The organism is Pseudomonas sp. PB105, from assembly GCF_009764655.1.
Taxonomy (GTDB): domain Bacteria; phylum Pseudomonadota; class Gammaproteobacteria; order Pseudomonadales; family Pseudomonadaceae; genus Aquipseudomonas; species Aquipseudomonas cyclaminis.
Genome location: NZ_RWIO01000061.1, coordinates 1 through 57,671, shown reverse-complemented (window position 1 = coordinate 57,671; position 57,671 = coordinate 1). Strand labels below are relative to the sequence as shown.

At 61.6% G+C, this 57,671-nt stretch carries 45 protein-coding genes (1 of these 45 running past the window's edge); 14 read left to right on the top strand and 31 right to left on the bottom strand.

Translation table 11 applies throughout. The annotated features are described in order from the left end of the window. Positions 1-139, top strand: the final stretch of a protein-coding gene (locus tag EJD88_RS16040; protein ID WP_112193739.1) for a GlpM family protein. Its footprint begins 200 nt before the window's first position; only the last 139 of its 339 coding nucleotides appear in the window; the start codon falls outside the window, past its left edge; the stop codon is at positions 137-139. 123 nt (positions 140-262) lie between these two features. Here the strand turns inward: EJD88_RS16040 and EJD88_RS16035 are convergent, their stop codons facing one another. The 6 genes from EJD88_RS16035 to EJD88_RS16010 form a co-directional block, all read right to left on the bottom strand. Beyond that, positions 263-1,660, bottom strand: coding sequence for a sigma-54 dependent transcriptional regulator (locus tag EJD88_RS16035; protein ID WP_158878446.1), 1,398 nt, complete (start codon positions 1,658-1,660; stop codon positions 263-265). Next, positions 1,650-3,419: a HAMP domain-containing sensor histidine kinase gene (locus EJD88_RS16030; RefSeq protein ID WP_158878445.1), complete on the bottom strand. Its 1,770-nt coding sequence runs from the start codon at positions 3,417-3,419 to the stop codon at positions 1,650-1,652. The genes EJD88_RS16035 and EJD88_RS16030 overlap by 11 nt, the downstream gene beginning before the upstream one ends. Continuing rightward, complete coding sequence (locus tag EJD88_RS16025; RefSeq protein ID WP_158878444.1) at positions 3,419-4,543, bottom strand: GNAT family N-acetyltransferase; 1,125 nt, start codon at positions 4,541-4,543, stop codon at positions 3,419-3,421. The genes EJD88_RS16030 and EJD88_RS16025 overlap by 1 nt, the downstream gene beginning before the upstream one ends. Before the next feature lie 123 nt (positions 4,544-4,666). Beyond that, positions 4,667-5,632 (bottom strand): carboxylesterase, encoded by a 966-nt coding sequence (locus EJD88_RS16020; protein WP_158878443.1) that lies wholly within the window; start codon positions 5,630-5,632, stop codon positions 4,667-4,669. After that, positions 5,629-7,023 carry an aspartate aminotransferase family protein gene (locus tag EJD88_RS16015; protein ID WP_158878442.1) on the bottom strand — a complete coding sequence of 465 codons (1,395 nt, stop codon included), beginning with the start codon at positions 7,021-7,023 and terminating at the stop codon, positions 5,629-5,631. The genes EJD88_RS16020 and EJD88_RS16015 overlap by 4 nt, the downstream gene beginning before the upstream one ends. Continuing rightward, a complete protein-coding gene (locus EJD88_RS16010; RefSeq protein WP_112193731.1) occupies positions 7,016-7,714 on the bottom strand; it encodes an MtnX-like HAD-IB family phosphatase in 699 nt (232 codons plus the stop codon). The genes EJD88_RS16015 and EJD88_RS16010 overlap by 8 nt, the downstream gene beginning before the upstream one ends. Positions 7,715-7,928: 214 nt before the next feature. Between EJD88_RS16010 and EJD88_RS16005 the strand changes: the two genes are divergently transcribed. Then, positions 7,929-8,684 (top strand): MipA/OmpV family protein, encoded by a 756-nt coding sequence (locus EJD88_RS16005; protein ID WP_099583506.1) that lies wholly within the window; start codon positions 7,929-7,931, stop codon positions 8,682-8,684. A gap of 63 nt (positions 8,685-8,747) precedes the next feature. Here the strand turns inward: EJD88_RS16005 and EJD88_RS16000 are convergent, their stop codons facing one another. From EJD88_RS16000 to EJD88_RS15980, 5 genes are all read right to left on the bottom strand, one after another. Next, positions 8,748-9,140, bottom strand: coding sequence for an EamA family transporter (locus EJD88_RS16000; protein ID WP_158878441.1), 393 nt, complete (start codon positions 9,138-9,140; stop codon positions 8,748-8,750). Beyond that, positions 9,137-9,517 carry a transporter gene (locus tag EJD88_RS15995; RefSeq protein WP_158878440.1) on the bottom strand — a complete coding sequence of 127 codons (381 nt, stop codon included), beginning with the start codon at positions 9,515-9,517 and terminating at the stop codon, positions 9,137-9,139. Before EJD88_RS15995 ends, EJD88_RS16000 begins: the two co-directional genes overlap by 4 nt. Then, positions 9,514-10,434, bottom strand: a complete 921-nt coding sequence (locus EJD88_RS15990; RefSeq protein ID WP_158878489.1) for an arginase family protein — start codon at positions 10,432-10,434, stop codon at positions 9,514-9,516. The genes EJD88_RS15995 and EJD88_RS15990 overlap by 4 nt, the downstream gene beginning before the upstream one ends. 105 nt (positions 10,435-10,539) lie before the next feature. Further along, positions 10,540-11,193 carry a DsbA family oxidoreductase gene (locus EJD88_RS15985; RefSeq protein ID WP_158878439.1) on the bottom strand — a complete coding sequence of 218 codons (654 nt, stop codon included), beginning with the start codon at positions 11,191-11,193 and terminating at the stop codon, positions 10,540-10,542. Positions 11,194-11,247: 54 nt separating this feature from the next. Further along, positions 11,248-12,267 (bottom strand): alpha/beta fold hydrolase, encoded by a 1,020-nt coding sequence (locus EJD88_RS15980; protein ID WP_158878438.1) that lies wholly within the window; start codon positions 12,265-12,267, stop codon positions 11,248-11,250. A 182-nt stretch (positions 12,268-12,449) separates the two neighbouring features. Between EJD88_RS15980 and metR the strand changes: the two genes are divergently transcribed. Next, a complete protein-coding gene (gene metR / locus EJD88_RS15975) occupies positions 12,450-13,367 on the top strand; it encodes a transcriptional regulator MetR (RefSeq protein WP_099583510.1) in 918 nt (305 codons plus the stop codon). Positions 13,368-13,398: 31 nt separating this feature from the next. Here the strand turns inward: metR and EJD88_RS15970 are convergent, their stop codons facing one another. Genes EJD88_RS15970 through EJD88_RS15955 form a run of 4 tightly spaced genes read right to left on the bottom strand, consistent with a single transcriptional unit; the run spans position 13,399 to position 16,327 of the window. Then, a complete protein-coding gene (locus tag EJD88_RS15970; protein WP_112193725.1) occupies positions 13,399-13,905 on the bottom strand; it encodes a GNAT family N-acetyltransferase in 507 nt (168 codons plus the stop codon). After that, the gene (locus EJD88_RS15965) at positions 13,902-14,540 is read right to left on the bottom strand and encodes a LysE family translocator (protein WP_099583512.1); all 639 of its coding nucleotides are present in this window, start codon (positions 14,538-14,540) and stop codon (positions 13,902-13,904) included. Before EJD88_RS15965 ends, EJD88_RS15970 begins: the two co-directional genes overlap by 4 nt. Positions 14,541-14,563: 23 nt before the next feature. Beyond that, positions 14,564-14,977, bottom strand: a complete 414-nt coding sequence (locus EJD88_RS15960; RefSeq protein WP_158878437.1) for an NUDIX domain-containing protein — start codon at positions 14,975-14,977, stop codon at positions 14,564-14,566. Positions 14,978-15,025: 48 nt separating this feature from the next. Then, the gene (locus EJD88_RS15955; protein WP_099583514.1) at positions 15,026-16,327 is read right to left on the bottom strand and encodes an HD domain-containing phosphohydrolase; all 1,302 of its coding nucleotides are present in this window, start codon (positions 16,325-16,327) and stop codon (positions 15,026-15,028) included. A gap of 219 nt (positions 16,328-16,546) precedes the next feature. On the opposite strand from EJD88_RS15955, the gene EJD88_RS15950 reads away from it, so the two are divergent. The 4 genes from EJD88_RS15950 (at position 16,547) to EJD88_RS15935 (ending at position 22,590) form a co-directional block, all read left to right on the top strand. Continuing rightward, positions 16,547-18,424, top strand: coding sequence for a bifunctional diguanylate cyclase/phosphodiesterase (locus tag EJD88_RS15950; protein WP_099583515.1), 1,878 nt, complete (start codon positions 16,547-16,549; stop codon positions 18,422-18,424). Between the two features lie 64 nt (positions 18,425-18,488). After that, positions 18,489-19,412: a cytochrome-c peroxidase gene (locus EJD88_RS15945; protein ID WP_158878488.1), complete on the top strand. Its 924-nt coding sequence runs from the start codon at positions 18,489-18,491 to the stop codon at positions 19,410-19,412. After that, positions 19,409-21,223, top strand: coding sequence for a DAHL domain-containing protein (locus EJD88_RS15940; protein ID WP_158878436.1), 1,815 nt, complete (start codon positions 19,409-19,411; stop codon positions 21,221-21,223). Before EJD88_RS15945 ends, EJD88_RS15940 begins: the two co-directional genes overlap by 4 nt. Beyond that, a complete protein-coding gene (locus EJD88_RS15935; RefSeq protein ID WP_099583516.1) occupies positions 21,220-22,590 on the top strand; it encodes an ATP-binding protein in 1,371 nt (456 codons plus the stop codon). Before EJD88_RS15940 ends, EJD88_RS15935 begins: the two co-directional genes overlap by 4 nt. A 20-nt stretch (positions 22,591-22,610) precedes the next feature. Here the strand turns inward: EJD88_RS15935 and EJD88_RS15930 are convergent, their stop codons facing one another. Next, entirely contained in the window at positions 22,611-22,883 is a 273-nt protein-coding gene (locus EJD88_RS15930; protein WP_099583517.1) for a type B 50S ribosomal protein L31, read from the bottom strand. 190 nt (positions 22,884-23,073) lie between these two features. On the opposite strand from EJD88_RS15930, the gene EJD88_RS15925 reads away from it, so the two are divergent. Both EJD88_RS15925 and EJD88_RS15920 read left to right on the top strand, forming a co-directional pair. Next, on the top strand, positions 23,074-24,693 hold the full coding sequence (locus tag EJD88_RS15925) for an FMN-binding glutamate synthase family protein (protein WP_158878435.1): 1,620 nt from the start codon (positions 23,074-23,076) through the stop codon (positions 24,691-24,693). A gap of 228 nt (positions 24,694-24,921) precedes the next feature. Continuing rightward, on the top strand, positions 24,922-26,046 hold the full coding sequence (locus EJD88_RS15920) for an OpgC family protein (protein ID WP_158878434.1): 1,125 nt from the start codon (positions 24,922-24,924) through the stop codon (positions 26,044-26,046). 47 nt (positions 26,047-26,093) lie between these two features. Here the strand turns inward: EJD88_RS15920 and EJD88_RS15915 are convergent, their stop codons facing one another. Then, entirely contained in the window at positions 26,094-27,506 is a 1,413-nt protein-coding gene (locus EJD88_RS15915; RefSeq protein ID WP_158878433.1) for an amino acid permease, read from the bottom strand. Positions 27,507-27,774: 268 nt separating this feature from the next. Beyond that, positions 27,775-32,397, bottom strand: coding sequence for a hypothetical protein (locus tag EJD88_RS15910; protein ID WP_158878432.1), 4,623 nt, complete (start codon positions 32,395-32,397; stop codon positions 27,775-27,777). 184 nt (positions 32,398-32,581) lie between these two features. Between EJD88_RS15910 and EJD88_RS15905 the strand changes: the two genes are divergently transcribed. Continuing rightward, on the top strand, positions 32,582-35,677 hold the full coding sequence (locus EJD88_RS15905; protein ID WP_158878431.1) for a transglycosylase domain-containing protein: 3,096 nt from the start codon (positions 32,582-32,584) through the stop codon (positions 35,675-35,677). A 66-nt stretch (positions 35,678-35,743) separates the two neighbouring features. Here EJD88_RS15905 and EJD88_RS15900 read toward each other — a convergent pair whose 3' ends face one another. From EJD88_RS15900 to EJD88_RS15875, 6 genes are all read right to left on the bottom strand, one after another. Beyond that, positions 35,744-36,226 carry a CS1 type fimbrial major subunit gene (locus EJD88_RS15900; protein WP_158878430.1) on the bottom strand — a complete coding sequence of 161 codons (483 nt, stop codon included), beginning with the start codon at positions 36,224-36,226 and terminating at the stop codon, positions 35,744-35,746. Between the two features lie 5 nt (positions 36,227-36,231). Then, a complete protein-coding gene (locus EJD88_RS15895; protein WP_099583523.1) occupies positions 36,232-36,993 on the bottom strand; it encodes a pilus assembly protein in 762 nt (253 codons plus the stop codon). A 61-nt stretch (positions 36,994-37,054) separates the two neighbouring features. Further along, on the bottom strand, positions 37,055-38,290 hold the full coding sequence (locus tag EJD88_RS15890) for a hypothetical protein (protein ID WP_158878429.1): 1,236 nt from the start codon (positions 38,288-38,290) through the stop codon (positions 37,055-37,057). A 36-nt stretch (positions 38,291-38,326) separates the two neighbouring features. Continuing rightward, positions 38,327-39,079, bottom strand: a complete 753-nt coding sequence (locus tag EJD88_RS27385) for a hypothetical protein (protein ID WP_305982273.1) — start codon at positions 39,077-39,079, stop codon at positions 38,327-38,329. Positions 39,080-39,582: 503 nt separating this feature from the next. Beyond that, positions 39,583-42,102 (bottom strand): CS1-pili formation C-terminal domain-containing protein, encoded by a 2,520-nt coding sequence (locus tag EJD88_RS15880; protein WP_158878428.1) that lies wholly within the window; start codon positions 42,100-42,102, stop codon positions 39,583-39,585. Positions 42,103-42,221: 119 nt separating this feature from the next. Further along, complete coding sequence (locus EJD88_RS15875) at positions 42,222-42,722, bottom strand: CS1 type fimbrial major subunit (protein WP_099583527.1); 501 nt, start codon at positions 42,720-42,722, stop codon at positions 42,222-42,224. 501 nt (positions 42,723-43,223) lie between these two features. On the opposite strand from EJD88_RS15875, the gene EJD88_RS15870 reads away from it, so the two are divergent. Both EJD88_RS15870 and EJD88_RS15865 read left to right on the top strand, forming a co-directional pair. Then, complete coding sequence (locus EJD88_RS15870; protein ID WP_112193654.1) at positions 43,224-43,772, top strand: PadR family transcriptional regulator; 549 nt, start codon at positions 43,224-43,226, stop codon at positions 43,770-43,772. Beyond that, entirely contained in the window at positions 43,769-44,536 is a 768-nt protein-coding gene (locus EJD88_RS15865; RefSeq protein ID WP_158878427.1) for a siderophore-interacting protein, read from the top strand. Before EJD88_RS15870 ends, EJD88_RS15865 begins: the two co-directional genes overlap by 4 nt. A gap of 1 nt (position 44,537) precedes the next feature. Here the strand turns inward: EJD88_RS15865 and EJD88_RS15860 are convergent, their stop codons facing one another. Further along, on the bottom strand, positions 44,538-45,161 hold the full coding sequence (locus tag EJD88_RS15860; protein WP_158878426.1) for a Pr6Pr family membrane protein: 624 nt from the start codon (positions 45,159-45,161) through the stop codon (positions 44,538-44,540). Positions 45,162-45,165: 4 nt separating this feature from the next. Then, positions 45,166-45,399, bottom strand: coding sequence for a VF530 family DNA-binding protein (locus tag EJD88_RS15855; protein WP_016977534.1), 234 nt, complete (start codon positions 45,397-45,399; stop codon positions 45,166-45,168). A gap of 150 nt (positions 45,400-45,549) precedes the next feature. Between EJD88_RS15855 and EJD88_RS15850 the strand changes: the two genes are divergently transcribed. Next, entirely contained in the window at positions 45,550-47,568 is a 2,019-nt protein-coding gene (locus tag EJD88_RS15850; protein WP_099583531.1) for a TonB-dependent receptor, read from the top strand. A gap of 382 nt (positions 47,569-47,950) precedes the next feature. Next, complete coding sequence (locus EJD88_RS15845) at positions 47,951-50,362, top strand: glucose/quinate/shikimate family membrane-bound PQQ-dependent dehydrogenase (protein WP_158878425.1); 2,412 nt, start codon at positions 47,951-47,953, stop codon at positions 50,360-50,362. A gap of 90 nt (positions 50,363-50,452) precedes the next feature. On the opposite strand, the gene EJD88_RS15840 is transcribed toward EJD88_RS15845, so the two are convergent. From EJD88_RS15840 to EJD88_RS15820, 5 genes are all read right to left on the bottom strand, one after another. Then, positions 50,453-50,872, bottom strand: coding sequence for a group 1 truncated hemoglobin (locus tag EJD88_RS15840; protein ID WP_099583533.1), 420 nt, complete (start codon positions 50,870-50,872; stop codon positions 50,453-50,455). Next, positions 50,872-51,729, bottom strand: coding sequence for a DUF3034 family protein (locus EJD88_RS15835; protein WP_158878424.1), 858 nt, complete (start codon positions 51,727-51,729; stop codon positions 50,872-50,874). Before EJD88_RS15835 ends, EJD88_RS15840 begins: the two co-directional genes overlap by 1 nt. Before the next feature lie 9 nt (positions 51,730-51,738). Next, positions 51,739-54,087, bottom strand: coding sequence for an EAL domain-containing protein (locus EJD88_RS15830; RefSeq protein ID WP_158878423.1), 2,349 nt, complete (start codon positions 54,085-54,087; stop codon positions 51,739-51,741). After that, positions 54,071-54,739, bottom strand: coding sequence for a methylamine utilization protein (locus tag EJD88_RS15825; protein WP_158878422.1), 669 nt, complete (start codon positions 54,737-54,739; stop codon positions 54,071-54,073). Before EJD88_RS15825 ends, EJD88_RS15830 begins: the two co-directional genes overlap by 17 nt. Positions 54,740-54,934: 195 nt before the next feature. After that, positions 54,935-57,271: a bifunctional diguanylate cyclase/phosphodiesterase gene (locus tag EJD88_RS15820; RefSeq protein ID WP_158878421.1), complete on the bottom strand. Its 2,337-nt coding sequence runs from the start codon at positions 57,269-57,271 to the stop codon at positions 54,935-54,937. Between the last annotated feature and the right edge of the window lie 400 nt (positions 57,272-57,671).

Sequence of the window (57,671 nt, the reverse complement as noted above, 5' to 3'; positions counted from 1 at the left end):
TCCGTACTTTGTGTATTTGGCGACGTTGTATGTGCTGGTGGATCGGATGCGGTTGGAGGCGTCATTGGCCTTGGCGGCGGTAGCGTGGTTGATGGCGGCGACGGTGCTGGTCAGCGTCTGGGTGCGCCTCCACACCTGACACACCACAGTCAAAATGTGGGAGGGGGCTCGCCCCCGATAGCGGCGTGTCAGTCACCTTATCTTTAACTGACCCACTGCCATCGGGGGCAAGCCCCCTCCCACATTTTTTATCCCGGTTGGGTCAGCGGACTATTTTGTCGACTTGAATGCCCAGCTTCTTGAGGCGATACCAAAAGCTGCGCTCGGAAATCCCGATCTTCGCCGCCGCCGCAGCCTGCACCCCGTTGCTCTCGTGCAACGCCGCCAGTATGTAGGCCTTCTCCACCTCCGCCAGCGCCGCATCCAGGTCCTGGGGAATCCCCGGTCCATCGCTGAGGATCGCCGTCACGCCGCCCTCGCCCGGCTTCGACGCAAACAGATACCCCGGCAAATCTATATCCTCGATCACCGGCGACGCCGCCACGATGGTCGCGCGCTCCACGCAGTTTTGCAGCTCGCGGATATTGCCCGGCCAGTGATACGCCGCCATGGCCTGCAACGCCTCGGGGCTGAAGCCGGTGATGCGTTTGCCGGCGGTGGCGCTGAGGCTGTGGGCGAAGTGACGCGCCAGCGGGGCGATGTCTTCCACGCGCTCGCGCAGGGCCGGTAACGGGATCGGGAACACGTTGAGGCGGTAATACAGGTCTTCGCGAAACTCCTTATTGGCTACCGCTTCCAGCAGGTTCTTGTTGGTGGCCGCGATCACCCGCACGTCGACTTTGCGTTCGCGAGGGTCGCCCACCGGCTCGATGACCCGCTCCTGCAAGGCGCGCAGGATCTTGGCCTGCAACGCCAAAGGCATATCGCCGACTTCATCGAGGAACAGCGTGCCTTTGTCGGCCTGCATGAAGCGCCCTACCCGGTCCGCGACTGCGCCAGTGAACGCGCCCTTGCGGTGGCCGAACATTTCGCTTTCCAGCAACCCTTCCGGGATCGCCGCGCAGTTGACCGCCACGAAAGGTTTGTCGGCACGGCTGCCGTGCTTGTGGATGGCACGGGCGACCATTTCCTTGCCGGTGCCGCTTTCGCCGGTCAGCAGGATGGTGGCGCTGCTGTCACGTACCGAGTCCACCGCTTGCAACACCGTGCGAAACGCCGGGCTGTCGCCCACCAGGCTGTCGAACTGCGCATGCTCATCCAGCTCGGCGCGCAGGCGTGCGTTGTCGCGCATGATGTCGCGAAACTGCAACGCCTTGCTGACGGTGATGTCCAGCTCATCGATATCGAACGGCTTGGCGATGTAGTCATAGGCGCCGTTGCGCATCGACTGCACCGCATTTTTCACCGTGCTGTAGGCGGTCATCACGATCACCGGCACGTGGGGGTAGCGCACCTTGATCTCCGCCAGCAGCGCCGGCCCGTCCATGCCCGGCATGCGCCAGTCGCTGATCACCAGGTCAATGTCTTCCTGCTCCAGCAACTTGAGCGCATGCAGGCCGTTACCGGCGATAAATACCTGGATGCCGTTCTGACTCAGGGCCGACGCCAGCAGGTCACAGAGCTTGGGTTCGTCGTCGACCACCAGAATGTTATGCGTCATGACTGTCCTCGTCGTATTCGCCCATCGCCGGAATGTACAGGCTGAAGGTGGCGCCAGCATCTTTCTCGCTGGCGCATTCGATGCTGCCGTCGTGACTTTCCATGATCGAATAGACTTTGGCCAGGCCCAGGCCGGTACCTGAGGCCTTGGTGGTCACGAATGGCGTAAAGATGCGCTCGACCATCTCTGCTGCAATGCCCTGGCCGGTATCGGCAATGCTGATAACGGTGTGGTCGTTCACTGTGCGAATCCCCAGCGTCAGGCGCCCGCCGTCGGGCATCGCGTCGATGGCGTTGAGAATAAGGTTGAGGCACGCCTGTTTAAGCTGCTTTGCATCCGCGTAGATCGTCGCGCCCGGTGCCTGGTCGTCGATCTGCGTATCAATGTTATGTGTCGCCAGTTCCGGCGCGCAGAAGCCGAGGATCTCCTCCACCAGCGCACGCACCGGCTGCACCACCCGTAGCGGCGGGTTGGGCTTGGCGAAGTCGAGGAACTCGGTGATCAGGTCGTTGATGCGGCTGACTTCACTGATCACGTATTCCAGGTGGCGCTTGTCGGTGTCCGGCAGGTCGGCGCGGCGGTGCAACAACTGGGTGGCGGTCTTGATGATGCCCAGCGGGTTGCGGATCTCGTGGGCAAGGCCCATGGCGACTTCACCCAACGCGTGCAGGCGGTCACGTCGGCGCAGTTGGGCCTCAAGGTGATGCAACTCGCCAAGGCGCTCGGTCATATGGTTGAAGGTGCTGCTCAACTGCGCCAGCTCATCGCCGCCGCTGACCGCCACGCGGTGCGTGTAATTGCCCGAGATCACCGCCCCCACGCCTTCGGACAAATCCCGCAGCGGCCGGGTCAGGCGCCGCGACACCAGCACCCCCGCCGCCAGCGACAGCGCCGAGCTGACCAGGAAAATCAGCACGAACAGGTTGCTCTGGTTGACCAGCCCCATCAGGCTGCTATGGCGCAGCAGACCGCTGAAGATCACGCCTTGCAAATCGCCGGCATCGTTGAAGATCGGCCAGTACAAACCGCTGTAGTTATTGGTGAACTGCTCGCTGGGCTGGCGAGTGGCGCGCATGGCGGTTTCGACAGTCTTGGGGATGCGCGACGGGTGATCCTCAAAGCGCTGGGTCGAGAAGATTTCCGAGAACCCCTCCGGGTTGGCCAGGTACAGGCGCAGGTCGAGGGAATGCACATCGGCCACGCTGGTCAGGAAACTGCTGTCCAGGTAGGTACCGACCAGCAGCAGGTAGTCGACGCCGTCCCGGCTGGTCTCGAAGGTGGAGACCACGATACCGGTGGTGGCCCCGCCCACCTTGACCGTTTGCAGCACCGTATTCTTGGCCAGGCTGATCTGCTGCACGATGTCATCGGCGGCGGTGGTGAACACCACTTTTCGATCACTGGCGCGGATCAGCGCCACCACGTCGATGTCCGTGGCATCAGCAATGTCGGCCGTCAGCCGGTCGTGTCGGGCGGCTTGCTTGTTGTCCGGCGGGCTGATGTAGCGCAGGAACAGCTTGGCCATGCGCGCGTTGTCGTGAAGGATGTCGCCGATCTCGTCCTTGACGATCTTGGTCGACTCTTGCAGCCAAATGCGCACGTTACTGTCGAAAATCTGCGACAGCGTGCTAGCGGCCAGTTCCGCCGCGATCATGGTGGGAACCACGCTGACCAACCAGAACGCCAGCACCAGCTTGCGCTGGACGCTCCAGCGCGAAATGGCAAAGGGGCGGGCTTTCTGGCGGGTCTTGGTGATCATCAGGTTTCGCTTATCGCAGCAGCCATGGCAGGGTCGGAACGATCCGGTCGAATAAACAGTTTTACCAACTTGAGCAGGCCGTTGACCAGCCGGTTGCGATGCCGGAAGAACACGCTGTTGCCCTGGAACTCGCAGCCCAGGCGCAGCTTACTGGCATACCCGGCCTGGCCGCACTCGTACAGCGCAATCTTGTGCTCAATACAGTAGTCGACGTTGGTCAGCCAACTGCGGAAATACAGGTTGTAGTCACGGGTAAACGCCACGTCATGCCCGAAAAACTTATCCACCAGCCGGTGCTCGTCCACCAGCATCAGGTTGAACGCCACCAACTGCGCGTCCACCCAGTAAAGCGCACACACCGCGCGCGATTCAAGGCGTTCGAGCACACCGGTGAAGTAGCTCGCAGGCAGGCGTTCGAACTGCAATTCGGCCCGTGTCAGCGTGGCTTCGTACAGGCGCATGACCTCAGGCAGCACGTCGTCGATATTGCGCCGCCATTCCACCCGTGGGCCGGGCGCGCGCAGTTTGCGGCGCAGGTCCTTGCGCGTGGATTTGCCCAGCGAGCCGAGGTAGGCGTCCACCGAACCATAGGGCAGCGGCAATACGCCGGTGGGCAGGCTCGGCATGGCCTGGAAACCGGCGGCGCGGCAGCTGTCGACCCAGTGCGGATCGTTGCTGGGTGCGTCCTTGACCGCCAACAGGCCGATGCCGAAATCATCGGCGTCGTGGCGCGCGGCTTGCAGCACATGCTTGAGCAACAGCGGGCGGCGCGACTCGGGCACGTGGCTGGCAAATCCGGCATCACAGCGCTCGGCCACCGGCGAGCCGATGGCGTACAGCCCCAACTGCAAGACGCCGGGCCACAGCCGCTCCAGGCGTTCGGTCAAGCGCTTGCCGGCGCCGGACACCGTGGTGTCGAGGCGGTAATGGGTGATGAACGCGGGCGCGACCGCCACCAGGGTTCCATCTTCGTAAACCGCCAGGTAGCGCCATTGGAAATCATCGATGGCGGCGTTTTCCACGGCGACGTAATAGTCCCAGTCCTCCAGGGCACCCGGAAAACAATCGTTCCATGCACTGCGCTGGAGGGCCCGGATGGTGGGGAAGGCTTGGGTGGTGATCACATTGGCTTCCAACTGGAGTTGTTGTGGTGAAAAGAGTGTGTGTGGTGAGCGGGCTTGTCGAATCGTCGCACCGCCCGCGCTGGGTGGCGAAGCAGCCCCAATCCAGGTAATGAGTTTCTCCAGCTAGACCGCAATGGCAGGTTTTGGGGCGGCTTCGCCACCCAGCGCAGGGCAAGCCTGCTCACCACAACAGCCCTGCTCACCACAACAGCCCCGCTCACCACAACAACCCGGTTCACCACAACAGCACTGCTCACCACAGGAAACTTGCCGGCTGATGAAGTCAGCACTCAACTCAATCACCCGCCGGTATTGCAGGTCGACGGTGATCATGTGGTAGCAGTTGTCCAGCAGGATCTTGGTCACCGGCCCACCAAGGTGGCGCTCCACGTAATCGGCGTTCCAGCGGCTGGTGATGTCGTCCTCGATGGAGTGCAGCACCAGCGCCGGCACGTTGATCCGGGGCATGCGTTTCTTGACCACCGCGTTCATCCAGTGCAACTCGCGCACGGTCACGCCTTCCATGGTCAACAACCCCGCTTCGCTGCTCTCGCCTTCCTTCATCTGCCGCTCGACGATCGCCCGCAGCCGTTCATTCTTGATGCCGTACGGCGGCTTCTCGGTGAAGCGGAACAAGCGCACGCCGAAAGGAATGCGGATCAGCAACGGCGTGATAAACGCCATTTTGCTGATGCTCCAACCGTCGTACTTCAAGGTGGTGGAATACATCAGCAGGCCGGCGACCTGGCCCGGATGCTCGGAGGCCAGGTACATCGACATCACCGCGCCCATGGACAAGCCACCGACAAACACCTGCGCGTGCCGCTGCTTGATCTGTACAAACGTCTTGCGCACGCCTTCATACCAGTCACGCCAGCCAGTGGCCTGCAGGTCACTGTTATCACCGCAGTGCCCGGCCAGGGTGGGCACGTACACCGTGCAATTGCCCGCCTTGGCCAGGCCCTTGGCGACCTGGCGCAGTTCGGTCGGAGTGCCGGTCAGGCCGTGGATCAACAGGATCCCGACCGGACCTTCACCGAGAACGAAGCCGGCATCACCTTCGCCGAGGTCGATCTCTGCCCGGCTCACCGCGTGGTCGCTCGCACCAGCAGTTGCTCAAGCAGCTTCAAGCCGAGGTCGATTTCCGGGTAGCTGATTTCCAGTGACGGCGCGAGGGTGATCACGTTCTTGTAGTAACCACCCACGTCGAGGATCAGGCCGAGTTTCTGGCCATCCACCACCATGTCGCCCTTCATGCCTTCTTCGACCATGTAGTCCAGGGTCGCCTTGTCCGGCGTGAAGCCGTCCGGGCCGCAGATTTCGCAGCGCAGCGCCAGGCCCAGGCCGTCGACATCGCCGATGATCGGGAAGCGCTTCTGCAAATCCTGCAGGCCTTCCAGAAAGTATTTGCCCTTGGCCATGACCATTGCGCCGTAGTCGACTTCGTTGGTCATCTTGAACATTTCCAGGCCCACCGCCGTGCCCAACGGGTTGGAGGCAAAGGTGGAGTGGGTCGAGCCTGGCGGGAAGATCTTCGGGTTGATCAGCTCTTCACGGGCCCAGATGCCACCCAGTGGGTTGAGGCCGTTGGTCAGGGCCTTGCCGAACACGATCACATCCGGCTGCACGTCGAAGTGCTCAATCGACCACAGCTTGCCGGTGCGGTAGAAGCCCATCTGGATTTCGTCGGACACCATCAGAATGCCGTGCTGGTCGAGCACGTGCTTGAGCTCACGGTAGAAGTTCATCGGCGGGATCACGTAGCCGCCGGTGCCCTGGATCGGCTCGACGTAAAATGCTGCATATTCGCACTGGTTGGTTTTCGGGTCCCAGACGCCGTTGTATTCGGTCTCGAACAGACGTGCGAATTGCTGCACGCATTGGCTGCCGTACTCTTCTTTCGTCATGCCTTTGGGGCCACGGAAGTGGTACGGGAACGGGATAAAGTTGGCGCGCTCGCCGAAGTGGCCATAGCGGCGACGGTAGCGAAAACTGGAGGTGATCGACGACGCGCCGAGGGTGCGCCCGTGGTAACCGCCTTCGAAGGCGAACATCAGGCTTTTGCCGTTGCTGGCGTTACGCACCACTTTCAGCGAATCCTCGATGGACTGCGAACCGCCGACATTGAAGTGCACGCGCCCGTCCAGCCCGAACTTGTTCTTGGCGTCCACCGCGATCATTTCCGACAGCTCGATCTTGCCCTTGTGCAGGTACTGGCTGGCGATTTGCGGCAGGGTATCGATCTGCTGTTTCAGCGCGTTGTTCAGGCGCGGGTTGGCATAACCGAAGTTGACCGCCGAGTACCACATTTGCAGGTCGAGGTAGGCTTGGTCTTCGGTGTCCCATACGTAGGAGCCTTCGCAGCGGCTGAAAATACGCGGCGGCTCGATGTAGTGGACGGTGTCGCCGTAGGAGCAGTACTTGGCTTCTTTATCCAGGAGGATCTGGTCTTCGGCGGTAGCGATGCGGATATCAGACATGGTGGAAAATTTCCTGTGTGTCGGCAGTGAAGGAGGTCGCGTTGGCGGCAATGCCCTGAGGCAGTTGCGCGAGCAGCGCAGGCACTTGGGCAAAGCTGTCGAAGCGCGCATGGGGAATCTGGTGGGCGACGCAGTACTCGGCGAGGCTGCCCTTGGCGAACACGAAGTCGGCGGTGGAGGCCACGCACATGTCGGACTTGCCGTCGCCGATCACCAGCACGCGCTTGTTGCGCGGCGTGGATTTGCACTTGCAGTTGCCGGACGCGGCGCGGCAGGCGTCGCTGGAATACGGGAAGTCGATGCGCCAGCTGTTCTGGTCGACCTGGCGCAGCCGGTTGGCGAGGATCGGCAGCAAGGTCACGTAGTTGCGCGATAGGATCCGCGCAATGCCTTGCTCGATACCATCGCTGACCACTTCGATGGACGCGCCGAGGCCAATCACGTGATCGACGAAGTCCGGAAAGTCCGGGTCGATCTCGACGCTGTCGAAGTACGCCAGCAACTCGCTGGGGGTGGCCTTGATCAACGCCAGTTGGCGGCTCAGGCATTCGCGTGAACCGATATGCCCATCCAGCCATTGCTGCTCGATGGTTTCCCACTCGGGGCCGGCGAAGCGTTGGAGGACGTTGTCGATAACATCGGTGGGGGTGATGGTCCCGTCGAAGTCGCACACGATATGCCAGTCAATCATTGTGGTTACCTTGATGGAGTGCGCTGTCTGCGCGTTCACCAGGGGTAGAGCAGGGAGTGTGCCAAGTGGCTGAAGCCCAGCGGGGCTGGGCGCGAGAGGCGCAATGTGTCGTGGAAGCTACAATTTTTGTAGCTTGCTACAAACAAGATGAGTGCTTGCGTGGGGCCGGGGGTTTGCGCGTTCATGCGCGTGTATTCACTTAGGAACTGTGACCATGTTGAGGATCACATGCGCGGCACTCGCCGGTTTACTGAGCCTCGCCGCCCACGCCGAAGGCATCAGCGGTGACGTCGGCGCAGGCGTCAGCTACCAGCCCCACGACCCGACCGGCAGCCGCTACGAAACCCGGCCCGTCCCCTACCTCGACCTGGACTGGGGCAACGTGAGCCTGGGCACCGATGACGGTTTGAGCTGGAGCGCCCTGAACACCAACGGTTTCAGCGCCGGCCCGTACATCAATTACCTGCAGGGGCGCACCTCCAACGGCTCGTTGCAGGGCCTGCGCAACGTGTCGGACATGGCTGAAATAGGCGGGTTCATCCAATACGCTCCGGCTGACTTCTGGCGGGTCTATGCCCAGTTGGGCCAGGCTGTCGGTGGTGGTCATTCCCAGAGCGGCGCGCTGGGCAAGGTCGGCGGCGAGCTGGGCTATCCCCTGGGCGGTGGGATCATTGGCAGCAGTGGGCTGGTGGCGCACTTCGCGGATGCGCGGCAGACCCAGACGTATTTCGGGGTGGATGAAAACGAGGCGGCGGCCACGGGTTTCAAGGCCTACAACGCCAGCGGCGGTTTCCAGAACATCACCTTGAGCCAGAGCTTCCAGTTCCCCCTGGCGCCCAACTGGTCACTGCTGACCAGCGCCAGCTGGGTGCATCTGGTGGGCTCGGCGGCGGACAGCAGTATCGTCAGGCAGGCTGGTGAGGTGAATCAGGGCCAGGTGCAGACGGCGATCAGCTACACCTTCGACTGATTCACCTGATGCATGGAGATATAAATGTGGCAGGGGGCGAGCCCCCTCCCACATTGGCCTGTATCAGCTCTTTTCACCTTCCGCCAGCAGCGCTATCCCACCGATAATCACCGCCACTCCCACCCAGTGCAGCGGGCTGATATGTTCCCCCAGCCCCAGCCACGACCCCAGCAGCACCACCACAAACACCAGTGAACTCAGCGGAAACGCCAAGGACAGACTGCTGCGCCGCAGGATCAGCATCCACACGAAAAACGCGCCGATGTAGCAGGCAATCGCCGCCAGAATCCCTGGGTTACGCGCCACATCGGCCAGCCACTGCAGGTTGAAATCCATCTGCCCCAGTTGGTCACCGGCGACTTTGGTAAACAACTGCCCGGCGCTCTCGGTGCAGATCAGTAAGGCCCAGAGCACCACGGTGCCGAAACGCCCATGCAACCATGCGTGCGCATTCATGCCTGACTCCCGGCAATCGCCACCAGCATCACCCCCAAGGTAATCACCAACGTGCCCAGCCAGCGGCGGCGGCTGACGGTTTCACCCAGCACCACTTTGCCTGCCAGCACCACCCCGCAATACGCCAGCGCGGCGGCTGGAAACAGCAGGCTCAACGGCGCACGGGACAGAGCTTCCAGCCAGATAAAAAACTCGATCACGTAGGCACCGATCCCCGCCCACAGTAACGGCGCATTAAACACCTGGCCCCAGAATGCGTTCAGGCGAAAGCCGCCTTCCAACTCCGGCAAACAGTCCAGGCCGAGCTTGAAACACAACTGGCCGATCACATCGAGCACGATGGAAAACGCCACCAGCAACACCACGGTCAAGGTCACGGGAACAGCTCCTCAAACAGGTCGATCAGGGCTTCATTGGTGGCCGCATTGCGCTGCAAATCCTCGGGGCTCCAGCGCCCCACTGGCGGCTGGTCGGACTTGGCTTCCCAACGCTTTAACGCATTGCTGAACGCCGGCGTGGCGAACTCGCCGCACACGTCGATGCCGATGATCCGTTTGCGTGCCGCCAGCGCGCGCAGGGCCTGGAGCAAGTGGGTCAGGCGCATGCCGCCCTGGTCCCAGTTGGTGGCCGCGTCTTCACTGGCGAGCACGTCCTTGTCGATGGTGATCCAGATCGCCTCGGTGGGCAGGCTGCTGATCATCTGTTCAAGGAACGCGGCCCAGTCCAGCTCCGCCAGATTGCGCCAGTGCAGGTGGTTTTCCTGCTGCTGGTGACCCGCGCCATCGCCGACCCGGCCCCAGACTTTCGACGGCGGATGCTGCCAGGGAAACAGCTGCAACTGCCCGCGCTTGAGGGCGCCAAGGTTGCCGCCGCGCAGCTGCGGGTTGTGCAAGTCATCGCTGCACGGGCCGAGGGTGACGATGCGTTTGATCGCCGGCATCTTCAGCGCGCGGTTGACCCACGAACCGCAGTGTCGCTTGGGCGCAAAGCGCACCCAATCGGGATGGTTATCGAAGTGGATCAGGCTGATGGGTTCTTTGAGATCGGCAAGGAAGGCCGGCGTGAGGTGGTGATAATCGCCGGAGCCGACAAACAGGATTTCCGGTCGCGCATCCGTAGGCCGTGGCCGTCGGGCCAGGCGTTCGGTGAAGCGTTTCCAGGTTTTTGCGGTGGACCACAGGCGCAGCTTCGGGCCCAGGTCGAGCAGGTCGATGCAGGTAGCACGGCCACTGGCCAGGCGTCGGGCAATCGGCGCCTGGGCCGTGAGGCTGTGATCGAGGTCGAGAATGTTCAAGGTCATGTGTCCCCTATGGCTTTAGGGGGTCAATGCAAGGGGCGGGCCAGTGAGATATTTGTGGGAGGGGGAAGCCCTCTCCCACATTTTGATTTGTGCTCGGCTTCAGTTCTGGGATTCGCGAATGATCTGGCGAATCGCCCCCACAAACGCCTCAACCGGCTGACCACCGCTGACCGCGTACTGGTCGTTGAACACGATGGTCGGTACCGACGTCACGCCACGGGATGTCCACAGCTGCTCTTGCTCGCGGACGTCGGCGGCGTATTCATCGCTGGCGAGAATCTCGGCCGCGCGCTTGATATCCAGGCCGACGCTCTCGGCAATGATCGCCAGGGTGGCGTGGTCGGACGGGTCCTGGCCATCGGTGAAGTAGGCCTTGAACAGCGCTTCCTTGAGGTTGTACTGCAAGCCTTCCAACCCGCCCCAATGCAACAGTCGATGGGCGTCGAAGGTGTTGTAGATGCGGCTCTGGCCATCGGTGCGGAATGCAAAGTCCAGATCGGCGCCCATGTCGCGGATGCGCGCACGGTTGGCCTGGGATTCTTCGGCGGTCGAGCCGTATTTTTCAGTGATGTGCTCGACGATGTTCTGCCCTTCGGCAGGCATGTTCGGGTTCAGTTCGAACGGCTGGAAATGGATCTCGGCCTGCACCTCGGCGCCCAGTTGGTCGAGGGCTTCGGTCAGGCCACGCAGGCCGATGATGCACCAGGGGCAGGACACGTCACTGACGAAATCGATTTTCAGGGGAGTACTCATGGTAGGCAACCTCGTTGGCAGTCATACGCCGCAAAGGTTGCACGATACACCACCTCACAACAGCTTCGCAGGCGCCACCTGATCAACCTGTGCCCAATGGGCCGCGTCTTCCCGATGGGCTTGCAGGTACGGCAACACCGCCGTCAGCAGCGGCGCCTTGAAAGCCTCCTGGAAACGATGGGCCATGCCGGGAATCAGCTTCAATCGGCTGCCCTGGATATGCGCCGCCAGGTGCACGCCGTGCATCACCGGCAACAACGGGTCGGCGGTGCCGTGGACGACCAGGGTCGGCACGCGCAACTGGTTGAGCAGCGGTACGCGGCTGGGCTCGGCGAGGATCGCCATTATCTGGCGCTTCACGCCCTCCGGGTTGAAGGCACGGTCGTAAGAGAGCGCCGCCTGGTGCAGCAGCGCCTGGCGATCATCCTTGATCGTCGGGCTGCCCAGCGCGGCCAGCAGATCGGCCTGTTGTTCCAGGGCCACCTCGCGATTGGGCGCGCCGCGCCTCGACAACAGTTGCACCAACGCCGCACTCGGTGCCGGCAAGCCCTCGGCGCCGGAGCTGGTCATGATCAGGGTCAGGCTCTCCACCCGCTGCGGTGCCATGGCCGCCAAATGCTGGGCGATCATGCCGCCCATGCTCGCGCCGAGCACGTGAAATTGCTCGATCTGCAACGCGCTCATCAGCCCGAGTGCATCATCGGCCATATCGGTCAGGGTGTACGGCGCCGCCACCGGCAAGCCGAGCTTGTAGCGCAGCACTTCAAAGGTGAGATTGGCGTTGGCCGGCGCCTGGCGCCAGGTGGACAGGCCGACATCGCGGTTGTCATAGCGGATCACCCTGAAGCCTTGTTGACACAGGGCTTCCACCACTTCGTCCGGCCAATGGATCAATTGCCCACCCAGACCCATCACCAGCAGCAACGCCGGATCGGACGCACGGCCGATGCTCTGGTAGGCGATGCTCACCGTTTCCAGGTCGACCGTTTGGGTCGGGACATTGACATCACATCGAGACGCCGCAAAAGACGGCAGGCCAAACCAGAAGGCGGCCAGTAAAAGCAACACGCGCATGAAAAACACCGAAACGCAGAACCCCAGTAGAGCGCGAGTCTGATGAAGTTTGTTCAAGCGCGCTGCCACACTTGTATGACAGTTTGATGAAGAGTGCCCAGTGGTCGTGGTCGACACGCCCTGCAACATGAGACAAACTCACGCTATTCAACTTCGTCACAAATTGTCTTCATGGAGAGCCCGTGCTCGAAATCCGTCACCTCAAGACCCTGCACGCCCTGCGCGAAGCCGACAGCCTGGTGGAAGCCGCCGAGCGCCTGCACCTGACGCAATCGGCGCTGTCCCACCAGTTCAAGGAGCTGGAAGAGCGCCTGGGCATGCAGCTGTTCGTGCGCAAGACCAAGCCGCTACGCTTCACCAGCGCCGGCCTGCGCCTGCTGCAACTGGCCGACGCCACCCTGCCCTTGCTGCGCGGCGCCGAACGCGATATCGCACGATTGGCCGGTGGCACCGCTGGGCGCCTGCACATGGCCATCGAATGCCACAGCTGCTTTCAGTGGCTGATGCCGACCATCGACCAGTTCCGCGACGCCTGGCCGGAAGTCGAGCTGGACCTGGCGTCGGGTTTTGCCTTCGCCCCGCTGCCGGCCCTGGCCCGTGGCGACCTGGACCTGGTAGTCACGTCCGACCCGCTGGAACTGCCGGGTATTACCTATGTGCCGCTGTTCACCTACGAAGCCATGCTGGCCGTGGCCAACCAGCACGCGCTGGCGAACAAGTCGTTTATCGTGCCTGAAGACTTGCTGCCCGAAACCCTGATTACGTACCCGGTGGAGCGCGACCGCCTGGACATCTTCACGCGCTTCCTGGAACCCGCCGACATCGAGCCGGCCCAGGTGCGGACCTCGGAGCTGACGGTGATGATGATGCAACTGGTCGCCAGCGGCCGTGGCGTGTGCGGCATGCCCCATTGGGCGCTGCATGAATACAGCTCGCGTGGCTACGTGAAGGCCAAGCGCCTGGGTGAGAAAGGCTTGTTTGCGACGCTGTATGCGGGGATTCGTGCGGACATGCTGGATGCGCCGTACATGCGCGACTTTTTGCTTACGGCCAAGGACACATCGTTTTCGACATTGGACGGGGTAAGCGCAGTTCGCTGATCAAACCAGCCCTCGCTCCCACAGGTAGATCTCAGTCGGTCTTCAGTTCACGCCACATGTGGATCTTGTCGAAATATTCGACGCCCACCCGCACCGCCAGCGGCTCCAGGCCGTATTGAATGAACCCGCAACGTTGGTACAACGCAAACGCGGCATCATTGCCGGCGGTGACGGTCAGTTGGATCACTTTGAGGCGCGGGTGCTGGCGCGCTTCATCGAGCGCCGCTTCCACCAGGCGTCGGCCCAAGCCCTTGCGCTGATAAGCCTCGGTCACGTACATGCCAAACAACGTTACCTTGTGCCGCGCCTTTTCCCGAGGCTCGAACGCCAGGCCGACAATCCCCGCCAGTTCATCCCCTTCGAAACCGCCCAGCAGCCGATCCAACGGGTTGTCGAGGCGCTTCTCCCACCAGCTCAGCGGCATCAATGCGCGCTCGGCCACGCTGGAGGTAAACGCCTGTGGATAAACCTCATAGGCCTGCAGCATCAAGGCCCGATACACCTGTGCATCAGCCGCCCCGAGTGCGCGAATGTTCATGCGCTGCGCCGTTGCTCAACCATCAGCCGGACGGCCAGGGCGGCGAGGACAAAGCCCATGAAATAGCGCTGCACCGACAGCCATGTGGGGTTGTGCATAAACCACGCGGCGATGGAGGCGGCAAACAGCGAGATCAGCATGTTCACCAGGAAACTCACGCTGATCTGGGTGAAGCCCAGCATCAGGCTCTGGGTAAACACCGAACCGTGTTCCGGGGTTATGAACTGCGGGAACACCGAGAGGTAGAACACCGCGATCTTGGGGTTCAGCGCGCTGGTAAGAAAGCCCATGGTCACCAGTTTGCGGGTGGAGTCCGGCGGCAATTGCTGGGCCTCGAACGGCGAGCGTGCGCCCGGCTTGACCGCTTGCCAGGCCAGCCACAGCAGGTAGAGCGCGCCAGCCCACTTGAGCACTTCATAGGCCATCGGCACCGCGAGGAACACCGCCGTCAAACCGACCGCCGCCGCGAACAGGTGCACAAAGAACCCCGCCACCACACCGAGCAACGACACCATGCCCGCCTTGCGGCCCTGGCAGATCGAACGGGAGATCAGGTAGATCATATTCGGGCCGGGGGTGAGCACCATCAACAGGCACGCGGCGGCGAAAATCAGCAAGTCGTTGAGTGGGATCACGGGTCAGTCCTTGAGCCTGTGCATCAGGCAGTGGTAGTCAGCGATGAGCGATAGAACGGCAGGATCAAATCACGCGTCAACGGCGCCAGGACCAGGCCGCCATCACCGGCAGGGTCGATCCAGCGGACTTCTTCGATTTCGGCGGCAGGGGCGACGGGCACGTCAATCCGCACTTGGAACAACTCGGCTTCCACGGTGAACCCCGGCTCGTTGGCCGCAGGGGCAGAGAAGTTGCCAAGATAGGCGGCCGCGTTGGGATCGATACGCAGGTTCAGCTCCTCAAACAGCTCCCGGGCCAGGGCCTCGGCCGGTTGCTCGCCGGCATCGATCTTGCCACCGGGCTGCATAAAGGCCTGGGTGCCGCGCTTGCGCACCAGCAGGGTTCGGCCGTCAGCACCGATCAAAAGGGCGGCGGCGATGCGGATAGTGGTGGACATGAAATAAAAGCCTTGAAGTCAAAAGAGTGAACAGTAATGGAACGCGGCTCACGCCTCCTCCGGTTCCTTGATAAATACGCTGTACTTGGCCCCTTCCATCGCCTCGAAAGCAATCAGCTTGTCCACCAGCGGCAGGTTCAGCACCTTGCCGGCGTTGAGCAGCAGCATGCCGTTGTCGGCATTGAGATTACGCGCCAGGACCATCCCGGCGGCCAGCTCACGGGTGCTCAAGACCTTGACGGTCGGATCGCCCAAGGTCACGTCGCTGAGAAACGCCGCGCAGGCCTGGACGAAGTCTTCGATCAGCTCTGGGTCATAGAGGCGCCCGGCATATTTGCGGATATATAACAGTGCTTCATCACTGTTCAGGCGCCGTTCGAGGATCAGGCCTTTTTGCAACTCGATGAAGTCCACTGCCAGTTTCAGCAGGCGAGCACCGAACGGAATCGCCTCGCCCTTGAGGTGGTCGGGAAAACCGCTGCCATCCCAGCGCTCCTGATGATGACGAATCATCCGCGCCGCATCCTTCATCGGCTCCAGCGTCATCAACAGCGATTCGCTCTGCGCCGGGTAGCCGCGGTAACGCTCGCGATCGGTGCTGTGCAGCTTGTCGGCCGGCTCAACCAACATGCTGTCGCTCCAGCTCAGCTTGCCAATGTTGTACAGCGCCGCCGCCATGGCCAGGTCGCGGGTACTGGCTTCGTCCATGGACTGGGCGGCGCAGTAGACACGGATCAGATCGATCAACGGGCGGTTGGTTTGTTTGTCCTTGGGTAAACGCAGGTTGGCCAGCAGCGAAAACACTTCGGTGCCCGTCACGTAGCTGCGTTTGAGTTCGTCGTAGGCCAGGTCGAGCATGTCGGCGGTCTGTTGCAGCTCACTGGTGCGTGCCACCACGCGCTTTTCCAGGGTGGAATTCAATAGCTTGAGCTGCTCGTTCTGCTGATGCGTCAGGCGCTCCAGGCGCTGATGCTCCAGGGCCTGTTGCAGGATCAGCTTGAGTTCCTCGTCATTCCAGGGTTTGCCGATATAGCGGTGGATCTGCCCTTCGTTGATCGCCTTGATGATCGTCGGCAGGTCGGCATAACCGGTAAGCAGGATGCGGCTGGTGGCGGGGTAGAGGCGATGAACCTCGGCCAGCAACTGCGCGCCGTCCATGCCGGGCATGCGTGCATCGCTCATCACCAGGTCGATGGGCTGGGCGGCCATGATTTCCAGGGCCTGGGCACCGCTGCCGGCGAGCACCACATCGAATGGCTGGCCGCGCAACAGGCGGCGCAGGCTGTTGAGGATCGACTCTTCATCGTCGACCAGCAAGACTGTGGGTTTCGTAGCCAGTTGTTCATCCATGCGTGCTGCGCCTTCCAATTAAACTGAGTTGAGCTAAATTGAACCCTTGTGCCAAGCCGTCTTGCCTCGCTTAACGCGCGGGGTTGATTTGACGCCAACTGGCCGCCAATTTCAAGGGAACCCGACTATGCTGACACAGCAGGTCCGCGCCCCGCGCAGCAATGGAACCAGGGAAGGAATCGTTATGCCGTCGACCCCTTTGCAGGTGAGGAGAGCGCCATGAACCCGAGCTCAGGGCGGGCCAACCGTCGCATCCTGATCGTCGATGATACGGCCTCGATCCATGAAGACTTTCGCAAGATTCTCTGCCCGGCGGTACACGACGAAAAGACCCTGGACAGCCTCGAAGCAACCCTGTTCGGCACCACAGCCGCCCCGCCGCGCCAGTTATTTGTGCTCGACTCTGCCTACCAGGGGCAGGAAGCCCTTGAGCTGGTGAACCAGGCCCTGGCCGCCAACGCGCCTTACGCCATGGTGTTCATTGATATGCGCATGCCGCCCGGCTGGGATGGCCTGCACACCATCGAACAGCTGTGGAACGCCGATCCCAACTTGCAGATCGCCCTGTGTACGGCCTACTCCGACTACTCTTTCGAAGCCATCGAGGCACGGCTGAAATACAACGACCAGTTGCTGATCCTGAAAAAACCCTTCGACCACTTGGAGATCCGCCAGATGGCCAGCGCGCTGACCTGGAAATGGCAGCTCGCCCAGGACGTCGCGCTCAAGATGCTTGGCTTGGAGCGCACCATCGAAGAACGGGTGCAGGAATTGCTTAAGGTCTCGCACCTGCTTCAATACGACGCGCTCACGCAGTTGCCCAACAGCACGCTGCTGGGCGACCGCCTGACCCAGGCCATTGCGCTGGGCCGTCGACATGACACGCAATTGGCGGTGATGTTTATCGGGCTGGACCGATTCAAACGTATCAACAACGCCCTGGGCTATCCGGTAGGCGACGAAGTGCTCCAGCAGGTCAGCCAAAGCCTGATCGCGGCAGTGCGTGCGTCGGACTCGGTGTTTCGCTATGGCACCGACGAGTTTGTGATCCTGCTCAACGATGTCCAGCATCCTCAGCAAACCCAGCACATTGCCCAGAAGCTGCTTAAAACTATCAGCGCCACCCGCCATGTGGCGGGGCATGACCTGAGCGTCACCGCCTGCCTGGGCATCAGTATTTACCCGAATGACAGCGGCAACGCCGTAGAGCTGATCAAGCATGCCGAAACCGCCATGCACACCAGCAAGGAACGCGGCCCGGATAATTTCAGTTTCTATACCGAAGACATGAACCTGCGCGCCCAGCACCAGCAAAACCTGGAAAGCGCGATACGACAGGCACTGGAGCGCGATGAATTTGTGTTGCATTACCAGCCAAAACTGGACCTGGCTTCCGGCAACATTGTCGGTGCGGAGGCGCTGATACGCTGGTTCCAGCCGCGCTCGGGGTGGGTCAACCCGGCTGATTTCATTGCGGTGGCTGAAGACAGCGGCTTGATCGTTCCGCTGACCCAATGGGTACTGCGCCAGGCGTGCGAGCAAGCACAGATTTGGCGGGTGATGGGCCTCCCCCCCTTGCGCGTTTCCGTGAATATCTCGGCCATCGACTTTCGCCAGCGCGATTTCGTTGACAACCTGGCGGCGGTTCTCAAGGAAACAGGCCTGCCATCGGCACAACTGGAGCTGGAAATCACCGAGAGCGTGCTGATGCAGAACGTCGACGAAACCGTGGATATCCTGCAGCGAATCAAGGCCATGGGCGTGCGCCTGGCACTGGATGATTTCGGCACGGGTTATTCCAGCCTCAGCTACCTGCGCCGCTTTCCCATTGATGTGCTGAAAATCGACCAATCCTTCATACGCGGCTTGAACACCAACAGCCAGGACGCGCAGTTGATCACGGCGATCATCGGCATGGGCAAGAGCCTGGAACTCAATATCATCGCCGAAGGGGTGGAAACCACCGAACAACTGGACTTCCTGAAAACGCTGGAGTGCGAGGAAGGCCAGGGTTTTCTGTTCAGCAAAGCCGTGCCGGCGAAAGATTTCGCCCAGTTGCTGCAGGTCGGCCGTGCGATGCCGATAACCCGACAATAGCCCCACGCTTGCAAGGAGTGCTCGCTTGAATGAAGTCTCAACCTATGGTTTGGGTCTGGCCGTCATGGTGGGACTCAGCATGCCACTGCCGGCCGCCCCTCTGGAAGAGGCGCTCAAGCCTTTGCCGCCAGTGCCTGCGCTGGACGCAGCCAAAGTCGAACTGGGTCGCCAGTTGTTCAATGAGCCACGCCTGTCGGTGAATAACACACTCTCCTGCGCCAGTTGCCATCAGCTGGAAGCCGGGGGCGCTGACAACAAGCCTTTCTCCATCGGCTTCGACGGCAAACCGGTGGAGATCAATACCCCCTCCGTATTCAACGCCAGCCTGAATTTCAAGCAGTTCTGGAATGGCCGGGTGGACACGCTGGAAGCCCAGGTCGAGCAAGTGGTCATCAGCCCGGCGGAAATGGGCAGCGACTGGAAAACCGTGGTGCAGAATCTAACCGCCCTGCCCGCCTACCAGAACGCCTTCAAACAGGCCTACCCCGACGGCGTCACCGCAGCCAATGTGCAAAACGCCCTGGCCACCTATGAACGCACGCTGCTCACCCCCAATTCGCGCTTCGACCAATACCTGCTGGGCAACACCGACATCCTTACGATGAATGAAAAATACGGCTATCAGCGTTTCAAGGATTACGGCTGCATCGCCTGCCATCAGGGCGTGAATATCGGCGGCAATATGTTCCAGAAATTCGGGGTGATGGGTGACTACTTCAAGGCGCGGGGCAACCCGGTCGAATCAGACCTGGGGCGCTACCTGCTGACCAAGGACGAAGAAGACCGCCATGTGTTCAAGGTGCCCAGCCTGCGCAATGTGGCCGTCACCGCGCCGTACTTTCACGACGCCTCGGCCAAGACCCTGGCCGAGGCGGTGGATGTGATGTTCAACTACCAGCTGGGGCGCAACCCGTCCCAGAAAGATAAAGACCTGATCATCCAGTTTCTCAAGACCTTGACCGGCGAATGGGCGGGCAAGCCTCTATGACCCTTACCCGCCGCCGCACCAGCCAACTCTTGCTCGGCCTGATCGCCCTGCTGCTGGCCTCGACACTGGTATTTCTGTACCTCAAGTCCTCCCGCGACCAAACGGCCACCTATACCCAATCACGAGACTTGATCCGCCAGCTCAAGCAGCTCAATGCCCAATGGGACAGCGAAGTGCTCAAGGCGCGGATCGCGCTCACCCACAACTACGACCCGCTGGTTACGCCGCTCGCGGACATGACACAACTGTGGGCCAAACTGGGCAGTGACGCGTTTTACCACGGCCCAGAAGACCTGCCCCGCTGGAAGGCCAGCACAGAGGCGTATGAGGCAGCCATCCAGGAAAAAGCCCGGTTGGTCGACCAGTTCAAATCCCACAATGCCGTGCTGCGCAACTCACTGGCTTTTTTGCCGACCGCCGAAGATGACATCCAGGCGCAGTTCAATCGCATTGACGATGCGGGCCGCCTGCAACTGCAAGATGTGGCCACCGACACCTACGATCTTCTGCTCAGCAGCCTTGAATTCGCCCAGGTCACCAGCGACGAGCGCGCCGCCGATATCCTGGTGGGCCTGGGCAAGCTGGCGATCAACAAAGATCGCCTGCCGATTGAGTTCCAGGCCCCGGTTGAGATCCTCAGCAACCACATCTCGTTGATCCTGCGCGAACAGCCGGTGGTCAACGGCCTGCTCGAACGCATTGCCGCAGTCCCCGTGGCCGACCGCCTGGACGAGCTGAACAACCACCTCAATCAGGACCAGCAAGCCGCCGACCTGATCGACCATCAATACCACCTCTACCTGCTGATCTTCTCGACGTTGTTGGTGGTATTGCTGCTCTATCTGACGGTGCGCCTGCTGCGCAGTTTCGCCGAGATCAACCGGGTCAACCGCGCCTTGCAAGCAGCCAATGAAACCCTGGAGCAACGGGTGGAACGGCGCACCCAGCAGCTCAAGGATGCCCAGAGCGAACTGCTGGACAGCGCCCGCCAGGCCGGCATGGCGGAGATCGCCACCAACGTGCTGCACAACGTCGGCAATGTGCTCAACAGCGTGAATATCTCCGCCGACCTGGTCACCCGCAAACTGCGCAGCAGCAAGGCATTGGGATTGGGCAAGGCCATGCAGTTGATCAACGAACACACGGCTGACCTGGGCACCTTCCTGACCCAGGATGAAAAGGGCAAGCTGCTGCCGGGCTACCTCAACCAACTGGTGGAGGCCATTGCCATCGAACAGCAAGGCATGGCCGATGAACTGGCGCAACTGAGCAAAAGCGTTGACCACATCAAGGACATCGTCTCTACCCAGCAATCCTATGCCGGAGCATCCACGCTGATGGAGCCGGTGCATATCAGCGCCTTGATGGAAGACGCCCTGCGCATGAACGCCGGCGCGCTGAGCCGCCACCACGTCACAGTGGTCAAGGAATATGCGCAAGTGCCGGAAATCATGGCCGACAAACACCGGTTGCTGCTGATCATGGTCAACCTGATCAGCAACGCCAAGTACGCCATGTCCAACCTCACCGACCGGCCACGGCAGATGACCCTGGCGGTGCAACAATTGGACGACGCCACCTTGCAGATCAGCGTGAAGGACGAAGGCGAAGGCATCCCCGCCGAGAACATGACCCGGATCTTCACCCACGGTTTCACCACCCGCAAGGAGGGCCACGGCTTCGGCCTGCACAGTTGCGCACTGGCCGCCGTGGAAATGCACGGCCAGCTCAGCGCCCGCAGCGACGGGCCGGGGCTGGGCGCAGTGTTCACCTTGACGATTCCTCTGACCCTTGCCGGAAGCCCGCCATGAACCAACCACCTAACCGGCGCATTTTGCTGATCGACGATACCCCGTCGATCCACGACGATTTCCGCAAGATCCTGATGCCCACCGGCGAATCGAACCAGGCGCTGGATGATATGGAGTCGGCACTGTTCGGCGACACCAGCAAACCCACGGTACAACCCTTTGAGCTGCACTCGGCCTATGGCGGAGAGGAAGGCCTGCAGTTGCTCGCCACGGCCATGGCAGAAACGCGGCCCTATGCCCTGGCGTTTGTGGACATGCGCATGCCCCAAGGCTGGGACGGGGCCAAGACCATCGAAGAGTTGTGGAAAGTCGACCCTGGCCTGCAGGTGGTGGTGTGCACCGCGTATTCGGATTATTCCTGGGATGACCTGCTGCATCGCCTGCAGGGCTACGATCGTTTGCTGATCCTGAAAAAACCGTTCGACAACATCGAAGTCCAGCAGATGGCCAATACCCTGGCCAACAAATGGGACATGGCTCGCCGCGCCTCACTGCAAACCGCCCACCTGGAGCAGTTGGTGGAACAGCGCACCCTGGCGCTGCAAGTGGAAATCGACGAGCGCAAGCAACTGGAAAGCCAACTGGTACAGTCGGAAAAGCTCGCATCCCTGGGGCAGTTGGCCGCGGGCGTGGCCCATGAGATCAATAACCCGGTGGGGTTTATCTCGTCCAACCTCAGCACGCTCGATGGCTACTTCAACCAGCTGCAACAGATGCTGGAAGCTTACCGGCTGGCCGAGGACAGCCTCGCGCAGGGCGAGCAACTCAAAGCCCTGCGCACCGAACTGGAACTGGATTTTCTCAAGGACGACATTCCCCTGTTGATCAGGGAGTCCAAGGAAGGCATCGGGCGCGTGGTGCAAATCGTCAAGGACCTGAAAAACTTCTCGCGGGTCGACAATGACCAGACCTGGCAATTTGCAAACCTGCAGCAGGGCATCGACTCCACGCTGAACATCGTCGCCAGCGAGCTCAAGTACAAGGCCGACGTGATCAAACGCTATACGCCATTGCCGGAAATCGAATGCCTGGCCTCGCAACTCAACCAAGTGGTCATGAACCTGGTGATCAACGCCGCGCAAGCCATGGGGCCGGAGCGCGGCACCATTACCATCAGCAACGGCGTGGAAGGCGAGAACGTGTGGCTGGAAGTGGCGGACAACGGCTGCGGGATTGACCCGCAGGCCATGCAGAAAATCTTTGATCCATTCTTCACCACCAAACCAGTGGGCGAAGGGACGGGGCTGGGGTTGTCACTCTCCTACGGCATCGTCAAAAAACACCGTGGCGATATCTCCGTGAGCAGTGAGCTGGGCAAAGGCACGCGGTTTCGCGTGGTGCTGCCGATTCGGCAGACGGCGGCGTAGGGCACGCCGCCGCATCATGCTCACGCCTCGGCTTTTTTCGGACTCGACCCAAACGCCGCAAAGCGCTTGTTGAACCCGGCAATCCGGCCTTCGACCTGGGTCTTGCGCTGCTGGCCGGTGTAGATCGGATGCGACGCGCTGGATACGTCCAGCGGGATGTACGGGTAGGTGTTGCCGTCGCTGTGTTGATGGGTGCGATCGCTGTCGGCGGTGGAGCCGATCAGGAAGAACACGTCGGCAGCGGTGTCGTGGAACAGCACTGTGCGGTAGTCGGGATGGATACCAGCTTTCATGGGGCCTCCGGGGGCGTTTGGTTGCGACTTGATTGTTATACAGTAACACCAAATAAGCCTCCAAACGAGAACCGATTGCAATAAGAAACGACCGGGGCGGCATATGAAGAATAAACCCCCAGGTTGTTTGTGGTTTCCGGACTGGCGCAGAATGCCCCATCGACCTCAGAGTCCGAACCAAGGAAACCGTATGAGCCTGTCCTTGCTAAGCCGCTACGCCTTTTTTGCTGTGTGCGTCATTTTTACCCTCGCCAGCCTCCCCTTTATCGAACATGAATGGCTGTGGCCCATCACCCTGGTCACCGGCGTGCTGAGCCTGATCGGCATTTTCGACCTGCTGCAAAGCCCCCACGCGGTGCGCCGCAACTACCCGATCCTGGGCAATATCCGTTATTTGGTGGAAGCCATTCGCCCGGAAATCCGCCAGTACCTGCTCGAATCCGATAGCGACGCCCTGCCCTTCTCCCGCTCGCAACGCTCGCTGGTCTACTCCCGCGCCAAGAACGAAACCGCCGACAAACCCTTCGGCACCCTCATCGACGTGTACCAGTCGGGCTTCGAATTCATCGGCCACTCCATGCGCCCGGCGCCGCTGAGCGATCCCAGCACGTTTCGTGTGATGGTCGGCGGCCCGCAATGCACACAGCCGTACTCGGCGTCGGTGTTCAATATCTCGGCGATGAGTTTTGGCTCCCTGAGCGCCAACGCCATTCGGGCGCTCAACCATGGCGCCAAGCTGGGCAACTTTGCCCACGACACCGGCGAAGGCAGCATCAGCCCCTATCACCGTGAAAACGGCGGCGACCTGACCTGGGAACTGGGCAGCGGCTACTTTGGCTGTCGCACCAGCGATGGCCGTTTCGACCCGGAACGTTTCGCTGTGCAGGCGCAGAACCCGCAGGTGCGCATGATCGAAATCAAGATGAGCCAGGGTGCCAAACCTGGCCATGGCGGGATCCTGCCCAAGCATAAAGTGACCAAGGAAATCGCCGAAACCCGTGGCATCCTGATGGGCGAAGACTGCGTCTCACCGTCGCGCCACAGCGCGTTTTCCACGCCCATCGAACTGATGCAGTTCATCGCCCAACTGCGCGAACTGTCTGGCGGTAAGCCGGTAGGTTTCAAGTTCTGCCTGGGCCATCCGTGGGAATTCATGGGCATCGCAAAGGCCATGTTGGAGACCGGCATCCTGCCCGACTTTATCGTGGTCGACGGCAAGGAAGGCGGTACCGGCGCCGCGCCCGTGGAGTTCACCGACCATATCGGCGTGCCGCTGCGTGAAGGCCTGTTGTTTGTGCACAACACCTTGGTGGGCTTGAACCTGCGCGACAAGATCAAGCTCGGCGCCAGCGGCAAGATCGTCAGCGCCTTCGACATCGCCAGCGTCCTGGCCATCGGCGCCGACTGGGCCAACTCGGCGCGCGGCTTTATGTTCGCCATCGGCTGCATCCAGTCGCAAAGCTGCCACACCAACAAATGCCCGACCGGCGTCGCCACCCAGGACCCATTGCGCCAACGCGCCCTGGTGGTACCGGACAAAGCCCAGCGCGTGTTCAACTTCCACCGCAACACCCTCAAGGCGTTGGCAGAAATGCTCGCGGCGGCGGGCCTGGATCATCCGTCGCAGCTGTCAGCCAAGCATTTGGTGCGACGCATGTCAGCGACCGAGATCAAGCTGTTCTCGCAACTGCATGTGTTCCTCAAGCCAGGGGAGTTGCTGACGGGCGAGGTGAACGGCGAGTTTTATTCACGTATGTGGCAGATGGCGCGGGCGGACAGTTTTGAGCCGCATGAGTCAGCAGTCGCCTGATGGACGCGTTCTAACCCCCCTCTGCTGAACCGGACCATCGACGGCATCGTTGAAACAAGGAGATTCACATGCCGTTAAGGTCGTGCGCGCAATTGAGACATTCAGTAATACCCAACCTTTGCAATTGCTTACAAATACCGCCAACCTGCGCCCGCCCGACGCACGGCGTACGACATCACCGCCGCCTGCCTGTCCTTAATAAACCTACTTGTTCAAGAGCCCGCTGCCATGCTGAACGGACGCGACCCGCGCATCGATTTTTTTCGGGGCCTGGCGTTGATCTTCATTTTCTGGGATCACGTCCCCCACAACCCCCTCGGTCAAATCACCTTGCGCAACATCGGTTTCAGCGATGCCGCCGAAGTGTTCGTATTCCTGGCCGGCTATGCTTCGGTGCTGGCCTACGGCAAGGTCCTGCAGCGCGAGGGTTACTGGATGGCTGGCCTGAAGATCCTGCGCCGGACCTGGGTGTTGTACGTGGTGCATATCTTTTTGCTGGCGATGCTGATGGGCATCGTGTTCTTCGCCAACAGCCATGTGGAAACCCGCGACCTCGTCGAAGAGATGGGCCTGACGCACTTCGTCACCCACCCGCAGCAGGCGCTGACCGATGAATTGCTGCTGCGCTTCAAGCCCAACCTGATGGACCCGTTGCCGTTGTATATCGTGCTGCTGGCCGGCCTGTCGCTGGTGCTGCCGTTGTTGCTGCGCCAGACCTGGCTGGTGGTGGGCGCGTCGATGACGGTGTACCTGCTGGCGCCGTGGATGGGCTGGAACCTGCGGGCGATTGCCGACGGCGTGTGGTACTTCAACCCGGTCACCTGGCAGTTGCTGTTCGTGCTCGGCGGCGCAGCGGCGATTCATGCCAGCCGGCCACGCCCGCTGCAAAACCCGGCCTTATCCCGACAGCCGTTATTCCTCGCCGCAGCCGCCTATGTGCTGGCCGCTGGCGTGATCACCCTGTCGTGGCGCTGGCCCGAGATCCATGACGCGTGGATGCCATCGGCCCTCAGTGACTTGCTGTACCCCATCAGCAAGACCGACCTGTCGCCGGTGCGGTTGCTGCACTTCCTGGCCCTGGCCTACGTCACCGCCAAACTGCTGCCGGGCCGCGGCTGGACGCAAAACTGGCTGGCACAACAAACCTGCCGCATGGGCCGTTACTCCCTGGAAGTGTTCTGCCTCGGCGTGTTGCTGGCACCGTTGGCGGACATGGTCAACGCCATGGCCGGTGATGCGTTCGCCATGCAGATTTTGACCGCTCTGGCAGGCACTGCCTTGATGGCCTTGCTGGGAGCCTGGCTGGAGTTCAACAAACGCCTGAACCAATCTACAAAAATGGCCCAGGCCTGAAAAACAAAAAGCCCCGATCAAGGGGCTTTTTGTTGTCCGTCTGGCTATCAGGCCGCTGAACGCACCGCAGCGTTCGTCGGCTGCAACTTGAACACATAGAACAACACCGTCAGCAGCACCAGGAACACCGGCCCCACATACAGTGCAATGCGCGTGTCCGGGAAGTACGCCATCAAGCCCACCACCAATATCAGAAAGGCCAGTGCCAGGTACGAACTGGCGGGGTACAGCCACATGCGGTACTTGAGGTTTTTCTGTTCGGCCGGGCTCAGGCTCTTACGGAACTTGAGCTGGGCCAGCAGGATCATCACCCAGGTCCAGATCGCGCCAAAGGTGGCAATGGAGGTCACCCAGACGAAGACTTTTTCCGGCACCAGGTAGTTGAGCAACACGCCCAGCAACAACGCGCCGATGGACAACAGCAGCGCCTTGCGCGGAACGCCGTTGCTGGAGGTGGTGCCGAACGCGGCCGGGGCCTGGCCGTTCTGCGCCAGGCTGTAGAGCATGCGCCCGGTGCTGAAGATGCCGCCGTTGCACGACGACAGCGCCGCTGTGATCACCACGAAGTTGATGATGCCGGCAGCGGTCTTGATGCCCAGGCGCTCAAAGGTCATCACAAACGGGCTGCCCTGGGTGCCGATTTCGTTCCATGGGTAGATCGACAGAATCACAAACAGCGCGCCGACGTAGAACAACAGAATGCGCCAGAACACCGAGCCGATGGCATTGGGAATGGTCTTCTGCGGGTTCTTCGCTTCACCGGCGGTGAGGCCGATCATCTCCACACCCAGGTAGGCGAACATCACCATTTGCAGAGACATCAGCACACCCTGCACACCATTGGGCATGAAGCCGCCGTGGGCCCACAGGTTGGAAATCCCCAACGCCACGCCATCGTTGCCAAAACCGAACGCGATGATGCCCACGCCGCCGATCACCATCGCAATGATGGTGACGATCTTGATCAACGCGAACCAGAATTCGAACTCACCGAAGGCCTTGACCGCGATCAGGTTGATGGTGCCCATGCTGATCAGGGCCGCCAGGGCCCAGATCCAGCGCGGCGTATCGGGGAACCACACGCCCATGTACACCGCCACGGCGGTGATCTCCGCCACGCAGGTCACCAACCACAGGAACCAGTAATTCCAGCCGGTCAGAAAACCCGCCAACGGGCCGAGGTAATCCTGTGCATAGCGACTGAAGGAGCCGGCCACCGGATTGTGCACGGCCATCTCGCCGAGGGCGCGCATGATCACCAGGATGGCCAGGCCACCGATGATGTAGGAGAGCATGATGGCCGGGCCGGCCATTTCGATGGCCTTGGCCGAACCGAGGAACAGGCCGACACCGATACAGGCGCCGAGCGCCATCAGGCGAATATGCCGCTCGCCCAGTTCGCGTTTGAGCGGGCCGCCCGAAGCGGTCTCGCCCTGGGGCAGGTGATTGCCGACTGGCATAGGGATACAACCTCGTCTTGTTATTGGATATGAGCCTGCGACTCCGATACCTCGCGACGGGTCTGTCACGAGGTACGGTTCCCGGTTCACTTCTTGGGTAAACCGGTCTGGCCGGGCCAGATCAGGGAGTGCAGTATAAAAAGCTCAACCCAGTGATTTTCACTCTATAAATGGCAATATTCAGCGGGAGTTCCCGTGTAAATCCGATTGCACAGTTGGAGTATCGCACAGCAATGGTGCGCCATTTCACGCAAATACACGCCTGCGCCTACCACTCCTGCGTCCACAACGGCGCGTCGAAAAACAACTTGCGCGCCATTCTCAGGTTGATCTCGCCGCGATGAATCTCCAGTGTCTGCACCGCCCGCCCGCCTTGCCCGGCCTGGATGCGGGCAAAAGCCTGAGCCTGGGCCTGTGCCTGGGTCTGTTTGCCCATGCGATGCTGCGCCGGTGTCTTGAGGTGCGCAGCGGTGAAATGATCGTCCGGCCCGGTCTGACGCTCATAGTGAAAGTGCCCGTAGCACAAGGCCTGCCGCGTGTGCACATCCATCACCACATAGGTCTGCAACCAATCATTGGCGTTGGCGGCCAGGGCGATCCGCCCGTCTTGGCGCAAAATGCGCGCCTCACGGTGGCTGACCAGCACTTCCAGGCCCGACTGAGTGGGCGCACGCGCCTTGATGGCATTCAGGCGAGCCTGCAAACCCTGCTCCGACAAACGACTGGCCCCAGCTCGCAACTCGTCGGCCACGGTTCTGGCCCGAGCCTGTTGGGTAGCCGCCAGGGGGGCCGGCTCGGTGTGCTGCAGGCGTTGGTGGATGGCGTCGGCACACTGGCGCAACGTGTCGGCGCGCTGCTCCAGAATGTCCTGCAGCGACTGGGGCTCGTTGGCGTTGCGCGCCATTTTCAGCACTTCGGCAATTGCCTGCTCCACTGCCCCCTGCAACGCCTTGCCCTGTTCAATCAAACGGTTGAGGTTGGGCAGCGGGGCAGCGCCTTTGGGAGCAGGCTTGGTGACGGGCTCCCACACCCCATCGGCGGCGTGGGTAAACGAAGCGATCACGGTGTCCTGGTTATCCATCACCTCGGCCAGCTCGACCGGCTGTTCGTCCGTCGCCAGCGTGAGGCGGGCGACATACATGTCCTGGTTGCGGGTGCGGATGATGCTTTTGCGTACCGCACGAGGGGCGGCAGCAGGGGCCGAGGCAGCGACCGGCTCAGGGTTCGCGGTGGTCAGGGCGGCGGCCAGTTGACGCTCGGTTTGCGCGTGCAGTTGAGTGAACAAGCGTTGCAATTTATCCAGGTAGCCCAGGTGGAATTTGTCTGGCTCCATCGCTCGCCAGAATTCGATGCGGTCATCGGTCAGCGCGTAGACGCGGCTGAAGCTCTCCAACAACTCGATACGCAACTGCGGGCTCTGGGGCGCCAGCTCGTCCAGTTGCGCCAGGGAACTGCTGGCCCAGCGTGCGCGATGAACCGTGTCATCCAGGCTTTGGAAGAAATCATCGGCCAGCCTCGGCCCTTCGGCTTTGAGCGCCACCGCCCACAGGGTCGTCACCTGCAATGACTGCAACTCCAGTACCGTCGGGCCTGTCGGCTGGTCCAACAGCAACGCGCGGGCCTTGTTCTCCCCGTACTTGGGTACGCGCTTCAATTCCTGCAGGAAATCGAGTTCTCGGACGCGCAAGTCGATGGCATTTTCATTGCTGTCCGCCACCTGTCGCATACACTCGCCCAAGGTGCGGTGAGCCTGTTGATTGATATCCGACAGGGCCTCCTCCGCTGTCTCGAACTGCACCTGGTCCAGCAGCGACAAGATCCTGGCATTGATAGCGGCGGTCGTATCACGGGCCAGCGACTGCAACTGCCACAGGTTACGAATCAACCCCTCAAGCGACGTCGACAATTCACCTTCATAGCCCGGGCGTGGCTTGAGGGCGCGCAAGTCTTTGAGGCTCTGCAACTCCAGCAATGAAGCGTCCAGCTTGTTTCGCAGCTCTTGAGCATATCGGTCGGCGGCCGTGGCGCGCTGCTGTTCGGTGATGCGCGGGTCGGCACTGGATTTCAGCTGACGAGCCACGGTCATTGCACGATTCGCCGCTTCCCGACGCTGAGTGTATTGACGGTACTCCCGTTCCAGTTGCTCGTAGCGCGACGCCGTGTCCGGCACAGCCACCGGCTTGTCAGCCTGCCCTCCCAGCAGGCGCAGGCGCAAATCCACGTCCCAGACGCGAGTGTCCAACAACCTGAGCCATGGCCCCAGCTCGCGACCATCGGCACTGATCACCCGCACACTGTTATCAGTGACCTTGACCCGGTACACATGGCCGCGCACCGGCACCTGCCACTGCGGCGGTTGTGCGGCGGCGTTGAACAACACCCCATCGAGCCGCCCGCCGACCTGCGCCCCCGGCAATCGCTCAGACAAGGGCAGTGCCCTCAGGCTCAGCCGTTCGAGCCGGGCTTGCAGGGGCGGCGTGAGGGTGTCGCGTGCATTGCTCCAGCCACTGGGCGAGCGCAAGGGCACGTCGAGCGGGCCGCGGACCACGGTCGTCGGCGCAGCTCTTGGCGGTGTCGGCTCGAAGGCCGGATGTTGCAACGCCAGCGTCGATGGCCATTCGTGGGGCGACGCCCGATGCGCCAGAATCAGCACCAGGTTGGTCAACAGGTCCATGACCCCTTGGGCCTGGGCTGCCGCGTCATCGCTGCTGATGGCGTGCACGTCCTGATAGACACTGTCCATCACCTGAACCATCCACCCCGCCAGCGCCACCGGCCCCCTGACAAAGGGCAAAACGCTGTTGAACAGCAACCACCCACCTTCTTTCAACGTCATCCAACGCTGCTCGGCGTTGGACACCGACTGGCGTTGCGCCAGGCTGACCAGCGCCTGAACCGTGGCGGCGAACACCTGAGGCAACGGGTCACCGCTCTCCAGGGATTTGCTCAGTTGAGCCGGCGCCGGGCGCTCGGGGGTGCTGAACTCATCGCCGGCCAGAAAGTGCCGCACATGCGGCTCCTGAAAACCGCCATTGGCATACACCGCCCGGCGCGTCGCAGGCAGCCAGGCCAGCACCAGGTCCTGCAAGGGTCCCGGTGCCTTGATCGCCTCGAACAAGGCTTGGGCGGATGCAAACTCTCGCAGGCAGGGGCTGAACAACGGTTGGTAGAGCACGTGCGGCCCCAACTCGGAACGCCGGGCGCCAATCACATACATATTCACCACCGTGTCCGGGGTGGACGTGGGCGTGGCGCTGAATGCCAACGGCCATAACGCCGCCTCAGGTTGCTGCGTCACGGCGGCCTGCACCAGGCGATACCCGGCCTCGGTCATGCCGTTCTCGGCGTTGATCTTCATCTGCACCGCCAGCAGCGGCAATTGGGCGCGCACTTGCTGGATAAACAACGCTTCGCGGCGCAACCGTTCGGCGCCATCGTCTATCAATGTGTCCTTGAGCAACTGCGGGTACGCCTGGCCGACATCCACTTCGGTCACGCAGCCCTTCAGCAACGTCGCCGTCAGCCAGGCAGGCGCGGGATTGCCCTTGAGGGTGATCGCTGATGGCAAATGAGGGAAACCACCGAGATTTTCCAGGGCCAGGTCCGTAAGGCTCAGGGTCACGTGACGCACGTCACCGCTGGCAATGCCGCCCGGCGTCATGGCTGCGGTCACAATCCGGTAGGTCAGTTTGATGTCATCCGGCTCGACCCCATTGGCCCTGCGCTCCTTGTGCAGGCACTGCGTCAGGGCTCGCGCGGCGAAGGTCCGAATCGGCGCGATGCCGTCAAGAAAAGTCCGCCCGCCCGCCGAAGCCTGCGCCACGACCAGAACCTCAAGCGCGCGGGCGTAGGCCAGGCTGTCTGCCGTCGACGCATGGATCAGCCACAGCGGCAGTTGGTCCTGCAGCCGTTGCTGAAACGGCGTCAGCACTGATTCGAACCAACGCATAGGGTCCGTCACATAGTCGAGCATCTGCTGGAATTCGCTGGGCGTACGCGGCACGGTGCAGTCGATGGCCAACACATCCGCCCGCTGGCGTTCGGCATAGCTGGCGGCCAGGGCGTCGAACGGATCGCCCCAAGGCTCCTGAACAAACCATTCGAGCGCCTGACCGGCCAGACGCTCGTTCAGGTAGTCGGGGATCAACGCCTCGATGTCCTCCAGGCGCGTAAGCGGCTGAACGCCCGTCGCCAGGCTGAACAGCAACAACGTACGCAACTCGGCGCCGAACAACCGATGGTCGAGGATCAACAGCGGCAGCATTTGCGGAGTCTGCAGCGTGCCCTTGGGCCGGACGTGTACGGTCCAGACCTGCAACGAAGCGCCGTGAAGGCTCCATTGCCGATCAGGACGAGTGGCACGTAATTCCGTGGCTGGAAAAACCTTGGCGAATTGCTGCGCATCCATGCCCGGTGGTGGCGAGCTGTCATACAGCAACGCCAGGCAATCGTCGGACAGATAGCCCCATCGCGTCATGTTCACCGGCAGCGTCTCACGCCACCAGCCCTGCAGTCGTGCAAGCCAGGCGTCCAACAGGTTCGGCCCGAGTTGGTTGACGAGGTTTTCAATGTCCGCCAATGGCGGGCCACCCTTCACATAGACTTCGCGCTGGTGCAGGAAGACTTGATCGTAACCCTCGACATACCACACTGGCCGTGCGCTGGTGAGGCGCAGCACGACCTCGTCCGCAAGGCGGCTGTAGCGGTGCTGGTCGGCTTGGGTTGGGGTGCCGATGGCGACCCGCTCGGCGAGAAAGTTGCAGCTGCCAAACCGTCGATCCAGCGTGGCCTGTACCTGCTCGATCGCCACCTCCCGCAGTGTTGGGGCGTCAGAAAACAGACTGACGACTTGCTTGATGTGGCCGCGACGTAATGAAGGTGTTTCCGGCATGGGGTGGGCTTCCTGATGACGGCCCCGGAGTCGGGTCCGATAAACCCTGTACGTTAAGGAAGACCGTCGCCCCGACTGTGGTAGCCGGATAGCGCCGCCCACGCCGACAATTTTCTCGGCTGCGCCAATCAGCGTCTAAGCTTCAATCAAGTCCGATCAATCTGCCGGGATGGATCAATCGACTATGGGCGCTTTATGGCAAACCGATTCGACCAAGGCTGCGGCTCCCGCCGACAGCCTGGATGAACAGCCATTGCCACGACGCCCCCGCAAGCCGTTGTATCGGTGGCGAATGGTGTGGCTGCTGCTGGTAATCGCGCTGATCGCTGCGGGTTACGCCGCCCAGCGCGAAATGCGCACGTCGCATTGGCAGGCGCAGCAACTGAGTCACCTGGCCGCGACGCTCGGCTACACGCTGGAGCCCGGCCCCAGCGATGCCATGGTCTATCCCGGTGAAGGCCCCTTCGACAAACGCCTGGGCTACAGCGACCTGGATGAATTCCTGCCGCGCCTGCTCAAGCGCAATTACCTGATTGATCGTCAGGCGCGGTTCTCAGCGCCGTTGATGGCGTACACCGAGCGGGGCCTGTTCGTGCCCTATGCCGAGAAAATCCAGGCGGGCCTGTCGATCAGCGACTGCCGAGCCGAGCCGCTGTACCGCTTCACCTATCCACACCAGTCGTATCAGGACTTCGCCGCGATCCCGCCGGTGGTGGTCAACAGCCTGCTGTTCATCGAAAACCGCGACCTGCTCGACCCGGCGCAACCTGAAGCCAACCCGGCGGTGGACTGGCCGCGTTTCGCCAAGGCAGCCTGGTCACAAGTGGCCAAGCTGCTGCATTTGCCGGGGCAGACGGCGGGCGGCAGCACCCTGGCCACCCAGTTGGAAAAATACCGCCACTCGCCCGACGGCCTGACGTTGTCCGGCGGCGAGAAACTGCGCCAGATGTTTTCCGCCAGCGTGCGCGCGTATCAGAACGGCCCGCAGACCTTGCAGGCACGCCAGAACATTGTGCGCGACTACCTCAACAGCGTGCCGTTGTCCGCCGTGCCCGGCCACGGCGAAGTACATGGCATGGCCGAAGGCCTGCGGGTGTGGTACGGCGCCGACTTCAACCGCACCAACGCGCTGCTCGCCGACAACTCCGCGCAACACCTCGCGCAAAAAGGTGTGGCGCTGCGCGAGGTGTTGTCGTTGATGATCGCCCAGCGTCGGCCTTCCCATTACCTGTCCAAAGGCCACGCCGAACTGGAAACCCTGACCGACAGCCATATCCGCCTGCTGACGCAGAACAACGTCATCGAACCGGCCTTGGCGGACGCCGCCCTGGCCAGCCGGGTGAGTTATCGCGACTGGCAGCAACAGCCGACGCTGCAACCGATTGAAACCAACAAAGGCATCAGCGTCGCCCGCAGTCGCCTGGCCGCCCTGCTCAACCGCCCGCTGTACGACCTGGACCGCCTTGACCTGACCGCCACCACGACCTTGCAGGACGATCTGCAAAACCAGGCCACGGCCTACCTCAAGCACCTGGCAGATCCCGCCTTCGCCGGCCAAATCGGCCTGCTCGGCCCGCGCCTGCTGACGCCCGCCAGCACCGCGCAAGTGCGCTACAGCTTCACCCTCTATGAGATGACCGCCGACGGCGCACGGGTACGGGTACAAACTGACAACACCGACCAACCCTTCGACATCAACGAAGGCAGCAAGCTGGAACTGGGCTCCACCGCCAAGCTGCGGGTGCTGACCACCTACCTGCAAATCATCAGCGAGCTGCACGACCGTTATGCCGACCAGACCCCCGCCGCACTGAAAACCGTCAGCGTCGACGAGCAGGATCGCCTGTCGCGCTGGGCCGTGGATTACCTGGCGCAAAACAGCGACCGCAGCCTGCCGAAGATGCTCGATGCGGCGCTCAACCGGCAGTATTCGGCCAGCCCCGGCGAGCGCTTTTTTACCGGCGGCGGCCTGCACCACTTCAATAACTTTCGCAACGAAGACAACGGGCGCAACCCCACCTTGCGTGAGGCCCTGCGTGAGTCGATCAACCTGCCGTTCATTCGCCTGATGCGTGACCTGGTGCGCTACAGCACCTATCAAGGCCCCAACAACAGCGCCGAGCTGCTCAAGGATGACAACGACCCGCGTCGCCAGGAATACCTGGCCCAGTTCGCCGACCGCGAGGGCACCACCTTCCTGCTGCGGTTCTGGAAGCGCTACCGCAACAAAGACACCCAGGCCCGGCTCGACACCTTCCTCGACAGCATGCACCCCACCGCCATGCGCCTGGCGGCGGTGCACCGTTATCTGCTGCCCCAGGCCAACCAGGACAGTTTCAACCGATTCGTGCGCGCGCATCTGCCCACCAAAGCCCCGAAAAAACTCACCGACGAACGCCTGGCCAAGCTCTACAAGGATTACGGCCCCGGCGCCTACGACCTGCCGGACCAAGGCTATATCGCCAAGGTCCATCCATTGGACCTGTGGCTGCTCGGGTACCTGCTCAACCACCCCGACGCCACCTTCACCCAGGCCGTCGCTGCCAGTGAACACGAGCGTCAGGAAGTCTACGGTTGGCTGTTCAAAAGCCGCCACAAAAGCGCCCGGGACAGCCGCATCCGCACCATGCTGGAGATCGAAGCCTTCCTCGACATTCATCAACGCTGGCAAGCCGTCGGCTATCCCTTCGACCACTTGGTACCGTCCCTGGCCACCGCCATTGGCAGTTCGGGCGACAGGCCCGCAGCCCTGGCGGAATTGGTGGGAATCATCCTCAACGATGGCGTGCGCCAACCGACCGTGCGTATCGACAGCCTGCATTTCGCCGCTGGCACGCCTTATGACACCCGCCTGGTGAACAACCCCGACAAGGGCAAACGGGTGATGCCCAGTGAAGTCGCCAGCGCCTTGCGCTCGGCCTTGTCCCAAGTGGTGGACGACGGCACCGCCAAACGCGTGGCCGGCAGTTTCAAACTGGCGGACGGCACGCCGCTGGTCATGGGCGGCAAGACCGGCACCGGTGACAACCGCATAGAAGCCATCGGTGCCGGCGGGCGCCTGCTCAGTTCCAAATCGATCAACCGCACCGCCACCTTCGTGTTCTACATCGGCGAGCAGCACTTCGGCACGCTGACCGCGTTTGTGCCGGGCAGTTCGGCGCAACAGTTCACCTTCACCTCCGCACTGCCCGTACAGGTCCTCAAGGGCATGGCCCCCTGGCTGACACCTTATCTGCAACCCGGTGGGCAGACCTTGTGCCAAGTATCCACGACACAATAAACGTCACAGTAGCCGAGCAAGCCCGCTCACCACAGGGTTCTGTGTCAGCCTTTAAGCGTTGTTTAATTACGGCGCCAGGAAATCGAACACCAGATGCACCGTGCCGTAATAATCCCCGCCCCGGTAGCCGCCTTCGGGCTTGATCGCGGCGATGTCCAATTCGGCACGGCGCCCTACGCGGGCGTCATCGGCATTGACCACTTCAGTGGCGTCCAGGGTCAAGGGCACCCGGTTGAACAGCACTTGCATGTCGATGCGGTTGCGCCCATTGAACAGGTAAGGCTCAGCCCCCAAGCGGGCTGCAACGCCGCCGTTGATATTTTTCACGTCGAAGTTCTTGCGCAGGCGACTGAGTTCAGCGGTCACCAGGTTCCAGGCGAGTAATTGGTCCTGGCCCATCCAGTCGGGCTCCGATGGCAGTACATAAGCCTCGTGGACCGGGATCGTCACCGACACATCAAAGGAATGGCGCTCCTGAATCGCTCCGGCATGTGTGCCAACCACCGTCAAGGCGGCCAGCACAGCAAGTCTTGTCAGTTGCTTGAACATCATGATCACCCGTTACGTTTTTCGAACTTCAGCGGTTTTTTGCCCTGCCCTTCAACCAATACAAAGTTGTAGCGCCGGCCCGGTTTTTTCTCGAATTTCAGCTGGCGTCCCGGCAGGATGTGGTGCTTGGTAGTCGGCACGCAGTCGGTGGCATTGCTCGCCGAACAGTCATGAAACTCGTCCAGCACCACCACACTGTTACCGGCGTTGCGCAGTCGGTACTCATCCGGGGTTTCATTGATCTGGGTATCGAAGCGGGTGTCCTTGGGGCGCACGAAAAACACCGTGCCGTAGCCGGTCATCACGTTGATCCCGGCAGCCAGGTCATCCTTGTATTCGGCCTGTTCCTCAGAGCTGATCCCGAAGTTGTCGTCTTTTTCCGGCACCACGGGGATAAAGCGCAGGCGGAAATAGCGCTCCTTGTCCCGCGCGCCCATGTACAACAGCCGTGTGCCCTGGCGCCCGTTCACCGGCACGATCAAGCGCGCCGGGCTGGCCATCAGGCCATCGCGGTTGGTGGTCACGCCTTTATCGTCCACCTGCGAACCAACCGGTACTTCTTTAGAGGTGCCGTCCTCGCTGTAGACAATCTCCAGCACATTGACCTTGACGAACGCGGTGCTGGTGCCGCCGTTGAACACACGCTTGAGGTATGAGCTGCGCTCACCCTCCAGGTAGTCGTACACCACCCCGACATTGATCTGCGGCCCGGCATGGGCCGTGAGCGACAACAGGCACAACCCGATCCATAACACTGCACGCTTCATGTTTACTTCACCTCATTGATTGAATGCGGCGGGCCTGGCCCGCCGTTGTTGCGGGGCCGACCTAAATTTGTGAATCCCACATCACGGTCGCTACACCTGAGTAGGTACTGCCCGGCTGCTTGAGCATTTCGCCCATATCGTCACGCAACACTTCAAAGTGCAGGGTGCCGGGCCGGTCGTTGACGTAGAACAGCGGCTGGAACAGTTCGGTACCGCTGCCATCCAGGCGCAGCGGGCGCCTGCGCACCGCCTGGTCGCCCTGGCCGTCGATGCCGCCGGGCAGGGTCACGGCCACCTGCACCGGCACTTCATCACCAGTGCCGTTGCGCAAGCCGCAGGTGTTGCCCATGACAATCGAGCACTCCAACTGCATCTTGAAACGCGAACTGGCGGCGATCCTGAAGGTTTGATCGCGGTACAACCGTGCCGGTGTGCGGCCGCGATTGAGCCAGGCTTGCCAACCACCTTCGGGGATCAGTTCGATGCGATTGCCGCCGGGCGGGATGTCGACCCTGAGGGAGTGCTCGACACTCAAGGCAAAGTTGAACGTAATAGCGTTCTGCACGGGAATGACCACATCGCCAAAATCAAAGTCCGCGCGGGGGCCCATCGAATAGGTGAGGCTTCCTCGGTACAGCCCCGAAGACATACCCAATGGGTTAGGGGTCTTGATTTCGTAGGCGTACTCCATCTGTGCAAGGTTTATATAAGAAAGATCCTGCGCAGTTTTTCGGCTGCACGCTCCCGCACCTTCGGGCACCAGCCAAAAATAGGCAGCAGCATTAGTGCTGGCCACCAGGAAGCCGGTACTTACACATGGGCTCGGAGCGTTCGTCCATACTGGCTGCCATGCCTGACCCGGCGGCGCCCAGGCGTTGACTCCTGGAGGACGTGGAACGTCCCATGGCGTACCGATACCGGCCATACGCATCTGGACTGTTTCGGTCTCACCGGTCATGACATGTGTGACCTGTAAGTCCCGCCAGTCGGATGGCACCTTCACCATAAACCCTTGCCGCTCATCCTCATGATTGGCCAAAACCGGCGCAATCGTTCTCGCCCGGAACTCAGGCGCCCTGAGACTGAAAATATTCAATTGCTTGCAGCGGGAGGGCATATGGTTTGCGCAGACCGTGCTCAGAGGCGTGGTGTTTTCGAATTTGTTCTGCATCGGGTTAGCTGGATCCGGCCTGAATACCGCCGTGATTTCCCGGGTGATACCGACCGCTGATGTGCTGAACAACAGCGCTGCGCCGATGACCCCCAATTGCTTGATCCCTGTGTTGCTGCGTTTCATCGTGAGTTGTCTCGTCATTGATTGATCGTGGCCGCTCTAGACCTGCGAATCCCAAATCACGGTCACCACACCTGAGTAGGTACTGCCCGGCCGATTGAGCATTTCGCCCATATCGTCACGCAACACTTCAAAGTGCAGGGTGCCGGGCCGGTCGTTGACGTAGAACAGCGGCTGGAACAGTTCGGTACCGCTGCCATCCAGGCGCAGCGGGCGTCTGCGCACCGCCTGGTCGCCCTGGCCATCGATGCCGCCGGGCAGGGTCACGGCCACCTGCACCGGCACTTCATCGCCGGTGCCGTTGCGCAAGCCACAGGTGTTGCCCATAACAATCGAGCACTCCAACTGCATCTTGAAACGCGAACTGGCGGCAATCTTGAAGGTTTGGTCGCGGTACAACCGGGCCGGTCTGCGGCCGCGATTGAGCCAGGCTTGCCAACCGCCTTCGGGGATCAGTTCGATGCGGTTGCCGCCGGGCGGGATGTCGACTTTGAGGGCGTGTTCCACGCTCAGGACAAAGTTGAGGGCTACCGTGTCGATACTCGGGATCAGCGCATCCCCCATATCAAAGTCCATCCCCCGCCCAATGGAGTAAGACAGCGAGCCACGGTACTCACCGGCGCGCATGCTCAACGGGTTGGGGGTACGCAGTTCATATACATAGTCAATGCCACTCCAACGGAAGTAAGGAATCGTCAGCGACGGCGTTCTTGCACAAGCCCCGCCCCCCTCGGGCATCAACCAGAAAAACTGGGCAAAAGAAGCACCCGCCGCCAGGAAATTGGTACTCATGCAGGGGGCAGGTGCCGATTGCCACATCGATTGCCAGCTAGCCCCAGGCCGTGCCCAGGCACTCACCCCGGGTGGATAAGAAAGGTTCCAACTGCCACCGATACCGGCAATGCGTATCTGGACGACTTCCGTCTCACCTGTGCTGTGGCGCACCTCCACATCCCGCCAATCTGAAGGTAGGGTGAGCATGAACCCCTGCCGCGGGTTTTCATGATTAGCTTCAATCGCCTGTTTCGTAACGAACGAAAGTTCTGGAAGCCTCAGGCTGAAAATACCCAATGCCTTGCAACGTGCAGGCATGAAGGAGACGCAGACACCCGCTTGGGGCGTTTTATTCTCAAAGCGGTTGACCATCGGGTTAGACGGATCCGGGACAAACGTCGCCCGAACCTCCTGAACCGCAGCCTGCGCCGACAAACTGAACACCAGCGCCGCGCCCATCGCCCCGATCTGTGTGATCACTGTATTGATGCGTTTCATCGTGAGTTGTCTCGTCATGGCACTCAACCGGCGGTCTGCGCGCTGAGTGTGTTTTCAGCCAGGGTGTCCGGCGTGCAACGCAGGTCGCCGATCATCAACACGTCGTTTGCATTGGCGGTGGTGGCCGGGTCCAGGCGGAACTGACACAGCAGTTGGTTCTGGTAGCGCACTTCCAGCGTCGGCGCGCTGGCGCTCATTTCCATCGAGAAGAACCCGTCCGCTTCGCTCACGCCACGGCTGGCGTGGTTGATCACGTGGTGGCCTCTAAGCGGCTGCCCCTGGGCATCGAGCAGGCGCCCGAGCACGCTGACGGTTTTCATCACGGTGATTTTTCGGTAGTCCACCCCGCCTTTGTTCAGGTGGTACGTGGCGCGCGCCGGCTGGATGTTGGCGGCCGGTGGATGGTTGCCTTCAAAGTCGAAGTTCACGGTGCTGCTCTTGTAGGCCGACACCGGCACAAAGTTGCGCCCAGGCCGCAGGATCGCGCCGCCGCCACTGAAGTCATCGGCGCGCAGGGCAATGCTGTCCAGGTCGGTCTCGACGTCGATGATCATGCCCGCGCCGTTGCTCTGGTATTGGCTGGTCAGCAGCATCTTGTCGGCGCCGGCAACGAAGGTGCTGTTCAGGTTCAGGCCGCCGCTGATATCACCGTTGAACGAGCTGCGCTGGACAAAGCCATCGCCGCTGACCACATCGGTGTCGAAGCTGGCCATGCCGGACAGCCCCACCCCGTAGGTGTCGGTGATCGCCGTGGCCGAGACGCTTTGCAGTACATGACCGTTGAGGTCCTGGCGGTAGGTGACCGAGGCGTTGTTATCGCGCCCCCCTTCACGGGCGGTACGGCTGCCGATGCTGCCGGAGATTTGCCGCCCATCGCTGCCCAGGGCCAGGCTCAGGCTCAGGTCGACGCCGCGATTGCGCTCGTTACCGGTGCCGGCGCTGGCGGGACGGTCGAACACCGAAAGCCGCCAGTTGGCGTCGCTGCCCATCAAGGTATCGCGACGGCTCCAGCCCAAGTCCACGCCTGCGCCCTCGGTATTGCCTTCGCTGTGGGACAGGCGCACGTTCCATGAGTTTTTTGTGTCGACATGGTGGTTCACCGAGAGCGCCGAATTGCTGGTTTGCCCCACGAAGGTATTGCGCCGCAGGCGGGTGCCGTCCGGCAGGGTTTCGTAGGTGTCGCGGGTATCGAGCCAACTGCGGTTGTGGCTGAACACCAGGTTGGTGGCGCCGAAGCTATAGAGCCCTTGCAGGTCCATGCCGGTGCCGTGTTCGCGGGTCTGGTAGACGTTGGCGTAGAGACTGGTATTGCTGGCTACTGTCCAGTCCGCCGAGCCGCCATATTGCAATTGCTCGCGCACTTCACGGGCCGACAGACCGAGAATTACCCGTGGATGCACCAGGTAGTTGACGGAGGCGCCGGCGGTGATCGCGCCACTGGCCTGTTCGTCCCAGTTGCTGAACAACTTGGTTTCACGCCCGGCGAACACGTTGTAGCGCCAGCGATCATCAGCGTTGCGCCAGTTACTGGGCTTGTACACCAGCTCCTGGGTGGTGCTGACGGTCAGGCCGTCTTCCACCAGGCGCACCTCCACTTCATAGATGCCACCGGGCAAGGGGCGCGTGTCCAACGTCTGCAAGCCGGCCGACACCGCCTGAGTGTTGATCAGCAGGCCATTGCGGTAAATCTCCACGGCGGCCTGGCGGTTGGCGGTGACGTAGATCGGGTACACGCTGGGTTTGCCGCTGTTGATGGACAGGCTGTCAGAGCTGCCATACATGACGCCCAGCGCCGTGTCGGGGCTGGCGCCAAAGCTGCGCAACTGCCGCGTCAGGCCATCGGAATTGGGGGTGAAATGCCCCAGGCGCAAAAACTGGCCTTCCAGTTCACGCTGGGTATACAGCTCATGGATCGCGTGGCGCAGTTGCTCTTCGTCGCCACTCTGGCGCGCCAGTTGCAGGTTGAACACCTGGGTCCAGTTACCCAGGCTGGCGCTGGCCTGCAAGCCATAACGTCCGCCCAGGTCTTCGTCCTGGCCGCCGTTGAGGTTGAGCTGATTATTGATGATCAGGCCCCGGCTGCCGCCTTCGGGCTGCTGGTAGTAACGCGGCGCATCACCGGTGCGTTCGACGTTTTGGGTGATGATCGACAACTGCGAGCTTTCCAGGCCGTAGTGCATCGACACCAACTGCTGCGGGCACGATTGGGTACACGCACCCAGGGGCAGGCCCTTTTCCAGCAAGCCTTGCCAGGTATCACGGGTAGCGGCGGGCACCTTGCTGTCGCCCGACTCAGTGAACTCAAGCAGCGTCACGCGCTCATCGCGGGACAGGACAATCAGCGCCTCTCCCAGCAATTGCTGATCAAGATCGACCCGCACAGCCAGTGGCACATCAAAGAAATGGTCGACAAACCCCGCCGGCAAACCCTGGGACTGGGTGAGCAAGTTGGCGGGCGTCACGGCGATGGGTGTCGGCGCAGCCAAGGCACTCGTACAAATCACTAGCGCAAGCGCAACCGCGATGGGCGTCATCGGGAACATGAAAGCAATACTCTGAGAGCCAAGAGACAAAGTGATAAACAGGCCGGACTCCCGGTGGACAGAAGCCCGGCCTGAGCGCCAATGCCCGAGAGCGCAAGGCTCATCGGGCACTTACGCCATCAGGGAGCAGGCGTTGGCAGTACGGCGTCGAACACCAGCGCCACGGCGGAGGTGTAGGCACCGCGCTGGGTCTCCGTAGGCTTGGCGGCCGCGATGCGCAGTTGAGCCCCGACGCCTGGGGTCGAATCAGCCTCGTTCACCACTTCTTTTGGCGTGCCATCCAGCTCCACGCCGTGCAGGGTGGTAGTCAGCGGGATGTTTTGTGCAGGGGTACCGTTGAACAACACCGCCGGGCCACCTTCGATATAAGCGTGGACCGAGCCGTTGGTGTTCTTCAGGTCGTAGATGGCGGTCAACGGTGCCAGCTCACCACTCACCAGGTTGTAGCTCATGGTTTCGTCCCGACCAAAGTTGGGATCACGTGGCTGAGCATGGAACACGGTGGTCGGGATGTTGGCCTTGATGTTGACGGTGTGGTTGGCCTCGCCGGCTGCGAATGCAACCGACGAACTCAGTGCCAGAACGGCCAGGGGGGCAGCAATCACAAACTTCTTGAACATGGTGGATACCTGTTTCTTGGGTATTGGATTAACCACCACAAGTTGAACTTGACGTTAACAAACAAAATCAACCTGCAATGAGAGTCATGACTGCCCGCAAGTGGTCAGCACAACACCCAGGTATGATCCACCGATTTCAATTTCAAATATGCCAGCAACTTCCCATAAACACGTAGCCCTTACACTACGCGGTTTGCGTGAATTTTATGGCAATTTGCCAAAACTTTAAAAGTATCCGTAAGATTTGTACTACACAACTACCCGACACTAAAACAACTTGAATAGCCTGTAAGAACAGTACCACAAAGATAATAAAAACCCGCCAAGCCCTGCATAAAAAACTAGAGCAGCAACTCTAATCAATAGTTATAGCGCAAAAGGTAAAAGTTGCACTGCACTTGCCCCATGCACCTAGGCGAATGACCGTTGGTCGCCCAGGCATACCCAAACCATAAGATATATCTTACGTTATGTCTAAACCTGCAAAGAGAGCGCACAGAAATGAGAGACCCTCATCACCACCGAGACCACGGTGACAGCCACGACGGCTTCGAAAAACGCCCCGGCCGTGAACGCGGCGGGCGTGGCCCCCGCGTCTTCGCACCGGGCGACCTGAAACTGCTGCTGCCGGCGCTGATTGCCGACCAGCCTTGCCACGGCTACGACCTGATCCGCCAGATCGAAGCCCTGTTCGACGGCGCCTACAGCCCCAGCCCTGGAGTGATCTACCCCACCCTGACCTTTCTTGAAGAAAGCGAATTGATCACGGGCGACGCCGAGGGCGGAAAAAAACGCTACACAATCACCGACGCCGGTCGTCTCTTCATCAGCGAACAGGCGATTGCCCTTGAGGGTATCCGCATGCGCATGGATGTGAGCAAACGCTCGCTGCGCGGCCATGACCGCCCGCCGCAAATCCATGAGGCGGTGCATAACCTGCGCCACGCTCTGCATTCGCACCACGGGCGCTGGAGCCCGGAAGAAATCCAGCGTGTCGCCGCGTTGCTCAACAGCACCGCCCAAGCCATTGCCGACGGGAAAGCCCAATGAATACGCAAGTCATCCATCGCGTTAGCCACGAAATCAAATTACGCCGCCTCGACGTACTGCGCGTGGTCGACATCACGCCGCGCATGCGCCGCGTCACCGTGGGCGGGCCGGAGCTGGCAGGCTTTATCAGCCTGGGCAGTGACGATCACATCAAGCTGCTGTTCCCGCAGACCGCCGCCGAACGGGATGCCCTGGAAAGCCCGACGTTCAGCCTCAAGGGCGACGGCCCGCAACCACCCATGCGCGACTACACGCCGCGCCGCTATGACCTGGACATTGGCGAACTGGACATCGACTTCGTGCTGCACGGTGATGGCCCTGCGTCGACCTGGGCCGCACAAGCCGCAGTCGGTCAGCGCCTGTACATCGGCGGGCCGCGCGGTTCGATGATCGTGCCGGATATCTTCGACAGCTACCTGCTGATCGGCGACGAAACCGCGCTGCCGGCCATCGGTCGCCGCCTGGAAGAACTGCCGGCGGGGCGCAAGGTCTTGGCGGTGATCGAGATCGAAAATGCTGAGGAGCAGCAAACGCTGCGCAGTGCTGCCGATGTGGACGTGATATGGGTGGTGCGCGGCCAGGACAACCTGCTGGAAGTGGTGCAGAACCTGACGCTGCCCGGTGGCACGCTGTACAGCTTTGTCGCCACCGAAACCAAGCTGTCGCGCCAGGTGCGCCGGGTGCTGCTGGACACCCACAAGGTCAATGAAGAGTTCCTCAAGGCCGTCGGTTACTGGCGCGCCGAAGGCAGTGAAGAAGATTGAATCAAGTAGGGGGCTTGATGACTTTATCCAGCCCCACCACTGCCAGCGCAATCGCCACAAACCCCGCCAGAATCCCTCCGGCATTCACGAACACCTGTGGATAACCGAGGGTGCCGACGTCAATGAACGGGTACTGATACTGCCCGAGCAAATCCCCGCGCAGCAGCGCATAAGCGAAATACACCAGCGGGTACAGCACCCAGGCGCCGATATGCTTGAAGCGCAACGTACCCTTGGGCACACACCGCCACCAGTAGATAAAAAACAGCACCGGCATCACGTCGTGGAGCAGTTCGTCGGCGATGAACTGAAAGCCTTCGGGCTGCCATAAATGCCGCAGCAACAGGCTGTACGCCAACCCCACCACCAGGATGCTCACAGCGATCCCACTGCTGATCGCCGGCCTGAGAAAAAACCGCTTCGCCGCTGAATCCGGTTGGACCAGGGCATAACTCAATACCACCACCGCCAAGGTGTTGGTGAGCACCGTGAAGAAACTGAAAAAGTTGATCAGCCCGCCCAGCAGGCTGGCGCCGGCTTCCCAGCGCGAATAGAAAATCAGGTACTGCTGAGTCGCCAACCCCATCCAACCGGCCAGTGCCGCTGCCGCTATAAACCGCTTCATGGGTTCAATCCAGCGGGCGTTTGGTGCGCATCAGCTTGACGTACAACCCTTCGACTTTTTCCCGCGCCCACGGCGTTTTGCGCAGGAACGTCAGGCTCGACTTGATGCTCGGGTCGCTCTTGAAACACCGCACATCAATGCGCTCGGCCAGGCCTTCCCATTCGTAGTGTTCCACCAGGGTAGTGAGGACGTGCTGCAGGGTGACGCCGTGAAGGGGGTCGTTGCTTGTCGCGGTCATGCCGGGCCTATGAAAAAAGTAATCACGAAGGCGCACACCTTATCACCCCGCCCACCCACTGATAAAAAGTTCCCGTGGAACACGAAAAAGAGATGTTATATTGTAACTATAACTTTCAAATCTTTTCGTCGTTTTGCCAAGGAATGTCCGATGTCCCTCTCTTCCCTGTGGCGCTTGACCCCGCTTGCCGCCGCCCTGCTGATCTGCTCCGAAGCCCACGCCCTGGAACTGCAACCCCAAGTCATCACCGGCAACCCGCTGGGCAGCGAGCAGCTCGCCTCACCGACCACCGTGCTGGAAGGCGACGACCTGACCCTGCAACAAAAAGGCAGCCTTGGCGAAACCCTGAACAAGCAGCCGGGCGTGTCGTCTTCGTACTTTGGCCCAGGCGCCAGCCGGCCGATCATTCGTGGCCAGGACGGCGACCGCATTCGCATCCTGCGCAACGGCGTGGGCGCGCTGGATGCCTCGTCGCTGTCTTATGACCATGCGGTGCCGCTGGACCCGGTCAACGTCGAACGCATTGAAATCGTGCGTGGCCCGGCCGCGTTGCTATATGGCGGCAGCGCCATCGGCGGCGTGGTCAACACCTTCGACAACCGCATCCCCACCGAGGCCATCGAAGGCATTCACGGTGCCGGTGAATTGCGCTACGGCGGCGCCGACACCACCCGCAGCAGCGCGGGCAAACTGGAAGCCGGCAACGGTACGTTTGCCTTGCACCTGGATGCCAATGCGCGGGAATTCAACGACCTGAAAATCCCAGGCCAGGCCCGCAGCCGCCACGCACCGGACAGCGAAGACGGCCCCGGCAAGAACGGGCGCCTGGGCAACAGCGACGGGCGCCAGGACGGCGGCGCGGTGGGCGGTTCCTACACCTGGGATGACGGTTATGCCGGGCTGTCCTACAGCAGCTACGACAGTAACTACGGCTCGCCTGCCGAACAGGCAGTGCGCATCCGCATGAAGCAGGATCACTACGCCTTTGCGTCCGAGATCCGCAACCTGCAAGGCCCGTTCACCTCGGTGAAACTCGACGCGGGCTACACCGACTACGAGCACCGCGAAATCGAAGGCGGCGAAACCGGCACGATCTTCAAGAACAAGGGCTACGAAGCCCGCGTGGAAGCGCGTCACCAGCCCATCGGCCCGTTCGACGGCGTGGTGGGCGCCCAGGTGACCCGCAACGAATTCTCGGCCCTCGGTGAAGAAGCCTTCGTGCCGCAGACCGACACCAACGCCGGCGCGCTGTTTATCCTTGAAGAAATGCAGGCCACCGAGCGCCTCAAGCTCAGCCTCGGCGGGCGCCTGGAACACACCAGCGTCGACCCGGACGCCAAGGGCAACGCACGTTTTGCCGGTGCCGACACATCCAACGACTTCACCGCCGGCAGCCTGTCGTCGGGCGCGGTGTATACGCTGACGCCGATCTGGTCCCTGGCCGCGACCCTGGGCTACACCGAGCGCGCGCCGACCTTCTACGAGCTGTATGCCAACGGCGCCCACGTCGCCACTGGCACCTATGAACTGGGCGACGCCAACCTGAAGAAAGAAAAAGCCGTGTCCAGCGACCTGGCCCTGCGCTTTGACAATGGCACCCACAAAGGCAGCTTCGGCGTGTTCTACAGCCGCTTCTCCAATTACATCGGCCTGCTGGGCACCGGTCGTACGCTGAACGATGACGGTGAAGAAGACGCGGGTGGCATTCCCGAGTACGAATATTCCGGCGTGCGTGCACGCTTCGCCGGCTTTGAGGCACAGGATCACATCAAGCTCGGCGAAGGCGCCTACGGCAAATTCGCCCTGGAGTTGTCGGGCGACTACACCCGCGCCACCAACCTGGATACCGGCGAAGCCTTGCCGCGCATTGCGCCGCTGCGCTTGAACAGCGGCCTGCTGTGGGAACTTGACCGCTGGCAGGCGCGCATCGACGTGGAACACGCAGCGGGCCAGGGCCGAGTACCGGATAACGAAAGCGGCACCGATGGCTACACCACTTTGGGCGCGAGCGCGGGTTACCACTTCAACATGGGCGGCAGCCAGTGGCTGGCATTTGTGAACGGTGAAAACCTGACCAACCAGACCGTGCGCTATGCCAGCTCGATCCTGCGCGATGTGGCGCCCGCCCCGGGCAGGAGCGTGCAAGTGGGCCTGCGCACCAGCTTCTAAAAACACTGGAAATCTCCTGTGGGAGGAGGCATGCCCCCTCCCACATTCATTTTTTGCAGCGACACTTCGTCACTGTTACCAAATCTGAAATGATGCATCTTGCGATTCAGGCTTTCTCTAAACGCCTCCGCGCTTTATCCTTCGCAACAATCTGAAACGTTTCACCTCCCGGTCGACCCCATCTTGCTGAATATTCCTAGCCATCAAGACAGCGCTGTCTTACACCGAGCTGCGCCCAAGGATAAATCGCCGGCCTGTGGATAACCCTCCCGATCCTCAGAAAAACCGAATTAACGCTGAACCAAGCCTGTGCCGAATCGTCATCTACAGTGAGTGAAGCACGGGGTTACACAATTATTCCAACGTCACGGAGAAACACACTATGAGCACTGATGGTGCTTCAAGCCCAAGCCGCCTGCTGCCCAGGTTGCTAGGCGTCTTGCTGCTGATCATGGGCCTGGCCCTGCTGGCCGGCGGTATCAAGCTGACAATGCTCGGCGGGTCGCTGTACTACCTGCTGGCCGGTATCGGCATCGCCCTCACCGGCGTCCTGCTGCTGGCGAGCCGCCGTGCGGCGCTGGGTCTGTACGCGCTGGTGCTGTTCGCCAGTACCGTGTGGGCATTGTGGGAAGTCGGCCTGGACTGGTGGCAGTTGGTGCCACGCCTGGCGCTGCTGTTCGCCCTGGGCATCGTCATGTTGCTGCCGTGGTTTCGTCGTCCGTTGCTGCGTGGCCAACCAGCCCCGCTGGGCACTGGCTCGCTGAGCGTGGCCGTGGTGTTGGCCGGCGCTGCCGCCCTCGCCAGCCAGTTCACCAACCCTGGTGAAATCAAAGGCCAACTGGACCGCGACGCGGTGCCGGGCATGGCCAATGCTGCGCCGTCCCAGGCTGATGGCGACTGGAATTCCTACGGTCGCTCGTCCTTCGGTGACCGTTACTCGCCGCTGGCGCAGATCACCCCGGAGAATGCCCACAAACTGGTGCCGGCGTGGACCTACCGCACCGGCGACATCCCTGGCCCGAACGATCCAGGCGAGACCACCGCGGAAAACACCCCGCTGAAAGTCAACGGCATGCTCTACGTGTGCACCCCGCACAGCCAAGTGATTGCCCTGGACCCGGACACCGGCAAGGAAATCTGGCGTTTCGATCCGAAGATCAGCAGCCAGGGCGCTGAGAACTTCAAGGGTTGGGCGCACATGACCTGCCGTGGCGTGTCGTATCACGATGACGCCGCCTACGCGTCCGAGCAGAGCCCGACCGGCAGCGCCAGCCCGGCCGCCGCGCCGAATGCCTGCCCTAAACGCATCTTCGTGCCGACCGCCGACACCCGCCTGATCGCCCTGAACGCCGACACCGGCAAGATGTGCGAAGACTTCGGCGACAAAGGCCAGGTCGACCTGCGTGCCAATATCGGCAGCTTCGCCCCAGGCGGTTACTACTCCACCTCGCCACCGGCCGTGACCAAGAACCTGGTTGTGATCGGCGGTCACGTGACCGATAACGTCTCCACCGACGAGCCAAGCGGCGTGATCCGCGCGTTCGACGTGCACACCGGCAAGCTGGTGTGGAACTGGGACAGCGGCAACCCGGACGACACCACCCCGTTGGCCGAAGGCAAGACCTACACCCGCAACTCGCCGAACATGTGGTCCATGTTCGCCGTGGATGAAAAACTCGGCATGCTCTACCTGCCGATGGGCAACCAGATGCCCGACCAATACGGCGGCGACCGTACCGACGATTCCGAGAAATATTCCGCCGGCCTGACCGCCCTGGACATCGACAGCGGCCACGTGAAGTGGACCTTCCAGTTCACTCACCATGACCTCTGGGACATGGACGTGGGCGGGCAGCCGTCGCTGATCGACATCAAGACCGACGCCGGCGTGAAGCAGGCCGTCATGGCATCGACCAAGCAAGGCAGCATCTACGTGCTGGACCGTGCAACCGGCCAACCGGTGGTGCCGGTCCATGAAGTGGCCGTGCCGCAAGGCGCAGTCGCGGGCGACCGTACCTCCCCTACCCAGCCGAAGTCCGAGCTGAACTTCATGCCGCCGCCGCTCAAAGAGCGCGACATGTGGGGCGTGACGCCGTTCGACCAACTGCTGTGCCGCATCGATTTCAAATCCCTGCGCTACGACGGCGCGTTCACCCCGCCATCGCTGCAAGGCTCGATCGTTTACCCAGGTAACTTCGGCGTGTTCGACTGGGGTGGTATTTCCGTCGACCCGGTACGCCAGATCGCCTTCGTGAACCCTAGCTACATGGCGTTCAAGTCCAAGCTGATCCCAGCCGCCGACATCGCCAAGCAAGGCCCTCGCGTCAGCGAAACCGAAGGCGTACAGCCGAACAAAGGCGCGCCGTACGGTGTGATCCTCGAAGCCATGCTGTCGCCAATGGGCCTGCCGTGCCAGGCACCGGCGTGGGGTTATGTGGCGGCGGTCGACCTGACCACCCACAAAACCATCTGGATGCACAAGAACGGCACCGTGCGTGACAGCTCGCCGGTTCCGATCCCGCTGAGCATGGGCGTGCCTAGCCTGGGCGGCACCTTCACCACTGCCGGTGGCGTGTCCTTCCTGAGCGGCACCCTCGACCAGTACCTGCGTGCCTACGACGTGAAAAACGGCAAGCAACTGTGGGAAGGCCGCCTGCCAGCCGGCGCGCAAACCACACCGATGACCTACACCGGCAAGGACGGCAAGCAGTACGTGCTGGTCGTGGCGGGTGGTCATGGTTCCCTGGGTACCAAGCAGGGTGACTATGTGATGGCGTTTAAACTGCCGGATTAAGCTTTATCGGCGGTAAAAAAAGGCGGCTACCCTAAACAGGTAGCCGCCTTTTTCATAAACAACACAGATCAATATGTGGTGTTCAGGTGACTAGTGCTCGATCACTTCCCCACGCATCACCGCCAACCGGGCAATCAACCGATTCTGCACCGGCACCGCAATGCCTTCGCTGTCCATCGCCTTGATCAAGTCCTCCACCAGCGCATTGAAGTCACTGCGGCTCACGTTCTGGCCCTTGTGACTCTCGGCCATGCTGTCGCCGGTGTAGGTGCACGGCCCGCCGGCTTCGACGCAGAACTGTTCGATCAATTTGTTGCGCAGGCGCTGGATATCGACGCGCCGGAAACGTTCGACGATGCGCTCATCCCGGGCGATGTTGAGCAGCATGCCTTCGACAATCCGGGTGATGCCGGGCATGGCGCCAAGGTCGCGGTACAGGCTGTCGTCCTTGGGCGGTTGCTGGGCGCAGGCGCTGAGCAGCAGCACCAGGGCGATCGGTAGGAAACGCATCAGAAACTCCCTTGCACCGACAGGTAGGTGCCGTTCTGGTTATCCAAGGTGGCGATCTCCCCAAGCCGGGCATAGGCCAGCACAAACGACAGATGCTTGGTGGGAAAGTAGCCGACAAACACATCGGCCCAGTCGCTTTCGCCTGCGAACGACAGGTTGTCGGGTTTCTCGCGGTACTCCACGCCCACCGCCCAACGCGGGTTGAACAGCAGCGCCACCGAACTTTCCTTGAGCAGGCTGCGACTGTCACGGCGGTCGCCGCCAAAGCCTAGCAGACCGGTTTCGTTGGCGCGGCTGTAGCGCAGGCTGCCGTTGACGAGCACGTTGTAGCCGAACGCGGCGCCCATGAACAAACGGCTCGCGGCCAGGTAGCCTTCCACGTCGCTGTCGCGCCTGGCACCGACCAGGCTGGGGATGTCGAAGTTGGTCTGGTGCTTGTATTCCAGGCCGAGGGACACCTGCGGCAAATGGTCGTAAATCACATCACCGAACAGGCGCACCTTTACGCCGAGCACATCCTGACCAAGATTGTCTTCCGGCAGATTGAGCTTGTGCACCAGGCTGCCAAGGTCAAAGCGCTGGCGGGCGAAAGACACTTCGACGCGGTTGTCATAGGCCAGCGCCAGCCCCGCCACGTCCAGCCGATAGTCCGGCAGGTTGACCGTGGTGGCGAACGCCGTCGCGCCCCATTCGTGCTGTTCACCGTAGCCGGCCAGTACCGCCCACGGCGTGATACCGCCGCCCGCCGTGCCCTCGATGCTGCTGGCACCGCCGGTGGCGATCAGGCGGCCGTTATCGGCCAGGGTGGTGTGCACAGTCAGGGCGGCCAGGCAGCCGATCAATAGAGAAAGACGCACGTCAGCCACTCAGTGAACAAGGGAAGTTTGCGCACTGAGGGGCAACGCCACCCAGGCTTCGAAAGCGTCGGCGCTCAAGGGCCGGCTGATCAGGTAACCCTGGGCCGTGTCGCACTGCCAGCGCTCCAGAAGACGCAGACTGTGGGCGTATTCAACGCCCTCGGCGACCACTTTGAGGCCCAGGTTGTGGCTCATCTCGATGGTGGAACGCACGATCACCGCGTCCTCACTGGTTTCATCGAGGTTACGGACAAAGGATTGGTCGATCTTCAACTCTTGCACCGGCAGGCGCTTGAGGTGAGCCAGCGACGAATAGCCGGTGCCGAAGTCATCCACCGACAGACTGATGCCGCAATCACGCAGCAGATGCAGGACTTTCAGCGCTTTTTCCGGCTCACGCATCACTGCGCTTTCGGTGATTTCGAACACCAGTTGCTCCGCCGGCAAACCATAGCGACGCAGCAACGCCGAGACGCGGTGGGCCAGCTCATCGCCGAGTAAATCGTCCGCCGAGATGTTCAGCGACAACTGCAGGTACAGGCCACGGCGGTTCCATTCACACAGCTGACGAATGCCCTCTTCGATCACCCAGTGGGTCAGCAGTTGAATGCTGCCGGAACGTTCGGCCAGGGGAATGAATTCCGCCGGCGAGACCGTGCCGAACTGCGGATGCTGCCAGCGCAACAGGGCTTCAGCCTGACGTACGGTGCCCTGGCGAATGTCCAGCTTGGGCTGGTAATGCAGCAGCAACTGGCCCTGGTTAGGCGCGTGGCGCAGGTCGCGGATCAGGGTGATCTGGCGACGGTGCGCCAGGTCACGGCCGTGCTCGTAGATTTGCAGGCGACCGGGCATTTGCGCGGCGTCTTTCATGGCGATGGCGGCACGCTCAAGCAGGGTGTGCGGGCTTTCACCGTCGGCCGGGAATGCCGCGATACCCAGGCGACAGTCCAGCGCCAAGTCATGGCCGTTGATGCGCTGGGGGCGCAGCAACAGTTGTTGGAGTTTGTCGGCCATGCCCACTGCCTCGTCGCTGCCGGCGCCTTCGAGCAATAGCAGAAACTCGTCGGCGATCAGGTGCGCCAGGGTATCGCCAGGGCGCAGTACCGCCTCCAGGCGACGGCAGACGGCCAGCAGCAATTGGTCCACTGCATCCGGCCCGGCGGTTTCGCTGGCGGCGCGCAGGTTGTCGATGCCCAGGTAGATCAAGGCGACCGGTCGATTCAACGCAATGGCACTGCCCAGGCGCTCCATGGCCAGTGCGCGGTTCGGCAGGCCGGTGAGGCGATCATGCAGGGCATTGTGGGCAAGCTGCTGTTCGCGCTCGGCGATGCCGCTTTGCATGGAGTTGACCGCACTGGCGAGCAAACCCAGCTCGTCGCTGCGGGCCAGGGCCACGGGCGTCTGGTAATCGCCCTGACCAATACGCTCGGCCGCCAGCGCCAATGCCTGTACCGGACGCGACACGCTACGCGCCAGCAGCAAGGCACCCATCAGCGACGCCAGTAACGCGACCAACGCAATGACCAGGATCTTTTCATCCAACGGCACAAAGGCTTGCATCGCCGCGTCCAGCGGGCTTTGCAGCAAGGCCAGGACTTTGCCGTTTTCATCACTGGCCAACACCAGCGACTGGCTGAGGAAGCTCTGTTCCAGGTGATCGGTGGTGGACACGCCTCGGCGCGTGGAATCGCCCTGCATCAGTGCCTGGATGCTCTCGTGTAGCGCTTGGGGTTGGGTAGTAACCAACTCGCCAGGCTGGTCTTTCTCGATCGCCAGGAACGACACTTCCAGGTTGCTCAACGAACGCAATTCACCGGCGAACGCGCCGTCCATGCTGAAGCCCATCACCACCCGCGCAATCGGCAGCGGCGCCAGCACCGAGGCTTCCACCAGCAGGTGCGGCTTGCCTTGCAGCGGCACGATCAGCATGGCCTGGCGATTGCGCCGGGCTTCGCGCAGCGATTGGTCATAGGTGAAGGTCGAGCCTTCGGGCACTTCGCTCAGAGTACTGGCCAGGACTTTGCCGTCCATGCCCAGCAGGATCATGTCACTGGCGTTGATGCGCTTGCCGTGATTGAGCAGCACCGAGCGCATCGTCGCCGAGTCGCCGCTGGCCACGGCATCGCGAAAACCGAAGTCGGCCGCGAGCAGTTGCACGCCGTCGGCGAGGCGCCGACCGCGTACGTCCAGCAAGCGTTCGAAGACCCGCGCCCCCACATCCAGCTGGGCCAGCGCCTGGCTGCGCACCGCTGAGCTGGTGGCTGCCTTGACGCTGAAATACAGCGCACCGATCACCACCAGCAACAGCAGGATCAGGACGCTGGCGACCCGCGCCTGGAAACTACTGCGCAGTTTCACGGGCAGCTCGATTGAAGGCATCGCCAAAGGCGCTTGGCGTGGGCGGAAGGTCTTCGGACGCGGGCTCCAGGGCCAGCACTACGTTGTGGCTCAGGCCTGCGGCGGGCACGTGCAAGGTGCCGCCGTCCAACGGCTGCATATCCTTCAGTTGCGGGTGCCACAGGGTGGCGTGGTAATCACCGGGTGCCAGCTGCTCCAGGCGTACCTGGCCCTGGGCGTTGCTGACGCCAAAGTGCGGGTCGTCGGTGACGTAGATGTAGCCGAGCATCCAGTCATGAATATTGCAGCCGAGCACCACCACGCCGGGTTTGTCGAACAGCAACGGCTCGGCGGGCGTGCCTTCGTACAGGCGCAATTCGAAACGTTTGGCCGTAGAAAAGGAATACACCTGATGCCGGATGTTATCGCTATTGGGGAAACGCACCTGGGTGCCGGTATGGACCGCCAGCACATGGGGGGCGAAGCGCTGGCCACGTTGGTCCATATTGGCCGTGAGCACGCCGGCCGATGCGGCGGGCGGGCCTTGCAGTGTGACTATCGCATCCGCCACCGGGCTGCCATCTGCCTGCTTGAACGACAGGTCCAGCGTGGCCGCCGAGGCAGAGCCCGCCAGCATCAGCATCAGGGAGATCGAAGGAAAAGTTCGGGCCATGGTCGATCCGCAAAAAATGGAAAATGAGCGGCCAGCCTTGGCACAGCGATGTGCGGTCATGATGCCGCAATCAAGGCATAATGCCATCACTCAATAGCGCTGGATACTTGACCGTTGGTCGGTAAATAACTGTGCAAACGGTCAAGCCTTGTAAAGCCTATCGGCCTGGACCGTAGAAACTGTAGCAGCGGGTCATCAGACCTGCGCGTGCTCGCGGCGCATCCACCTCTCGAACGCCATGGCATTCAGTGGCCGGCTGATGAGGTAGCCCTGGGCCGTGTCGCAGTTCCACTGTTTGAGCAGCTTGAGACTCGGCTCGAACTCCACGCCTTCGGCCACCACCTTAAGCCCCAGGTTGTGGCTCATTTCGATGGTGGAGCGCACGATCACACCATCGCCCGTGGCGCTGTCGAGGTTGCGCACGAACGACTGGTCGATCTTCAACTCCTGCACCGGCAGACGCTGTAATTGCGCCAGCGACGAATAGCCGGTGCCGAAGTCATCCACCGACAGGCTGATGCCACAGTCGCGCAGTTGCTCCAGCACGCTGAGGGCCTGCTGCGGGTTGTGCATGATCGCGCTTTCGGTGATCTCGAAAATCAGTTGCTGGGCAGGCACGTTGTAGCGCGTCAGCAAAGTGGTGACACGGACCGCCAGTTCATCATCGGCCAGGTCGTCCACCGAAATATTCACCGACAGTTGGATAGGCAGTCCGCGCTGCGCCCATTCGCCGATCTGGCGGATCGCTTCTTCAATCACCCACTGGGTCAGGCCGCCCATGCTGCCGGTGCGTTCGGCCAGGGGGATGAATTCGGCGGGCGACACCAGCCCCAGCGTCGGGTGCTGCCAGCGCAGCAAGGCTTCGGCCTGGCGTACCTGGCCGTGCAGCAGGTCGAGCTTGGGCTGGTAGCACAGGTACAACTGACCTTCGACGACCGCACGACGCAGGTCGCGGATCAGACTGATCTGGCGTTGGTGTGCAAGGTCGCGGTCCTGTTGGTAGACCTGCAGATAGCCGGGCAGCGTCGCTGCATCGTGGCGCGCAATCGCGGCGCGGCTGATCAACTCTTCCACGTGCTGGCCGTCGGCGGGGTACGCGGCGATGCCGATACTGACCTCGTGGCGCACTTCGTGACTGCCGATGCGCTGGGGTTCGGTGAGCAGCGCGTAGAGGCGGTCGGCGCGGGCCACGGCGCGGTCGATCTCGGTGTTTTCCAGGAGCAACAGGAATTCGCTGCCGGTGATGCGTGCAGCCGTGTCGCTGGCCAACAGGCTCATGGACAGACACCGGCTGGCTTCGCGCATCATCTCTTCCACGCCTTGCGGGCCGAAGCCTTCGTTGATGACGCGGTAGTTCTCGATGCCCAGGTACAGCAACACCACCGGCCGCCGCGCACTGATCGCACTGCCCAGGCGCTCCATTGCCAGGGCGCGATTGGGCAGGCCGGTCAGTGGGTCGTGGAGGGCGTTATGGGCCAGTTGCCGTTCGCGCACGGCGATGCCGCTTTGCATCGCATTGAATGCACGGGCCAACAGGCCGAATTCATCGTGGCTGCGCACCCGCACCGGCGTGCGGTAGTCACCCGCGCCGATGCGCCCGGCCGCCTCCACCAGCGCGTTGAGCGGGCGCGACACCCGCCGCGCCAGGAACAACGCGCCGGCCAACGACACCAGCAGCACCGCCAGGGCAATCCCGAGGAACTGCCGATCCAGTGGCGCAAAGGATTCCAGTGCGTGGTCCAGCGGGCTTTGCAGCAGTACGCGCACGTCGTCGCCGTCACCGGAGTTGGCGAGCGGCAACACTCGGCTGAGCACGCGCTGACCGTAAAACAACTGGATCTGCGCCTGCGGGTTCAGCGGCGCATCGTGCAGCAGGCTGAGGATGGCGGCCTGATAAGCCTCAGGCTGGGTGCTGAACAAGGGACCAGGCTTGCCGCCCTGCACGCTGAGGAACGAGACCTCCAGGTTGCTCATGGAGCGCAGTTCATTGGCAAACAGTTGGTCCATGGGAAAGCCCATGACGATGCGGGCGATGGGCAATGGATCGAGTACTTGATCCTGCACCAGCAAGTAAGGTCGCCCGTCCAGGGCCACAATCAGCATTTGCAGGCCGTTGCGCCGTGCCTGGCGCAAGGCGTTGTCATAGGGAAAAAGCTGCCCGCGCGTAAGGATGGGCAAGGTGCTGACCACGACCTTGCCCTCCGGGCCCAGTACAAACACTTCGCTGGAGCGGATGCCAGTGCCATGCCGACGCAGCGCGGCCAAAATCGGCACCGTCTTGCCTTCGGCCACGGCCTGCTTGAACGGGCCGTCGGCGGTGAGCCAACCGAGGCCGTATTGCAGGCGACGCCCGCGCAGGTCCAGCAGGCGTTCAAACACCTGGGTTCCGGTTTTCAATTGGACCTGTGCCTGGTTCTCCACGGCGCGGGTGGTGGCGGCCTTGACGGCGAAATAGGTGGCGGCGACCACCACCAGCAGCAGCAACGCCAGCACCCCGGCGATACGGGTTTGGAACGTATGGCGCCACGTCATGGCGGTGCCCTCTGGCAGTGTTCGCCGCTTTCTGCCACTCCGTCGTTGTGTCATGTGCATTCCTTGCGACAGCTGACCCGGCGTCAAAAAAACATCTATTTGGAGTGAGTATTTGGTTTGAGGAGATTAGCTGGGAGTTGGAGGGAGTGCATCCAATAAAATCGGGGAGTTGGGTGGCGGTTTATTGGCGACCCTTGGGTTGATTGTGGGCATATCCGTTATTTGGGGGATGGCGGATATTGGTTCCGCCCTTACGGCGGGTCACTTTGGAAAAGCCCCAAAGTAACCAAAGGGCTCTTGCCCCAACACTCGGCACCTCGCCTAGGCTCGGTGTGCCCTCACTCCGGCTTGAATCCGTGGGCCGCCGCGATGGGCCATCCTTGGCCCAGCGCGGCTAACC

What these genes read in the sequence shown, in the direction of transcription:
- EJD88_RS16035 (WP_158878446.1), bottom strand. Translation starts at nt 1,660, where the DNA reads ATGACGCATAACATTCTGGTGGTCGACGACGAACCCAAGCTCTGTGAC.
- EJD88_RS16030 (WP_158878445.1), bottom strand. Translation starts at nt 3,419, where the DNA reads ATGATCACCAAGACCCGCCAGAAAGCCCGCCCCTTTGCCATTTCGCGC.
- EJD88_RS16015 (WP_158878442.1), bottom strand. Translation starts at nt 7,023, where the DNA reads ATGTCTGATATCCGCATCGCTACCGCCGAAGACCAGATCCTCCTGGAT.
- EJD88_RS16010 (WP_112193731.1), bottom strand. Translation starts at nt 7,714, where the DNA reads ATGATTGACTGGCATATCGTGTGCGACTTCGACGGGACCATCACCCCC.
- EJD88_RS16005 (WP_099583506.1), top strand. Translation starts at nt 7,929, where the DNA reads ATGTTGAGGATCACATGCGCGGCACTCGCCGGTTTACTGAGCCTCGCC.
- EJD88_RS16000 (WP_158878441.1), bottom strand. Translation starts at nt 9,140, where the DNA reads ATGAATGCGCACGCATGGTTGCATGGGCGTTTCGGCACCGTGGTGCTC.
- EJD88_RS15985 (WP_158878439.1), bottom strand. Translation starts at nt 11,193, where the DNA reads ATGAGTACTCCCCTGAAAATCGATTTCGTCAGTGACGTGTCCTGCCCC.
- EJD88_RS15980 (WP_158878438.1), bottom strand. Translation starts at nt 12,267, where the DNA reads ATGCGCGTGTTGCTTTTACTGGCCGCCTTCTGGTTTGGCCTGCCGTCT.
- EJD88_RS15970 (WP_112193725.1), bottom strand. Translation starts at nt 13,905, where the DNA reads ATGAACATTCGCGCACTCGGGGCGGCTGATGCACAGGTGTATCGGGCC.
- EJD88_RS15960 (WP_158878437.1), bottom strand. Translation starts at nt 14,977, where the DNA reads ATGTCCACCACTATCCGCATCGCCGCCGCCCTTTTGATCGGTGCTGAC.
- EJD88_RS15955 (WP_099583514.1), bottom strand. Translation starts at nt 16,327, where the DNA reads ATGGATGAACAACTGGCTACGAAACCCACAGTCTTGCTGGTCGACGAT.
- EJD88_RS15950 (WP_099583515.1), top strand. Translation starts at nt 16,547, where the DNA reads ATGAACCCGAGCTCAGGGCGGGCCAACCGTCGCATCCTGATCGTCGAT.
- EJD88_RS15945 (WP_158878488.1), top strand. Translation starts at nt 18,489, where the DNA reads ATGGTGGGACTCAGCATGCCACTGCCGGCCGCCCCTCTGGAAGAGGCG.
- EJD88_RS15940 (WP_158878436.1), top strand. Translation starts at nt 19,409, where the DNA reads ATGACCCTTACCCGCCGCCGCACCAGCCAACTCTTGCTCGGCCTGATC.
- EJD88_RS15935 (WP_099583516.1), top strand. Translation starts at nt 21,220, where the DNA reads ATGAACCAACCACCTAACCGGCGCATTTTGCTGATCGACGATACCCCG.
- EJD88_RS15930 (WP_099583517.1), bottom strand. Translation starts at nt 22,883, where the DNA reads ATGAAAGCTGGTATCCATCCCGACTACCGCACAGTGCTGTTCCACGAC.
- EJD88_RS15925 (WP_158878435.1), top strand. Translation starts at nt 23,074, where the DNA reads ATGAGCCTGTCCTTGCTAAGCCGCTACGCCTTTTTTGCTGTGTGCGTC.
- EJD88_RS15920 (WP_158878434.1), top strand. Translation starts at nt 24,922, where the DNA reads ATGCTGAACGGACGCGACCCGCGCATCGATTTTTTTCGGGGCCTGGCG.
- EJD88_RS15915 (WP_158878433.1), bottom strand. Translation starts at nt 27,506, where the DNA reads ATGCCAGTCGGCAATCACCTGCCCCAGGGCGAGACCGCTTCGGGCGGC.
- EJD88_RS15910 (WP_158878432.1), bottom strand. Translation starts at nt 32,397, where the DNA reads ATGCCGGAAACACCTTCATTACGTCGCGGCCACATCAAGCAAGTCGTC.
- EJD88_RS15905 (WP_158878431.1), top strand. Translation starts at nt 32,582, where the DNA reads ATGGGCGCTTTATGGCAAACCGATTCGACCAAGGCTGCGGCTCCCGCC.
- EJD88_RS15900 (WP_158878430.1), bottom strand. Translation starts at nt 36,226, where the DNA reads ATGTTCAAGCAACTGACAAGACTTGCTGTGCTGGCCGCCTTGACGGTG.
- EJD88_RS15895 (WP_099583523.1), bottom strand. Translation starts at nt 36,993, where the DNA reads ATGAAGCGTGCAGTGTTATGGATCGGGTTGTGCCTGTTGTCGCTCACG.
- EJD88_RS15890 (WP_158878429.1), bottom strand. Translation starts at nt 38,290, where the DNA reads ATGAAACGCAGCAACACAGGGATCAAGCAATTGGGGGTCATCGGCGCA.
- EJD88_RS27385 (WP_305982273.1), bottom strand. Translation starts at nt 39,079, where the DNA reads ATGAGTACCAATTTCCTGGCGGCGGGTGCTTCTTTTGCCCAGTTTTTC.
- EJD88_RS15880 (WP_158878428.1), bottom strand. Translation starts at nt 42,102, where the DNA reads ATGTTCCCGATGACGCCCATCGCGGTTGCGCTTGCGCTAGTGATTTGT.
- EJD88_RS15875 (WP_099583527.1), bottom strand. Translation starts at nt 42,722, where the DNA reads ATGTTCAAGAAGTTTGTGATTGCTGCCCCCCTGGCCGTTCTGGCACTG.
- EJD88_RS15870 (WP_112193654.1), top strand. Translation starts at nt 43,224, where the DNA reads ATGAGAGACCCTCATCACCACCGAGACCACGGTGACAGCCACGACGGC.
- EJD88_RS15865 (WP_158878427.1), top strand. Translation starts at nt 43,769, where the DNA reads ATGAATACGCAAGTCATCCATCGCGTTAGCCACGAAATCAAATTACGC.
- EJD88_RS15860 (WP_158878426.1), bottom strand. Translation starts at nt 45,161, where the DNA reads ATGAAGCGGTTTATAGCGGCAGCGGCACTGGCCGGTTGGATGGGGTTG.
- EJD88_RS15855 (WP_016977534.1), bottom strand. Translation starts at nt 45,399, where the DNA reads ATGACCGCGACAAGCAACGACCCCCTTCACGGCGTCACCCTGCAGCAC.
- EJD88_RS15850 (WP_099583531.1), top strand. Translation starts at nt 45,550, where the DNA reads ATGTCCCTCTCTTCCCTGTGGCGCTTGACCCCGCTTGCCGCCGCCCTG.
- EJD88_RS15845 (WP_158878425.1), top strand. Translation starts at nt 47,951, where the DNA reads ATGAGCACTGATGGTGCTTCAAGCCCAAGCCGCCTGCTGCCCAGGTTG.
- EJD88_RS15840 (WP_099583533.1), bottom strand. Translation starts at nt 50,872, where the DNA reads ATGCGTTTCCTACCGATCGCCCTGGTGCTGCTGCTCAGCGCCTGCGCC.
- EJD88_RS15825 (WP_158878422.1), bottom strand. Translation starts at nt 54,739, where the DNA reads ATGGCCCGAACTTTTCCTTCGATCTCCCTGATGCTGATGCTGGCGGGC.
- EJD88_RS15820 (WP_158878421.1), bottom strand. Translation starts at nt 57,271, where the DNA reads ATGACGTGGCGCCATACGTTCCAAACCCGTATCGCCGGGGTGCTGGCG.